Source organism: Trichococcus pasteurii, assembly GCF_900112935.1.
GTDB lineage: Bacteria > Bacillota > Bacilli > Lactobacillales > Aerococcaceae > Trichococcus > Trichococcus pasteurii.
On record NZ_FONM01000010.1, the window covers coordinates 57,672 to 115,342 of the forward strand.

Here is a 57,671-nt window from a genome sequence, read left to right on the forward strand (position 1 = left end):
CATCCTCATTTTCTTGAAAAGCGTCAGAACTGCTGTTGTTACGATCAAAACAGTCGTTGTCCCGTCACCATCCAGTGACACGATTAATGAGATAACACCAGTTGCGACACAAATCTTCATTGGATCGCCTTTTGCCCATTTGATCATCTTCGTAGCCAAGGGATCGAATAGACCGACGTCCAACATAACCGAGAAGTAAAGAATGGCGAACAGCAATAATGTAATCGTTGGGGCCACACCTTTACTGATAAGTGTCTTGTTCTCATCCAGCGAGTAATACAAACCTCCAAAAATCCAATCAAATACTTCCAAAAGTGGTGTTCCACTTATAAATGCTGCAGCTAAACCAAAAACGACGGGAACTAAAATTAATGCTGCAAAAGGTGACATTTTCTTGGTTAATAACAAAACCATGAAGGTAATAATCATTCCATAGCCTAACAACGCTAACATTTCAACACTTCCTATTCTTTGTGTTATTTCTATCCTTTGTAGTAGACTTTACCGACCATGATTTTTCGCGCGGTCCTGTGACTCGATACGGAGTCTATTTTTATCGTCCCATTTTCATTTTTGTACTTCATGGCAACCGAAATGATGCCGTCGCTGTGCCCAAGCACAAGCTCATTCTTCACATTTTCATTCCCCAGCACTTCATTCGGGATGGTGCCCGGAATCGCGCAGGCGGCGGCTGTACACAACGCCCCTGTCAAAGCGATGGTTTTGTGGGCTTTTTGCATGCTCATCATCCGGATGGAAAGGTCATATTCGGAAGCGTTTATTTCTTTTCCGCTATCCGTAATGAAATCCTGTGTTGATGATATGATCGTCATTTTGGGTACTCCTGGCGTCACCGTAGCGGCTGCTTCCCAATTTTCGGCCAAGCCCATTTTGACTGCTGCTTCTCCCCTGATTTTTTCCAACAGCACCAGATTGGCCGGGTCTGCGTCAATCATGGCCGCCGTCTCTGTTCCTGCAAAACCGATAGCTTCTGCTTTGACATACACCAGCGGGTTTGCTGCATCGACAATCGATACTTCGACTTCTCCGTAATCAGCAATTTTCAGCACGTCTTTGGTTTGCCCTGTCGGCAACAGTTTGCCGGTGAAGGAACCTTCCGGATTCAAAAACTCCAATTCGATCTTCGAGCCAGTTCCTGGAACACCTGAAATACTGAAGTCGCCTTCATAAGTGATTTCTCCGTTCGGCGTGGGGATATGCTCGTGAATGATTTTCTTTGTGTTTGTATTATATACTCTTACAGTCGTGATTGGGGAGGTAATATCCACCAGATTATTTTCAAGTGCGAAGACTCCTACTGCAGATGAAATGTTCCCGCAGTTCCCTGCATAGGAGACAAAAGGTTTATCGATTTGAACTTGCGCAAATGTATAATTGACATCCCAATCTTCGGTTGTTTCTTTTGAAATTATGGCGACTTTACTGGTTGTGGAGACTGCCCCACCCAAACCATCAATTTGGCGTTGATCAGGGCTGCCCATGATTTTTAATAGGATCTGATCACGTTCCTCTTTGTTTTCCGGTAAATCTTCTTCCATTACGAATGCACCTTTGCTTGTGCCACCGCGAAAGATGCTGCATTGTAGCTCTCTTAACATATCGTCCCTCCAAATGTTTGCGTTTTCATATATCCATGGATTTGTATTTATCCAGTTGAATCCTTATAGTAACAAGTTCCTATAGACTGCAGTTCTATTGATTGCTCATTACTCAACTTGATATCTGAAGTATAGTTTCTGGCTAGCCAAATATCCAATCAATCATTTTTATCCGAATCATAGGTTTAACTTATGATGATAACGGATACAATTAACGATATTGGATATTTGTTTTTTTTCGCGCTTAACCGCCAACATTCTTTAGCTCCATTTAGACATCATATGCATTTCCACAAAGAAAAAAGAGCCGGGAACAATAGGTTCCTGGCTCTTTTCTGAATTTTCAGATTAGTTTCTGCTGGATTTCATTTCAATTTATTACTATATGGCGACGTTTTCCCTTTACCTTTACGACAGCATGGATGCCCATTTATCATCCTCTTATTGAGAATATTCATCATAATTGAGAATCCCTTCTCCCAATGATTCAGATATCCGCTTTGATCAAACCTTTCTCGATTGCAACCTTTGTCTCATGATTCAGCAAATATTCCTTCAGATGCAACCCGCCGGCATAGCCAACCAGTTTGCCGTTCGTGCCGATGACGCGGTGGCAAGGGGTGATGATCGAGATTGGGTTGCGGTTGTTTGCCATGCCGATTGCGCGGACGCCTTTCGGATTTTCGACAGCGATGGCTATTTCCTTGTAGCTACGCGTCTCGCCGTAAGGAATTTGGCGCAAAGCTTCCCACACTTTCAATTGGAAAGGCGTACCGGCTGCATCCAAAGGCAGCTCGAATTCCTGACGCTCACCATTGAAATATTGCTGCAATTGGCGTTCCCCTTCAAGCAACAAAGGTGTGTCCGCCTCCAACATTTCTCCAGCCGCGATTTCCTTTTCGATCCGCGGATCCAATTCCATTGCAACATGCTCCAGAAACGTGATGCCCTTGCCGTTTTCGGCCAGCAAGTACTTCCCGAGCGGCGTTTGGATATATTTATATGCTTTCATACTGTTCATCAGTCCTTTTTTTGTAATCACAAAATCTCTCTGCTCCATTATACACAGCGGTGGCGGCAACAGGAAGCATTCTCCATTTGTCATTCCCTCGCCAGGCCCTTATACTGGTGTTGTATACACACATCATTTCATCATCTACAGAAAAGAGTGGATTGTATTGCGTACATTTGATAACCCATTGAACAGGCGCGGGAACGGATCAAAAAAATGGGACAAGGATTATATCCAGCGGCGTTTCAGAACAGCGCGCGAGGACGTCTATCCCCTTTTCATCGCCGATATGGATTTCCGTCAGGACGCGGCGGTGCTGCAGGCTTTCCATGCGTTCGTCGAGACCGGGGACTTCGGTTATTTCGATGTGCCGGACAGCTTCTACGACACGATCCAAGCCTGGTACCGGGACAAGCTGAAGACACCGATCGAAAAGGAATGGCTCGTTCCGGCGAACGGGACCATCGCTTCCATGCATTTCGCGGCCGACCTTGTCAGCAAAGGCCAGCCGATCATGATGCTGACGCCGGTCTACGGCGTCTTTAAGGATATCGCGACGAATTTCGGCGGGATGGTGACCGTTCCGCTGCTGGAGGCGGATGACGCCTACCGGATCGACACCAAGCGGATGGAACAGGAAATCGTGTCTCAATCTGTCGGGACACTGCTTTTCTGCAATCCGCATAATCCTTCCGGCCGGATCTGGTCCTATGAAGAGTTGCAGGAAGTCGTCCGAATCTGCAAAGAGCACGGCGTCATAATCCTTTCCGATGAAATCCATGGCGAACTGAACCTCACGGAGAAACCGTTCATTTCGCTGATTTCGTTCATGGATGAATACGAAGACATCATCGTGGCCAGTTCGCCGAACAAAACCTTCAACTTGTCGGGATTGACGGCCTCCTACGTGATCATCCGGAATCCCGAGTTGCGGCAAGCCTACCAGCACGAATTGGCCCGCTTCCACATAACCATCAATCGCGCCGGCATGGCCTTCATTTCTGCAGCCTATGAACATGGGGGCGATTGGCATAACGATTTGATTGCCTACTTGAAGGGAAATATGGCTCTGATGGAAGAACAGTTGGCCGGTTTGGACCTGGAATGGATGCAGCCAGATTCAGGCTTTCTGGTCTGGATCCGTTTGAACAAAGTCACAGATGTCGACCGGTTCGTCCTGGAATTGGCGCAGCAAACGGGTGTCCTTGTGGAGACCGGAAGCCGCTTCGTGGCGGATTATGGGAACCATATCCGTTTGAATTGCGCCACCAGCCGCGGATTCCTCGGGGAGGCTCTCGATAAGTTCCGGGATTTCTATCAGCACTACACAAACTGAATGTTTTGACGCACGCAAGCGCGCGGGGAAATCTCCCTGGAACGCTTGCGTGCGTTTCTTTATTTTCGGATCAACCGCTGTCTTCCGGGGATCGGCTGATTTGTCTTTTCCTCTGGTGAGCGCAGGCTTCACCGGAGTTCGCCCCGCATTCCGAGCGCTCTCCTCCGGGGAGACGGGCTTCCCCGGAGGTGGGGACAATTTTTTGAGTGCTCCTCCGGGCAGCGGCCCCTAGTCGGAGCTGAAGCCCCTCCCGGACGCCGTCCTCCGACGAGCGAAGCACGCCGCAAACATTTCTTATGAAATTATTTCAAGCATCTTCATGATTTCTTCACACGCGCGCTCTATAGTAGGTTCACAACATTCCTGTTTGGTATGAATCTTTACGATTTACTTAAGAGTAAGTTGAACCGCTTGCACGAATAATGTTTTTGAACTAGAATAGTTTTACATCACAACTATTATCCGGCAAAGGAGCGGATTTCAAAATGAAAATTGATTTTTTAAAAAAAGAGATCTGGGATCTGATGCGGACCATCCAAGTTTCCAAGGATACCGTGACGTGCCCGGTCGCTAAAGACTATTGCATCACCCCGCTGCAATTGCGGATTTTGATGGAAATCAAGCTGAGCGAAGATCTGTCACTCAACCGTTTGGCGAAAGTGATGGATATGAACAACGGCAACGTCTCCACCATCTGCAAAAAACTGGAACAGCAAGGTTATCTCACGCGGGAGCGGCGCGCGGACGACGAGCGTTTCATCACGCTGAAACTCACTCCGAATGGCCAAGCGATCCTTCAGAAAATGGAGCAGGATATCGAAAGCAAATACTGCTCGCTGATGGAAGGCGTATCCGAAGAGCGGCTTGAAAAAATTTCTGCCGGCATCAAGGAACTGCAGCTTCTGATAGAGGAAATGAACGAACAACAACGAGAGGATTGAACAAACATAAATGGCAGATGATAAAAATAAAAACAATCGAAAATGGAATCTGAATTTGAATAACGAAAACCCCGATAAACGCAGAACGACAGCCTATTACTTGTTGATGGCATTGAGCGTCCTGATGTTTTTGAACTATTTCGTGTTGCCTAGCTACATGAACCGAAGCGTGGAGGAAGTGACCTACAGCACGTTCCTGAACCAGGTATCGGCGGGTGACGTATCCGAGGTCAAACTGGAGGATACCCAAATCACCTTCGTAGCGACTGATGACGCGGGCGACAAACAAGTCTACATGACCGGCCTGATCGATGATCCGACACTCGTCACCCGCTTGGAAGAAGCCGATGTGACCTTCAGCAAGGACATCCCGACTGAAGCCTCCCCGATCCTTTCCATCTTGGTTTCTTGGGTCTTACCGCTCCTGCTGTTCTGGGGATTGGGTAGCCTATTAGGCAAACAGATGGCGAAACGGATGGGCGGCGGAGCCAGTGGCGCCTTGTCATTCGGCAAGTCGAACGCCAAAGTCTACGTGAAGGCAGGCGATTCGAAAACATTCAAGGATGTCGCCGGACAGGACGAAGCCAAAGAAGCACTCAGCGAAGTCGTCGATTACCTGCATCAACCGAAAAAATACCAGGATATCGGTGCCAAGAATCCGAAAGGCATCCTGCTTGTCGGACCTCCAGGAACTGGTAAAACCCTTTTGGCCCGCGCTGTCGCAGGCGAAGCCGATGTGCCGTTCTTCAGCATATCCGGTTCCGAATTCGTCGAAATGTTCGTCGGACGCGGCGCCGCCAAAGTCCGCGACCTCTTCAAGGAAGCCAACGAAAAAGCCCCATGTATCGTCTTCATCGACGAGATCGACACGATCGGTAAGAAACGCGATAACGGCGGCTACGGCGGGGGTAACGATGAGCGTGAGCAGACCTTGAACCAACTGCTGGCGGAAATGGACGGTTTCGAAGCCAATAAAGGCATCATCCTCCTGGCCGCCACCAACCGGCCGGAATCGCTTGACGCTGCCCTACTGCGCCCGGGTCGTTTTGACCGTCGCGTACCGGTCGAACTGCCGGACTTGGCAGGACGCGAAGCCATCCTGAAAGTGCATGCAACGAACTACAAGATGGATCCTTCCATCAACTACAATACGATTGCCCGCGCCACATCCGGTGCTTCCGGTGCCGAATTGGCGAACATCATCAACGAGGGTGGCCTGCGAGCAGTCCGTGAAGGCCGCAACGCCGTCACCCAAAGTGATTTGGAAGAGTCGGTGGAAACCGTCATCGCCGGTTACCAACGCAAGAACGCGGTCATTTCACCGAAAGAAAAGGAAATCGTATCTTACCATGAAATCGGTCATGCGCTGGTCGCAGCCAAACAGACGGAATCCGCGCCGGTCCACAAGATCACCATCATTCCGCGCACTTCCGGTGCTTTGGGCTACACGATGCAGATCGAAGAAGGCGAAAAATCGCTGATGACGAAACAGGAACTGTTCAACAAAATCGTCACCTTGGCAGGTGGCCGCGCCGCCGAAGAGATCGTCTTCGGCAGCATCACGACCGGAGCCTCTAACGATATTGAGCAGATGACCCGGATGGCGCGCGCCATGATTACGCGCTATGGGATGAGCGACACGTTCGACATGATGCAGATCGAAACCCAGACGAACAAATATTTGGGCGGCGACACTTCCATAAACGTCTCCGCCGGGATGGCCGAGCAGGTCGACCGCGAAGTATTGGACATCATCAAGCAGGCACATGAGAAAGCCATTGCCATATTGAACGAAAACAGCGAGAAGCTACATGAGCTTTCCCATTATCTGCTGGTCGAAGAGACCATCACTGGTGCTGAGTTCATGAAAATATTAGGGGAATAATGTCTTCAACTGATCCCTAACCACAAGAAACCGGGCTGCCCTCATTTGAGGGCAGCCCGGTTTCTTGTGGTTTGATGGATTGAATGTCTAATTATTTGTTTTTGGGTTCGAGTTCGTGTCGCGATTGCCCGTTAAAATGATTTTGATGGAGAATATTGAGGTTACTGTGGACAAATTCCTTATCAAGTCAATTTTGGCGGGTTTTCTGACTGAGATTCGAACTGATTTCCCTGCTGACATTGTTATTGCAGGTTATTTATGAACCTAAATTCAGTGCTGCATTTATTCCCCTTCCAAGCTCAACACTTCTTGCAGGGTCGGGATGGATTGCATGCCGCCTGGTCGCGTCGTCACCAATGCGGCCACACGGTTGGCGAACAGGCCCATCTCGCCTATTTCATCCAAACTACAGTCTTCCCAATCAGCCCTGTTAGCAATCTGATAGAGGAAAGCACCGATGAACGAATCGCCTGCCCCTGTCGTATCAACCGCTTTGACGCTGATCCCTTCCACACTGGCCTTCTCGCCTTTGAAGTACAGGTCAGCTCCCTTGCTGCCTTTTGTAAAGATCAGCAATTTCGGCTCCGTCTTCAGCAATGCCGCAAGCCCATCAGCTTCCGAATCCATGCCTGTAATGAAGGCCAATTCGTCGTCGCTGATTTTCAGGATGTCGGCATACGGCAGGAATTGCTGGATCGTCTGCTTCAGCATTTCCGGATCCGGCCAGAGATTCAAGCGGACATTCGGATCAAAAACGATTGTCCCACCTGCCTGCTGCATTTTTTCCAGCGCCGCAAGATGCGCATACTTTACGGGTGCTTCGATCAGATCGACCGAGCAAAAATGCAGGATGTCTGCAGCCGTGAAAACAAGCTCATTCAGTTCTTCCTTGTCCAATAGCATATCCGCGCTGGGATTGCGGTAGAAACTGAATTCGCGCTCCCCATTTTCCTGGAGCGACACAAAAGCCAGCGCCGTGTTTGCCTCAGCGGTCCGGAACAGGTGACGGGTATCCACCTGATTCTGTTTGAGCACATCGGTCAGATAATCCCCGAAGGCATCCTGGCCCACTTTGCCGATGAAGCTCGCGTTCCCGCCCAGACGGCTGACAGTCACCGCGACATTCGCGGGCGCACCTCCCGGTTGTTTGGTGAAACCGTGGACCTCTTTCAAGGGCACCCCGATTTCACTCGGGAAAAAATCAATCAGTATTTCTCCAATAGTATAAACTCTCCGCATAACGTCTCCTTCATTCCTAAAATATTTGTCCGGCACAGCTAACTGCACACCCGATTAAATGAAGGGCGTAAAAGTTGCTTCCTCAAATACCGCTTTGCCGCTGCACTCAAAGGAGATGCCCGTCGCTGTCTCGGTTGGATATACGTTTGTGGTCATGACCGCTTCGCCGTTTTTCTCAAACACTTCAACCGACGAACTGTCCAGGTAAATGGCGAGTTCAAGATAATCGCTCTTTCCGGACAATGCTACTTTCCGGCTGACAGGAGGGTGTGCTTCCTCCCCCTTCAGTTCGATGCCGCTAGCGGATCGGTCGATACTCAATTCATTCTTTGCTTTGTCGAAGGACACTACTGTTCTTTCGTTCTCGTTCTCACGGAGATGGATGGACAGTTTTTCCAATTCGGACGTGTCCACTTTCAGCGTCAGCAATCCGCAATCCCCTGCGATACCAGGGATTGTTTCTTTGGCATCTGCCATCGTGAGCACCGGGCTGATTTCTCCCTGATTGTCACTGTTCGCTACGATGCCGATCGGATATTGCTTCAACTTGCCATCTTCCCATTTCAGCTCTCTCGGGATCGTCATCGATCCTGTCCAGCCGTGGCCCAGCTCATCTGTAGGGAAATTTCTTCCCCACATCTGCATCCAACCGATGCAGATCCTTCTGCCTTTGTCGTCCTCAAGGCTTTGGGGAGCATAGTAATCCAAACCGTGATCTAACTCTTGATAACTTTCCGGGTGGAACTGTTTCGTCGCCCAATCCACCTCGCCGACAGCCAATACTGACGCATTCAGATTCTGATAATCATCCCCATCCTGCGGCCATTGCATCGGCGAGAAGATCAGGCAATCTTTCCCATCCAAGCGGAAGAAATCCGGGCATTCCCACATGACCCCTTGTTGCTTGTTCCCCTTCAGGAAGACGGAGGCAAACTCCCATTCCACCAAGTCAGCAGATTGGTAAAGCAAAATCTGCCCTGTCTCGTCGCCAGCTTTGGAGGCGACTACCGTATAGTACATGCCTTCGTGTTCAAAAACTTTCGGATCCCGGAAATCAATCTGGGAAGCATCTGCCGGTAAAGCCGCAACCGGGATGACCGGATTTTGCTGCACTTTCTCGAAGTGCAGACCATCCTCCGACACCGCCAGGCACTGCACCTGGTGATGGACGCCTTCTTCATTGGCTTCGGTCACACCTGTATAAAGCAGATATAGTTTTCCGTCCCGCTCGATGGCGCTTCCTGAGAAACAACCGGACCGGTCATACGCTTGATCCGGCGCCAAGGCCACAGGCAAGTCTTCCCAATGGATCAAGTCAGTCGACTTCATGTGGCCCCAATGCATAGGGCCCCATTTCGCATCATACGGGTGGAATTGATAAAACAGGTGGTACGCCCCTTGGAACTGGACGAAGCCGTTCGGATCGTTCATCCAGCCCACTGGCGGTGATGCATGGTAGTGATTCCGGTAAAGAGGATTCACTGACCCTTTATTTTCTGCTATGTATCGGTTGGCCCTCTCTATTGAATAGGCTGTTTGACTTTGGATGCTCACGCTACCCCTCATTTCTTGGATTTGATTTTATTTTCTTTATGGTTATTTATTGTTTGATAGGTATGTATCATAAGCATCTTGTTTGATTTGCATCCATTCTTCCAGTCCCAAACGGTTCAGCTCTTCTACATAGGCATCCCATTCTTCGGCAATTTTGCCGTTAGCGATCCATTCTGCACGTTTTCTGTTGACGAACGGCATCAAATCCGCTTCGATTTGAGCGATCCGGTCTGCTTGTTCCAATGACAAGAATACGCGTGGATAATTGAATTGATTATGAACATCTGCTAAGTAAGTGTCTTTGAAGATATCCAAACGCCATTTTGCATCATCAGGCATTGTCGTCACAGTTCCGTAGTATTCATCCAAGATTGCCAAAGGTCCGCCAGCTTCTGTTTTTTGGCGCAATTCGCCTGGTGCAGTGCCTTCCAACGGCAGATGCTTCAACGAATTGGTAGCTTCTACATATTCAAAGATATTTTGCTGCGTCTCATCTCCGTATGTGCCCCAGTTGTTCTGCACAGATTGGATAGGCACGTACATTTGATCAGCCCATTTGGCAGTCAATTCCAGGTTTTTGTTGGCGCTTGTGATTACGAAACGGTCACGGCTGAATCCGAAGCCGTTCGTACGCGTAACATGTTTTTCTCCGCTCGGACCAGCCAGTGCAGGAAGCGGCTCGTAGGAATCATTCGCTCCCGAAACGTTGGCTTTATCCCATGAGAAATACACGCCGAACAGTTGCTCTTTCCCTTTCGCTACGTAGGCATTCCAATCCTGTTCAAAAGCTTCCACATCAATCAGGTTTTTGTTGTACAGTTCGTTGAAATAAGTGACGCCATTTTTGAATTCTTCGTTGTCGGCAGTAAAGTCGATTGTGCCGTCATCATTGACTACCAAGTGATCATCGTTGTCACCGATGCCAAATGCGCCGAAGAGGAACTTCATGTCTTCATTTCCGCCATCGTTGATGAAGGACATAGGGATTTCATCCGCTTTGCCATTGCCGTTCGGGTCTTGGGTTTTGAATGCTTCCAATACAACCATCAATTCTTCCGTTGTTTGCGGCATCTCCAAGCCCAATGTTTCCAACCAATCCACATTGATCCACGGAATATCATTTACGGTATGGATGGACTCTTTATCCTGACCCAATTCTTCGATCCATGGCAGGGAGTAGATATGGCCGTCCGGCGCTGTGACCATGGCCAAATATTCCGGATTTTCGTCCAATACTTTTTTGAAGTTCGGCATATGTTCATTGATCAGGTCTTCCAAGGGAATGATGATGCCGTCTTCCGCCCAGGAAAGCAGATCATAGTCGCTGGCGCCAGCATTCCACATGGCATCAGGCAAGTCGCCGCTGGAAATGTCCAGATTCCGTTTTTCAATGTAGTCCGAAGAATAGTTTTTCCATTCGACTTGCACGCCCGATTGCTCCTGCAAACGCTGGAAGATCAACTTCTCATTCGGATCAGCCGGTGCCAATGGCGAACTGGAAGTGGACATCTTCAAGGTCACTTCTTCCTTCAAAGGGAACGATACATTGGTCAATTCGTAATCGGGGGAAGAGGCCCCGCCGGAAGAACCGCATGCTGCTAAAGTCAAAACTGTTGCTGTGGATAATAGTGCTGTGCCAAGGTATTTTACTCTCATTTTGTATTTCTCCTTTATAGTGTATTTAATTTGTGTTGCGTATTGCCTAACCTTTGAGTGAACCTGCCATCATCCCTTTATCGAAGTACTTCTGGAAGAATGGATACATGATCAGAAGCGGTAAGCTGGAGATGACGATTGTTGAGTATTTGATCAGTTCAGCCAACTGAGCCATTTCCGCCATTTGAGTCGCCGATCCGATCATATCTTGTTGCGGTTGGTTTTGAATCAGTATTTTTCGTAGCACAATTTGGAGTGGCTGCAGGTCCGCATCATTCAGGTAAATCATGGCATCGAAGTAAGAATTCCACTGACCCACGAAAGCGTAGAGGAACAGCACGAAAATGATTGGTTTCGCCAATGGCAGCATGATCTTAAAGAATATCTGCAGTTCATTCGCGCCATCAATGATGGCTGCCTCCTCCAACTCGGCGGGCAATTGTTGAAAGTACGTCCGGGCCAAGATAATGTTCCAAACATTGATTGAGCCTGGAAGGACAATTGCCCAGACGGTGTTCAACATGCCCAGGTTTTTCACTAATAAATAAGTAGGAACCAACCCGCCACCTATGAACATCGTGATTATAAAAAAGATTGTTAGCGGTCGTTTGCCTACCAGTTTTTTTCTTGATAAAGGATAGGCAGTCAAGATCGATACCCCCACGGTCAATGCACTGTAAGTGAACGAATAGAAAATCGAATTCACAAAACCTCTTATGATTGCCGGATCCTTCAGCACCCGGTTATAGCCATCCAAACTCCAATTCGCAGGATTCAGACTCAGGCCTTGCGAGCGGAGGATGAAGGGATCCATGAAGGAAGCAATCAATACATACAGCAACGGCGATAGAGTGATCAATACCAGAAGCCCTATCAGAATGCGGTTCAGCAGCAGGACACTGCGGTCAAATTTTGTCAACGTTATCATTTTGTTCTCCTCTCTCTATAAAGCCGCGTCATCAGTGCTTACTTTGTTTGCTATCATGTTTACGGCCAACAGCAAGATGACATTGATGACTGTATTGAATAACCCGACTGCCGTTGAATATCCGTAATCCCCCATTTGCAACCCGACTTTGTAGACGTAGGTCGAGATGATCTCCGAAACAGGCAGGTTCATAGATGTTTGCATCAGGAAAGCTTTCTCATAACCAACGTTCATGATCCCCCCGACAGAAAGGATGAACTGGATGACCATGATCGGGCGTAGCGCCGGAAGATCGATGTACCAGATCCGGTACAAGATATTGGCGCCATCCATGTGAGCTGCATCGATCAGATCTTGGCTGACGTTTGCCAGTGTGGCTGTGTAGAGGACCGATGCCCAGCCCATTCCTTGCCAAATGCCGGATAGGATGTACAAAGTCCGGAAATAATTCGGGTCGGTCATGAACGTGATCCGCGAACCGGTGATGGTTTCAATTAATCCGTTGATCGGGCCATCTGCGGCCAGGAACATGAACAACATCCCCACAACGATGACCAAGGAAATAAAGTTCGGTGCATACAGGATCAGTTGGAATCGCTTCTTCCATTTTGTGCTGATCAGATGGTTCAAGGATAATGCCAAGAGGATTGGTGGAAAGAATCCCAAGATCAGTCCGTATATGCTTATTTTGAGCGTGTTCTCCAACAGTATGCCGAAGTTGGGAGAGTCGATGAACTGTACGAAGTTTTCCACTCCCACCCATTCGCTTCCCATGATTCCACGCAGCGGGTTGTAATCCTTGAAAGCCAAGAGAATGCCGTACATCGGGAAATATTTAAATACCAGTGTGAGTAACAGTCCCGGCAACAGCATATAGTAGAGCATTCGGTGCTGTTTGATGAATTCCCATTTTGTTTGTGTGCCCTTTGGTTTGATGCTTGTCTGGCTTTTTTTCATGACTGATCTAACTCCTCCTTTTGGAATTTGAAACGTTTCCACTTTGCTTCAAAAAAATGTGGAAAGGTTCATATTCGATAATTGAAACGTTTCCACTTTCATTCAAAAAAATAGTTTCTGAAGAATTCCAGCGACTGGTTCAATCACTTGGCTCAGCCAGCACCACAGGATCGGCACGCTACTTTTGAAATCGGTGCCGTTGATGGATCATCAAACTGCCCGCGATTTCAAAAATAGGGAAACGTTCATTCGATAATTGAAACGTTTCCACTTCGCTTCAAAAAAATATGTTTTTGATTTAAACATATAATAATTCAGTAACCGTTTTCTGTCAATACCAAAAACATATTATTTTGACATTTGATTTTTCGTGGTCGGTCCTTCTACGTAATGGACAGGCAACGTGATCTTCGTTTTGACGGATTCGCCATCGATCACTAGGATGATTTTTTCGACTGCGGCCTTGGCCATCAAATCCACAGGCTGACGGATTGTCGACAGGAACTGTTTGCGACCCGCTTCCATCTTGATGCCATCACAACCGATGATCTGCACTTCCTCCGGCACTTTGCGATTCATTTCCTCCAAAACTTCCAGAATATCCAAAGCAATAAAATCTGTGTGGGCAAAGACGCCATCCACATCCGGATTTTCTTCGAAAAAGGTTCGTATCTCCTGCTTGAATTCCACAACAGGGTCTTCCCCATCGTAGATGGCATAAGGAATTTCCATAAGCTCAGCTTGCTCTACAAAGCCACTCCTTCTCTTTGTCGTCTCAGTAGGAAAGCGTGAATGGGTTCCGATATAGCCGAGTTTTTTGCACCCCTTCTCGACCAGCTTTTCTGCTGCTAACTCACCTGCATGAAAGTTGTCCGATGTGACGCAAACCGTTTCTTCCTTGAAATGACGGTCAATCGTGACGAAAGGCAAATGCGACGAGACAAAACTATCCAAATCCGAATAGGTGATGCCGATGATGCCGTCCACTTTGTTTTCTTGAACCATTTGAATATATTCCAGCTCCTTGTCATTGCTGACATCGGAGTTGCATAAGAGCATCTTGTATTTATGCTCGGATAGATTCCGCTCCACATAGTAGGCGAATTCCGAAAAAAATGGATGCCAAATCGTTGGAATGATCAATGCGATCGTGTGCGTCTTGTTCATCTTCAGGCCGCGCGCATAGGCATTAGGAATATAATTCAACTCTTTCATCGCCGCTTCCACTTTTCGGCGCGTCGATTCTTTTACGGCTCCGGAATTGTTCAGCACACGCGATACGGTACCGACACCCACCTTGGCTAAAGCAGCTACGTCTTTCATTGTTCCCAATTGAAACACCTCCTTTCCTGTATACACTTACAATCTAATTATCATGATAGCAGAGTCAACAAAATAAGTATAGCTGTTCTTTGGGAGCATTCCTTTATCAAAGATCGTGCCATGCTTGATTCCATTCTATTATTTTAGCGATTTTTTTGGGAGAATGGGTTAACTTTATTCGATTGCTGCCGACTATTATACAGGTATTTTGATTTTGGTTTATAAGTTATTACATCGGCATTGTGCAAACAGTTTGTTTGCACTGTATAAATACATCACTACTCGAAGGAGGCTAATTATGCGGAAACGAACGCTTTTCAAAAGAGGGTTGCTGATAATTATTATCGTCAGTACATTATCCATCAGGCTTGCACCCCCTGAAAGCGCATCTGTGTTGGATGATCTGGCAGCTGTAGCAGAAGCCCCAAAAGAAGTTTTATTGGATGTCCCTCTATTGAATCAAATGGATTATCCCATTTTATATAACGGTTGCGAGGTAACTTCGCTTACAATGATACTGCAGTACAACAACGTTGATGTATCGAAAAATGATGTCGCTGCTTGGCTCCCTTCTGTTCCGATCATTTATGAGAACGGCCTGCGCGGCAACCCAAACGATGCTTTCGTAGGGGACATTACCGGTTATGATTCTGGCTTCAGTGTCTACCATGGGCCGATAGCTGTCTTGGCTGCTAATTTCGTGTCATCAGATCGCATAAAGGATATCACCGGCAGCCCATTTGAGGCTGTGATTGATGCCTTGAATCAAGGATACCCAGTCTGGACAATCACCAGCACAAGCTATGCCCCAGTAGCTGATATGGAAGTGTGGCAAACACCAACCGGGGAAGTCAGCATCAGTTATAATGAGCACAGTGTCGTTGTAGTTGGCTATGATGATACCTTTTTTTACGTAAATGATCCTTATGGCAAAAAAAACCAAGCTGTGGAAAAAAGTGCATTTATTGCCTCTTGGGAGCAATTCGGCAGCCAGGCTATCTATATTGAATAAGCGAATCCACAAAAAAAAATCTCTCGAGTAAGCTCTTGCTGCTAGCTTACTCGAGAGATTTTTTGGCTTTCTGTTTTGGATTAAAATTTAAATTCTTTGACCAACAGATTCAGCAAATCTGCAAGGCCTGCGATTCTTTCGGAATTCATCGAAACTTCTTCCATGGAACTGCTGATTTCCTGGCTGGCAGCCGATGTCTCTTCGACTCCGGCAGCGGATTCTTCCGAGATTGAAGCAATCTCTTCGATGGACGTACTCATGTTATTTGTATTCTCAGCCAACAGCGCCAAATTATTGGTTACGCCGGAAATATTCGTCACCATACTGTCCAATTGCATTTTCATCGTATTGAATGTATGGCTCGTCTTATCAATCTGGGCAGCACCTGACTTCACTTCCGTATAGCCCGATTGTAGGGATGAACTTACATTTTTGGATTCTTTTTGGATAGTATCCACAAAACCTGTTATATCCATGACTGAAGTGGCGACTTGTTCAGACAGCTTTCTGACTTCATCGGCAACGACAGCAAAGCCTCGACCATGTTCTCCAGCTCGCGCCGCTTCTATTGCAGCATTCAATGCCAGCAAATTGGTTTGATCCGCTACATTCTGAATAAGCCCAACCAGTTTATTGATTTCTTGTGTCTGATTTTCCAGAATGTTCATCTTATCAACAGCCTCTTGCATAATCTCCTGAATTTTATTCATCTGCAAACTTGATTTTTGCATAAGTTCCTCGCCTTGATTTGTATTTGCAAGGATTTCCTGGGAACCTTCTGCGATTTGCATGGCGTTTTCATTAACAGCCTGGAACTCGTCATTGAATACGTCAATGACAGTCGCTAAGTTACTGGCACTGCTCGCCTGGGTCTCAGATCCGGTCGCCAACTCCTGCATTGTGGCAGCCACTTGTTCCGTTCCTACCTTCACTTCGTTTGAAGCCTGATAGAGATCCCGACTGTTTTCCTCCAGCGTATTCGACGCTTCTGAAATGCTGACAATAATGGATTTTAATTGTTGCTGCATCTGATTGATTGCATCACCCAGTTTGCCTAATTCGTCAAAATGTTTGATGTCGATAGGTTCTCCATTCAGTTTTCCAGTTGTCAGTTCGGTTGTTTTGTCCATCAATAGCTTGATACGCTTCATCAAATCGGAAGAAATCAATAATGCGATAGCGATACTCAGCAATAGTGCAATTATGGATATAATGAAGGTCACTCTCATTGCTTGATCTCCATTTGCAATAACACTGTCGCCTTCCTCATGAATGGAAACAATTCTGGCATCTAGTGATCGCTCCATGGCGCTTATGTTCTCATTTCCAAGTTGCTCTGATTTTTCAAATAATGCCTTTATCGCTTGTTCCTGATTACCTGCTTGGTAGACATTAATGACTTCTTCACGTGTGATCCGGGTCCATTCATTAATTCCTTCGAATAAATCGACAATCACTTGTTTATTGCCGTTTGCCTGCAGAATCTCCGCTTGGATAGCTTCGCTTTGCTGCGTGTACAAATCAAATAATTCCACATACGTTGTATCCCCGGACAATAAATAGCTGCGAACGACGGACATGCGGCTTGCCACTAGATAGTTGATTTCAGCACCCTGTTCCAAAATAGGAACGCCGACATTTACAATTTGATCAGTATCTGCATTAATATCGTTGGATGTTTTGTAACTATTGTATCCCAACAAAAAAATAGACACTAAGATTATTGAAAATCCAACGAGTAAATTTGTGCGGATACTTTTAAATTGCAATAATTGGACCTTAAATTTTCTTTTCATTTTTGATTTTGCGCTTGTTGCTTCCAGATTTGATGCTTGCACTTATCTCACTTCCCTTTACCATCTCTCTCCTGCTCCAATCCCTAGAGAATGAATTAGGCTCTTAACATTAATTCGGTAGTGTTTGTGAATAGTTAATAGCGGATTGTTGGAAATTCCATAATAAAGTTTACATATCAATATAAATAAAAAAACTACTGCGCAAATAAATGCACAGCAGCTCTCACTTTTTTATGGATCAAAAAACACCATTTATTATACGATGAAATACTCTTTTTCTTTAAAATCATATTGGAGCGTATTCTGTTCCTTTTTCTCTTGATCTTTTATCAGATGGCCATTCTTCATTTCCAGAACACGGAAACGGAATTTTTCGATGATGCCTTGGTCATGCGTGGCCATCAGGATAGTTGTGCCGCTTTTGTTGATTCTGTAGAACAAACGGAAAATTTCCAGAGAAGTCCGCGGGTCCAAGTTCCCTGTAGGTTCATCTGCAAGAATAATTTTCGGAGAATGTACAACAGCACGTGCAATCGCAACCCGTTGCTTTTCACCGCCGGACAGTTGGTCCGGGTAACTGTTGGCTTTATCCGCCAACCCTACCGTTTCAAGCGAGCGATGTACTTTATCCGCAATAGCCTCAGGATCTTCTCCCATGACCTCCAGCGCGAAAGCGATATTCTCAAAAACTGTTTTACCAGTCAACAATTTACAATCCTGAAACACAATGCCAATTTCCCGCCGCAGATGGTGTATGACGTGATTTTTCATTTTGCCGACATTGTGTCCACAAACTGTCACCGTTCCTTTTGTGGGTTTGATATCCCGATAAAGTAACTTAATGAAACTGGACTTACCTGATCCACTGGCGCCTAATACATACACAAACTCTCCTGCTTCGATGGTAACCGATACATCCTTTAGGCTTGTGATGCCCCTAGGATATTCTTTTGTTACGCCAGCCACTTCGATTATTGCCATCTTCTCTCTCTTCCTCCATCTTTTGCTCCCACAGGAGATCCTTTCACGCTGCTGTATTATCTCTTGAATCCGTTTATGACACCCATAATCTCATCTGAAGTTTGCGCTGCTTTCAAATTCATTGAATACGCGCGTTGGGTCACGATCATATCGGTGAACGCAGCTGCCAAATCCACATTGGAGGTTTCCAAATAATGTTGCTGGATTCCTCCCATGGCGAATCCTTCTGCCGAGGAATACATACGCGTTCCCTCCGCCACTGTATATTGGTTTTCTCCGGCTGGGACAAGGGCGTCTGCAGACGCTGGATAAAACAGCGGAATCCTTCCCGCCATTGTCGCAGCGCCATTGCTTCCTACCCAAATTTCGCCATTTTCCGAAATCGAAAGGGTCGCGTCGGAAAGATCAAGCGTCGGCAACAGGTTTTGCTCGATTGCGAGGGTATTCCCTGCTGAGTTGGTCACCACGCCATCCTGTCCCAATTGGAATGCGCCATCCCGCGTATAAAAAACATTCCCATTCTCATCATTGACTCTGAAGAAGCCCTCTCCGGAAATTGCCAGGTGAAAATCGCCAGCACTTTCGACCAGACTTCCTTGGGAAAGATCCATTCCGGAAACATTGCTCGATACCCCAGTGGAAATCGTTAATTCCCCAACGCCCTCAGAAAATAACAAGTTTTGATTTTCTGTTTGATTGTTGACTAGCAGTTCCTGGAAATTTACATTTTTTGCTTTATAGGAATTTGTGTTGACATTCGCAATATTGTTCGCAATGTTATCCATTCCTGTCTGGAATGCTTTCATCGCTGTTTTTGAAATACTCATGGGTAGACTCATCGTCGCTGGCCTCCTTCTTCCTACACTTTTCCGATTTCATTGACTGCTTTGCTTAACGTCTCATCTGAAGCATGCAGTATTTTTTGATTCGCTTCAAACTCTCTTGTCAGCTGCATCATTTGGACCATATGATCTGTCATGTCAACATTGGAAGTTTCCAAATATTTTTGAAGGACAAGCGTGTCATCGTCCGTTGTCATCCCAGCCTGATAAGAAAATAACGTATCCCCAATCGATTGAAGGTTTTCTGCTTCCACATTATCCGTCAACAAAAAACGGACGCCGGTAGCGTTGACATTTCCTGTCTGGTCGACAGTAAATGGCACACTGCCTGCTGGAATGGTAGCTATTTGTCCAGCTTGGTTTCTGCCGAGCACCAAGTAGCCTTCCTGAGTAGTCAGATTGCCCGTTGCATCAACCGCAAAATTGCCGTTTCTTGTAACAGCTTGTCCGCCGTTTGGCATCTGAACTGTAAAAAAAGCATCCCCCATCAAAGCAAAATCATTGCTTGAATTCGTGCCCTTCAGGCCGCCTTGGCTCAGATTGCGGTAAGCTGTATCTATCTGATTTCCGAAATTCAGTCCATCGATTGGATTCTGCTGATTCAGCATCGGACCGTTTAAGTTATTCCCAAATTGAAAAGTTTCAGTTGTACTTTGGACAAGCTCTTGATATTTGTACCCGCTGGTATTCACGTTGGCGATATTTGTGCTCAGGTTTTCTTGCTTTTTCTGCAATAAGTTGAACTGATGGCCAACTGTATCCAAACTTCTAATCAAGTTCTTCCCTCCTCATTTCTTCTTTCAATTTCAATATCATTTTCCCATGGATCTGAGAAACTCTAGGGACGGAAACTTCCAGTATGAAGGCAATTTCCTTGAGCGGCAGTTTTTCCACATAATACAGTTGCAGAATCAATTGTTCGCGTTCTTTCAAGCGACCGATTGCGCCTTTCAATGCTTCCATCTGCTCGTTCTTCAGCAACTCTTCCTCAACAGAAATGGCATGCGTATCGACGAGCATATCCCCCAACTCTACGCCATTGCCTTCATCATTAAAGATCATTTTTTCCAATGACTGCGTAGCCAGATAAGACGCCGTATCATATACCTGGCCTAATTGTTTGGCAGTAATCTGAAGTTCTCGGCATATTTCCTCTTCAGTGGGTATTCTTTTTAAGCTGTGCTGGAGCGACTCTACCGCAAGCCTGTAATCCTTAAGTTTATTCATTCCTGTTCGGGAAACCGGGCCATTACGACGAATCTCATCGATGATGGTCCCTTTGATCCGAATAAATGCATAATTTTCAAAAGGCACTTTTTTGTCTTCATCGTATTTATCGATGGCATCCATGAGTCCGATGACACCGATATTCACCAAATCGCTCTTCTCGTAATCAGGATTACTCAATCCAATGTGTCGGACCACTTTTTCGACTAGAGGCACGTACTTCAATATGATGGCTTCTCTGTCCTCTATATTTTGCATATCCTGCTCCCATCTTCAGGTGATTGAAAATTCATTTTGTATACTGACCCTCAAGTGAAATTAAATAGCAATATCCTCAACCATACCAACTGATTCGATTGCGATTTCGTTCGGTACTTCATTCAAAGATAATACTGCTATTTCCGGAAAATTAAATGTCAACAGATTTTTTAAAGAGGGTCTTATTTTTGGAGACACCAGCAGGACATGCGGTCTACCCTCAGCTTCCAGATGGTTATGGATTTTCTTGATGCTGTCGAATAATTTTGTGACATTATTTCCTTGAATCAGTGGAATCGATCCCGATGAAGATTTTTGGATATTTTTACCGAGCATTTCCTCGGTGTTTGGATGGATCGTAACAACATTCAGCACTGCATTCTCATCCAAATAATTTTTAACTATGGTTTGCTTCAGTGCTTGACGGACGTATTCCGTCAGTAGTTCAATGTCTTTTACCGTGGTGCCATAGTCAGCCAACGTCTCCAATACAGTAACCATGTCGGTGATCGGTATATTTTCCTTCAGCAAGTTCTGAAGCACTTTTTGCACTTCGCCCAATCTAAGGATATCCGGTATCAACTCATCGATGACAACGTTATGCGTTTCTTTCAGCGTTTCCAATAGTTGCTTCACTTCTTGCCTGCCGAGCAGTTCCTGACTATGCTGAAAAATGGTTTCTTTAAGGTGTGTAACGAACACAGTAAGTGGGTCTACCACCGTATACCCTTGCAAATCTGCCATTTCCCGATCATCCCCAGTTATCCACATGGCATCCAGCCCGAACGATGGCTCTTTTGTTGCGATACCATTAAAAGCAAACTCTGTATCTCCTGGCGACAAGATCAAATAGCGATCCATATACAACTCACCCTGTGCGTAGACGTTCCCTTTAATTTTGATTACATATTGGTTCATACTCAGTTGCAGATTATCTTTGATACGAATCGGCTTCAATAGAATGCCAATTTCCGTGGCACACTGTTTTCGGATGCTATGTATTTGGTTCATCAGATTATCGTCTTTTGATTCATCAGCAATTGAAATCAGACCATAGCCGATTTCGATGGATATAGGATCCACTTGATGGGCAGTGACCGTTTCTTCATTTGACTGGTTTTGAAGCATACGCTCTCCTGCCAGAACACGCTGTTCCTCGGTTATTCTTTCAAACTGTGCTTTCTTTTCATTTTGCTGAATAAGATAGCTCGACCCGCCCAATAGTATCGCCATCATTGAAAAGGTGAATGTTGGAAACCCTGGCAATAGTGCGAACACGAGTAAAATAGCGGAAACCAGATAGAGTACTTTTGAACTGGACATCAATTCCGGCATCAGTGATGTCCCGAATGTTTTCGCGTTTCCCGATCTTGTAACCAAGATTCCTGAGCCGATTGAAATCAACAAGGAAGGAATCTGACTGACCAATCCATCACCGATTGTCAATCTCCCGAATTTATCCATCGCTTCCATGATGGGCATGCCTTGTTGCAGTGAATAAATAAGCGTTCCGCCGATCAAGTTGATGAACGTAATAATGATGCCCGCGGTAGCATCGCCCTTAACAAACTTACTTGCTCCATCCATTGCCCCAAAAAATTGTGTTTCTCGTTCTAAGTCGTTGCGTCGCTGCTTCGCTTGCTGTTCATTGATCAAGCCGGAATTCAAATCCGAGTCGATCGACATTTGCTTTCCGGGCATCGCATCCAATGTGAAACGTGCGGATACTTCCGATACCCGACCCGCACCGTTCGTCACGACAATCATTTGAATGATGAAAATGATGATAAAAATGACGGCGCCAACTATGATATTGTTTCCGGCAACCAAATTCGCAAACGTATCGATAACCTTACCCGCATCGCCCTCAGTCAGAACCAACCGCGTTGAAGAAATATTCAACCCCAATCTGAACATGGTTGTCAGTAAAAGGAGCGTCGGAAAAGTTGAAAATTCCAGGACATTTTTAGTGAATAACGTCAACAACAGGATTGTCATGGACAAGGCTAGATTCACAATCAACAACAAATCGAGAAGTGGTGCAGGTAATGGAATAATGATCATCGCCAAAATGAGGACGACAAACGTTGCAATCCCTACATCCATAAACGCTGAGGCATTCCCATTTTTTTTGGTTAGTTGTGCAGCCATTACATCACTCTTTCTCTCACTTATATTTTCCTCTTGTTGCTTTCATCGATCTGATAGATCAACGCAATCATCTCAGCTATCGCTTCATAAAAGTCCAATGGTATCGGCTGACCGATCTCAACTGATCGGTACATGGCGCGTGCCACTGGTTTGTTTTCCATAATCGGAATATTATTTTTTTTGGCTGCTTCCCTGATTTTTTCCGCCACATAGTCTGCACCTTTGGCGACGACTACGGGCACTTGGTCGCGTTTTTTATCATAACGCACGGCAATCGCCAAGTGCGTTGGGTTTGTGATGATGACGGTCGCAGACTCAACATCCTTCAGCATTTGTTTACTGAATTGTTTATATTTTTGACGTCTTAATGATTTTATGTAGGGGTCGCCTTCTGATTCTTTGTATTCATCTTTTATTTCTTGTTTGGTCATATTCAAATTCTTTTTATAGTCATATTTTTGATAGATGAAATCCACCATCCCTAAAAGAAACAACAAGATGGCAAGATTCGTGCTGATATCTTTGACAAGTTCCAGAATCAAAAAATAGAGTTTTTCGGTCCCCACTGCAGACGAGTTGATGATGTAGTAACCCGATTTTTCGAACGATATGTAACAGACGTAACCAATCAGGATCATCTTAAGAATATTTTTGATCAAAGTGAATAGCGCCTTTTTACTGAACATATTTTTAAGACCACTCACCGGGTTCAGTCGGCTCATTTTAAATTTTAGGGCTTCTGTTGAGAACAATAATCCTGTTTGGATGATATTTGCAATCAAAGCCCCTATAAAAGCAATTACTAAGAACGGTCCCGCTAAGATGAATATGTATAAGATAGCCTTCATCCCGATATCATTGAGATTATTTTCAAGGCCACCCACATCATAAACAACCGCAAATTCACTTTTCAGATAAACATACCCGTATTGAAGGGTATGCGTAGATAGCGCGATCGCGAACATCATGAACATGATATAAGTAAAGGCGGAATTGAATTCTTGGCTCTTGGCTATCTCTCCACGTTTTCGGGCATCCTTCAGCTTTTTGGGGGTGGGTTTCTCAGTCTTTCCATCTTTCTCACTCACATGATCACCTCTTCATCAGCTTAGTGACTGGATAAATTCAGTCATGTATTTCACCATCAATGGCAGCATTTCTGTCATGCTGTCCATCAGATTAGGCAACAGAACCAGCATAAGTGACATACTGACCAGAATCTTTAAAGGCATACTAAGCATCAACACATTTATCTGAGGCACAGTCCGAGAGAGCACTCCCAAAACGACTTCCGTCAACAAGGCCGCAATAACGATAGGGGCCGAGAGATTCAACGCTATCTCAAACATCATCGAGAACAGAGTGACAATCCCTTTCACTCCAAAATCCCCTACGGAAAACGCCTCGATGGGGAAAACCGCGAATCCGGACACCAATGCCCTCAAGACATGATGGTGCATATCCGTAAAAAAGAAGATGGACAGCGCCATCCAATAATATATTTTCCCGAAATAAGAAGCCTGGAACCCTAAAGCAGGATCAAAGACTGCAGACATCGAAAAACCGACCTGGAAATCGGCAAAATTCCCGGCTATCTCAACCGCATAAAAGAAGAGGTTTGTGATATAGCCTAGCGCCAAGCCGACCAACGATTCCTTCAGCGCGAAAAGCGCCAGTTGCACCAAACCCAGCTCGGACTCCATGGCGGGTATCATGATGTAAACCGGCAAACTCAAGCCCAAAGAAATGGCAATCTTCACAACAGTTGGTACACCTTTGAATGAAAATCCCTTACTTATAAAAACGAAAGAACCTATCCGCATAAAGATCAATATGAGTTTCTGTAATGTAATCAGCATCCTTTAGCCATCACAATCCAGCGATCAACTCGAATATTTTTTCTGTATAAGCGATCAATGCGTTCAGCATAAAATTGCCGAACACAACCAAGGCTCCGATTACGGCCAATATTTTTGGAACAAAACTCAATGTCTGTTCCTGCAGCTGTGTTGCTGCTTGAATAATACTGATGATCAAGCCTACCACCAAGGCGATGGCCAGCGTCGGTCCGGCAACTATCAGAATGGTCATGAAGCCTTCTCTCAAAACATCTAAAACTTTTTCTATCGACATTCATGCACCCCTATTGAAAACCTAATACCAGCGACTCAACGACCAAATACCAACCATCCACCAAGACGAACAGAAGTAACTTAAACGGCAACGAAATCATTACCGGCGACAACATGAACATCCCCATGGACATCAGAATACTTGCAACCACGATGTCTATCACCAGAAAGGGAATGAAGATCAAAAACCCGATCGTAAAGGCCGTCCGCAATTCGCTGATCGCAAAGGCCGGAATGAGACTGAGCAAACTTACATCTCCCGTATTGGTTGGCATGTCATCCCCCTGCAGATCCAGAAAGAGGGTAAGATCCTTCTCCCTCGTCTGCTTCAGCATAAAGTCCCGGATCGGGTCCTCTGCTATATAAAAGAACTCTTCGATGCCGATCTGATCCTCCATCAACGGAACCGCCGCCTCATGGTAAACTTCCGTATAGGCTGGCCTCATGATAAAAAATGTCAAGAAGGCCGCCAAGCCTATCAAGACAGTATTGGGAGGATTTTGCTGTGTGCCTAACGAACTTCTCAAAAAAGAAAAGACAATGATGATCCGCGTAAAACACGTAGTCAATATCAAAAATGCCGGTATGACACTCAGAAGACCTATCAACACATACATTTTTACAGCATCCGATGTCCCGCCCAGAGCATTTTGAACCGTGTCTACGATTTCCGCCGCATGAACTTTTTGAGGAAATGTCAGAAATAACAATCCAACGCCGCTTGTGACAATCCCTTTTTTCACCATCCTATTTTCTCATCCCTCTTCGTGAAATTCTGCCACCCTCATCAACTTCATCAAATAATACTGGGCTTTTTGGACCGAATTTTTTATGCTGCATTGGGTCCAAAACTGCTTTTTCTTCTTTTATCTCCTCAATGTTCAATTCCTTTAAAATTTCATTCTTTGAATCTGTGCAACTCATCAAAAAATAGGAATCAGCTACTTTAACGACACAAAGAGAAGATGTGCGGTTCAATGGGATGCGCTCTATCATGGTGATGTATTTGCCGTTTTTATTGACGAATCGATCCAATAGTTTCAACAGGTAATTTATGGCAAAAATAACAAAAATCAACACGATAAAACTTTTCCCGATGTATAATATTTCATTTTCCATTTCCTTGACGCACACCTTCCAATTTGCTATTGCATGACAATATTTGTAATGTATAAATCACTCGCAACTTCCGAACCCAAACTTTGATTGATTTTCGAAATGATCTCGTGCTTGATGACTAAGACACCTTCAGATTCATCAAAAATGTTGGCTGTAGATTTATTTCTGAGCACGCTGATGATCGCATCGCGCACAATTGCCGCCTTTTCAGTCAGAATTGTTTCTTTCTCTTTATCATTTGTTTCTACGGACATTTCGATTTTTAAAAAATCACCCAACGTGCCATCATTGGCTTTTAAATTCACAACAAATTCCTCTTGGGGAACCAGGATGCTCTCTACTTCTTTTTTATTGAAGCTAGTGATCCATTCTTTGGCTTTCCCGCTCGTTATCAAAGAACCGATTGTTCCTCCACCGATCATCAGAGCCACCGAAATCACAGCTATCAGAATGAGCCGCGGAACGTTCTTTTTTTTAGGCAACTGCGCTTCTTTTTCCATTATTCTGCCCCCTCCGGTTCATAGACCAACACAATATTGACTCTTCTATTTTCAGCACGCTGTTCAGCTGTGTCATTTGGAACAAGCGGATTGTATTCTCCGTAGCCGACAGCGGATAAACGTGCGGGGTCAATACTTCGTTGTTCAGCCAAGTGTCTGAGAACGGCAATGGCTCTGCCAGCCGATAATTCCCAGTTACTCTCAAATTTTTGATCGTGGTGGGGAATGTTATCTGTATGCCCTTCAATCACGACCTTATTTTCAAAATTACCGATTAATTCTGCTACTTTTTGTAAAGCCGCTGTGCCACTTTCAGTTATGACCGCACTGCCCGGAGTGAACAAGATTGCTGCCTTCACGTTCATGTAGACACCATCTGCATCCATGCTCATACTGATTTCTTCGGACAATCCATTCTTTTCGACAAAATCTTTGACTTCTTGATACATTTTGATGACTTCTGGATCCACCGCAATCATCGTTTGCCCTTCAGTGGCAAACAACTCAGCCTGAGCGTCCTCTGCTTTTGCCGCTTCAATAGCTGCTGCCTCCATTTCTAATATGGATGCGGAATCTCCAGTTGCGGCATTCTCATTTTCCTCAGGGACCCATTGCCCTCCAGTCAAAATACTATTTTGACCAGATCCTACAAATGAATATTTTAAAGAATCTGCGGCTTGTGAGAACTTTTCATTGTTGACACTGGACATCGAGTACAGCAAAATGAAGAAAGTCAGTAAAAGCGTCATCAAATCTGAGAATGTTGTCATCCATTCCGGAGCCCCCCCTGATTCAGGAGCTCGTTTCCGCTTTTTCCTCATATATTAATTTACCTCACTTTGAACAGCAGGAACGTTCGTATTCCTATTTTTCTTACTATTTTTTGCAGGCTTGTTTTCCAGGTATCCATTCAATTTCTGTTCGATTGTTCTAGGATTTTGCCCCGCTTGAATAGATAGGACACCCTCGATGATCATGTCACAAACTTCCAACTCGGATTCGGTCTGCATTTTAAGGTTTGTCGCTATAGGAATAAATAATAAATTAGCAAAAAAGCTTCCATAGAAAGTCGTTATCAAAGCTACTGCCATTCCACTCCCTATTGTACTGGGATCACTTAACTGACTTAACATATTTATCAAACCGATCAATGTTCCAATCATGCCGAACGCAGGAGCCAGCTCTCCCCACTTCAGGAAAATTGCTTGTCCGACTCCATGCCTCGATTCCATATTTGTGATTTTTATTTCCAGAATACTTTTGATATCGATAGGATCCATCCCATCCACTGCCATTTGAAGGCCATCCCGTAATATCAGATTGTCTATTCGGCTGATTTCTTGTTCCAAAGTCAAAATCCCATTACTACGGGACAAACGAGAGAGTTCTGTGAACTTTTGAATCAGATCATTTTTATCCTCCTTGGATGTACTGATCACTTTCTTGAATATAATTGGAATTTTTTTTATATCAGAAAATGGAAAGCTGATCAGCAAGGCACAGAATGAGCCCACTAAAGTTATGATTAAAGATGGTACATCGATAAAGCCACCAATACTTCCGCCCTGATTAATGGACCAGATAATTAAAGCTACCCCTATGACAAGAGCCATTAGGGGGATCGGATTTTTCTTTATTTTCATTTCCCAACCTCCGGTACAGCAAGATAAATTTTTCTCCTATAGTCCACTATTTTTTCCACTATTTGGTTTGCCGGTTCGCTCACTCGAATATGCTGACCATCGGACAAGGTAATTATCGTATCGTGCATTTCATCGATACGGTAAATTAAGTCACAGTTCAAAAAAAATGCCTCGCCTGAAACACTGGTTAAAGCTATCATGGACTCTCCTCATTTCAACTTGAAGTTTAGCGTTTCAATGCCAATAACTCTTCCAACATCGAGTCAGAAGTTGTTATGCTTCTTGAGTTTGCTTGATAGGCTCTGTTGGCAATGATCATTTCTGTAAACTCATTCGCGAGATCGACATTTGACATTTCCAAAAAGCCTGATCGGATGACGCCATAGCTATCATCTGCTGGAAAACCCAGCTCTGGAGCACCAGAGTTTGCTGATTCACTGTACAGATTACCGCCTACTTTTTCCAAACCAGCGGCATTCGCGAACTTAGCTAAAGCGACTTGTCCGATTACATAGGATTCTCCATTCCCATAATTTCCGGTAATAACACCTTTACTGTCAATGGAATGACTATTCAAACCGAAAACGTTGGTTGCTCCATCCGGGACGCTGTCTGATGCTGAAATCGATCCATCAGCGTTGACCTGGATATAAGCAGGTATACTCAATTTTTCCAGCGTTTCAGTCCCATCCGGCTCAGTATTGTTTACGCCCATAACACTGTAACCAGCACTCGTCACCAAATTATTCTCGGCATCAAGGTAGAAACCGCCATCGCGTGTATACTGATTATTGACTCCTCCATCTCCACTCACTACAAAGAAAGAGCTGTCCCCGTTCTCAATCCCAAAATCCAGTTCCCTCCCCGTCGCTTGCAAAGAGCCGCCACTCATGATTGTATCGATGGCGCTTGTCTGGACACCGAGTCCAACTTGCTTCGCATTTATGCCTTCTTGGGCACTCGCAATCGATTGGCTGATCATATCTTCAAAACGTACCCTTCCGCGCTTGAATCCAGTGGTGTTTACGTTAGCTATATTATTTGAGATTACATCCATCTTTGTTTGTAAGTTTTTCATGCCTGTGACGCCAGAGTATAATGATTTTAACATTTGATTTCCTCCTAGTAGTTAACTTCTTGATCCTATCAGTCATTCAAGGATCTCACGGCTTCCTTATCGGTCCGGCCGCTTTAATCTTTGATGAACTTCGTGCTGTCGATGTTCATCACTGTATCCAATTCATTCTGATTCAATGCGGTGATGATCGTTCGATTGTCGATGCTTGCGATCAAAGCCATGTCTTTATAAAATAATAAAGAATTTTTTGAGCCTTTGTCATCCAGTTCATCCATCGCTTGGCTCAGGTTACTCATATCTTCACCCGCCAATGAGAATCCTCTTTGATCCAGACGTTTTTGAGCATGGTTGGAAATCTTCAACTCTTTGTCATCTGTGCTTTGGCTCAGCGCCTCTTGCATGATTGTTTGGAACTCACTTGATATTTGTTGTTTCTTATTATTCTGTCGGAGTGGCTCAACACTTTTGATATCGGCATTCGCTCTTATATCCATCCGGTTACTCTCCAATCGACTGTATGTCATTCAAATAGTAGTCCTTTCCTCCGATCATCACAGTTGCAAATCCATTTGCAAATTTCACCTTATCCACTACTCCTGTGACGATGCTCGCTTCCCCAGTCACAGTGACAGTTTTCCCGATCATTGCTAATGCCTGTTGTTGTTGGGTCATCAACATGGTCGTGTTCAATGATTCAGTCAAATCCTTCAACTGTTCCATCGTACTGAATTGGATCATTTGGGTCATGTAATCTGTGGAGCCGCTACTGCTTCCCCCTTCTTCTGACATGGCAGGCATTTTAATGGCTGCAGCCATGATCTGTAAAAAATCGTCCATGGAAAGGTCAGAATTGCTTTGACTCTTATTGCTCACCAACTGTTCTGTCGATCCGATCGTAAAATTTGATGTGATATCCATTTTCTGTTCACCTCCTCTTTATGCCAATAAACTCAGACCTCTTGAAGACTGCTTCGTCGTTGGTTTTTGTTTTGTTTCTGTCTTTTCTTTCGCTGTTCTTTTTCTGGATTCTTGCCGTTCCATTTTCCGCTGGCCGGGATCAGCTCCTTCTGAAAAGGAAAAAGCTAAACTTGCGTCTGCAACAACAGTGAGTGACAGCGGACTATCAGGAATACTGTGTTTGAAGGGCTCCATCAATAGTGGCAATTGATCCTCCAACAGCCCTTTCGTTTCTGTATCCTGGACATGCAGGACGGCCGTGATGCTGTCTTTCGTTTTAATCAGCTGCACATGGATATCTCCGATATTATCGGGAGTAAGCAGTATTTTAACGACTGTATTGCCCGATACAGTCGTTTTTTCTATCTGCATTTCGATTGTCTTTTGGATGTCTTCGATATGAGATGCAGTGACTTTTGAAGGTTTGTGTCCAAACACATTCTCTGTGGCTAGTTCACGGGTAATTGGTCCTTGATTTAAAGGTGCTTTATTTTCATTTAAATTCGGTGTTTTTCCCGCTGCTTCCGGTTGGTCTATATTTTCTTCTTCATCAGCAATCGGTTGTCGAATGGTTGTTTCCTTGATTTGCAGTTCAGTGGACTGTTCACCGAGTTGCAAATCCGGATACGGATCAGCATCTACTTTTGCTGACTTGTCCGGAAAGTTCGTCAAGGAGTCATCAGTCGGGCTGCTTTCCTGTAAGGGAAACGTACGCTCAGGCTGTCTCATTTTATACGCCCAAGGCATTGTGGCTGTATCTTTCAACAGATCATCCGCAGGTACTTGATCATCAGAAATCAAGCTATTCCCTGATTTCTTTTCTAGGGGGATTTCAGGATCTGCCAAAGAATAATCAGCTTGTTGGCTCCGAGTATCAACCTTGGCCGGATAGCGCTCTTTTTCTCCGTGTTCCCTGATCCCAATGCTTTCTGGAATGGATGTCTGCTCATCCGCTTGCGATCCGCTTGCGCCGGAAGTGGATGTGATAGCGGCGTCCGAAAGAGGTAGGCTTCCCAGGTGTGGTTTAGCTTCAATCTCCTCAGATCGTGTAGGCGTCTCTACTGCAGGCGCAGAGTAGCCAAGTTTATCCGTTATCACTTGCTGTTTCTCTGCCACGCTGACGAGCCACGTTCCCGTCTGATCTGCTTTTTCTTCTGTCGGAACATTCCTGACCGATACCGTATCTTTCCCATCCTGAAGGATTCTGTAGGGGAAGAGATTCAAATAGCCCTGTTCTGTTGCTTCCTGATCAGCGCTCTCTTCCGAATCCTTCATTTCCGGGGAAACAGTTGGCTCGTCTTGCGTGGAAGTCGCTGGTTCTTTGCCTTTTATCATGCCTGATAAAACACTGTCAAAAATTAAACCGTCTGCTTTTGTGGCAGATGACTGAGCCGGATTGAGAACTTGCGCCGAAATTCCGGATGATGCACCAGGAATCATCGTTTCACCTCCTTTCGATACCCACCCTATACTATATCGACTTAAAAGTAGCTTTTTTTATACTGTAGGGTAGCGATTTCGTCAAGTTCCTTTTGTTCTTCACTTTTTACTTGCGCAAGCACCTGCACACTTTCGCGTTCTTTTAATTTTTCCATTATTTTGCGGTCTTTGTGCGCTTGTAGCAACGCTTCTTGAAGCTGATCCATGTCACTTTGCGCTTGATCGATCGCATTTTTTTGGATGACTATTTTTTCGTCGATCAGTCCTTTGAGGTGATGGTTATACCTCAAAGTGTGTATCTCCGTCAACTTCATTTGTTCGTGCTTCAATTTTGTGTTTTCATTAACCAGATGCCTGAGTTGTTGCTGCTGCTGTTGCATCTGATTTTGGGCATGGAGAACGGATTTCCTTGCGTTCTCTTCTTCAGTGATTCGCCACTCCAGAATTTTTTCCATTGAGAACTGATGTCTTTTCACCTATATCACCTTGATTTTCTGATCATTTGAATAAATTTTGCAAAGTAGTCACAATCTCACTATGAGAATGCGGTTCATCCACGCGCTGTCTCAAGAAGTTTTTGATGACGGGTGCAAGCGAAATAGCCCGATCAATTTCAGGGCTGCTCCCTTTCCGATAGGCACCTACATCGATCAAGTCCTTCGCTTCTGCATAGATGGCCATATTCTCTTTCAGCATTCCGGCTGCACGGCTGTGGGATTCCGGAACGATATCTTTCATCAAACGACTCACACTGTTTTGGACATCGATTGCCGGATATTGATTCTCTGCGGCAATTTTTCTCGAAAGGATGATGTGTCCGTCCAAAATTCCTCGAACCGCATCTGCGATTGGCTCGTTCATGTCATCCCCTTCAACCAATACTGTGTAAAAGGCAGTAATGGAACCATGCTCGGACATGCCGCTTCTCTCCAATAATTTCGGAAGCACGGTGAACACTGACGGCGTATAGCCTTTCGATGTCGGCGGTTCTCCTGTAGCCAATCCGATTTCTCTTTGTGCCATGGCGACACGCGTCACGGAGTCCATCATCAAAATCACTTTTTTCCCTTGATCCCTGTAGTACTCTGCTATCGCGGTGGCAACATACGCACCCTTTAGCCGGACCAACGGCGGAGAGTCTGAAGTAGCGCAGACGACCACCGATTTACGGTAGCCTTCTTCACCCAAATCCTTTTCAATGAATTCCAACACTTCACGTCCACGCTCTCCGATGAGGCCGATCACAATGACGTCCGCTTCGCAGTATCGTGCGATCATCCCTAACAGGGTACTTTTCCCGACCCCACTACCTGCAAAGATACCCACACGCTGTCCTTCACCAATTGTAAGCAGCCCATCGATCGCTTTGATTCCGGTAGGTATGACCCGCTCTATTCGGTTGCGCGTGAATGGATCTGGTGCGCTTCTGTTCACTTTGAATGGAACACCACTCAATTGCTTCGTTTGATCCATCGGTCTTCCCAAACCATCCAGTGTGGTTCCCAACAGCTCATCACTGACTTCAATCTGAAGTGTCTTTCCGGTTGGACGCACCAAGCAGCCCGGTCCTATTCCATCGATTTCATCAAGTGGCATCAGTAATACGGTTGCATCCACAAAGCCGACCACTTCGCTCAAGACAGTGGTCCCGGTCGACTTGATCTGAATCTCGCAAACTTCACCAATAAAAGCTTCCAGACCCTCTACTCTGATGATCAGTCCCGTGACTTGACTGACCTTGCCCATTTTTAGATAGAATTTTTTTTTTTTGATTTGTTTATGATACGTTTCAAAAGGAATTTCAAACATGGCTAGCATCTCCCAGAATATTCAAATCTGTGACAATTGCAGCCAGTTGTTTCTTTATCTGCAGATCGATGATGGAACGGCTGCTCTCAATGATGCAGCCATTCTTTTCCAATGTGTCATCGCTCAAAACGACATACCGCGCAGTAAATTCATCCGTTCCGTGCTCGGCGACGTTTGATTTGGTCGCTTCAGCATCTTCCGGACGCACCGTAATCGTAATGAATGGCTCGTTTTTTTCCATTCTTTTTAGGATCGGATCGAGCAGAAGCATGATTTTTTCATCGGCAAGATCAATCGAATGGTGCACGATTTGTTCGGCCATCTGCGCAGCCAGTTCTATAATCGCCTCTTTATTTTTTTGATAATAGGCCGATACAAGTATATCGGTCTCTTTCAATTGATTCAGCAGGCTTGCCCGGATTTTGGACACTGTCGCTAATCCCTCTTGCCGACCTTTTTCATAGCCGGCTAGAAAGCCTTCTTGCCTGCCCAATTCTTTCCCTTGCAGCAGCCCTTCTTCTTTTGCCTTCTGCTTGATGCGGTCTGCTTCTTCAACCGCTTGAGCAATGACGCTTTGTCCCTCTTCCTGGGCCTCCAGCAACAATAGTTCAATCTGATCCGCTTGAGCAGCGAAAGGGTTGGTGGTATCGGCTTTTCGGTTTTCATTCATCCCTTTTTTGGTGGCTGAGAGCAATGACACTTTGTGGCTCACAGATAATTTTGTGTCGATATCTGAAGTTGTTTCATCCGACCTCCATTGATGCGACTTAATGATATTATGAGATGATGGCATCTTGTTCACCTCTTCTTAAGTAAATTTCTCCAACATCATCCAGCCTTCTGATGACTGAAACAACCTTCTGTTGCGCTTCTTCTACAGCAGATAAGCGGGCCGGTCCCATAAACTGCAGCTCTTCCTGTAAGGTTTCGACGGCACGGCTGGACAGGTTTTGGAAAATGAATTTCTTGATTTCTTCCGATACGCCTTTGAGCGCCAAGGCCAATTGGTCATTATCCACTTCACGGAGAACTTTTTGGACATCCTCACGCTCCAGGCTGACGATGTCTTCAAACGTAAACAAGTTGGCCTTGATTTCATCTGCCAATTCAGGTTGCTTCTCCTCTAACATATTGATAATATTTTTTTCGGTACTTCGACCAACCGAGTTGAGTATTTCGACCAAGGTATGAACACCACCAACTGATTCCGTTTCATTATTGATGAAATTCCAAAATTTGGCCTCAATCACTTTTTCGATTTTTTCGATTACTGCAGGTGTAGTGCGTGTAATCCTGCCGATTCTTTCCGCAATCTCAGATTGTTTTTCTAAAGAGAATTGAGATAGAATCATCCCCGCTTTGTCAGGCTGCATATAACAGAGAATCAAAGCTACTGTTTGCGGTTGCTCTTGTAAAAGCAAATTCGTCAACTGCTGTGGATCGGCTTTTCTCGCTATGTCAAACGGTCGTTCCCGTAATTGGATTTGGTTCAGCATGTCAATGACTTCTTTTGCTCGTTGCGCTCCCAAGGCCGTATTCAACAAATTTCGAGCGTAGTCCACACCGCCATCTATGACATGCTCTCTCGCTTGTGCCATTTCCAAGAATTCGGTGACAATTTCATCCACTTCGTCCGGATTGACATAATCGATATTCGCTATTTCGTAGCTTACTTTTTGAATGTAGCTTTCAGGCAGTTGCCTCATTATTTCTGAAGAGATTTCTGTTCCTAACGAGATAAGCAAAATTGCCGCCTTCTTGACACCAGCTATATCACTCACTTTTATAACACCTACTTATCTTTCATCCATATTTTTATCATTTCTGCAGACATTTCCGGATTTGCTTTCACGTAATCCTTTACTTTTGCATCCCGCATGAACCTAGGATTTTGAGTGAAATCAAACAAATCATCCTCCAGATTGTTCACAGAAGGTGGTTGAGGAACCTTTTTTTCTTCAACAATGCGTGTTGCATTAGCCATTTCCTCATCAAACGCGCGGTATTTCTTTTCCTTACTGTTGCGGAAAATGAAAGCGATCAGAGACAGGATAAACAGCCCAGCTATACCCGCCGCAATATACAAACCATACTCTTTTAGGTAATAGGCAAGTCCTAACTCAGTGTCGACTATTGTGTCCGCAGCCTCATCAGTAGCAAGGAACGGAATCCCTTCCACTTGAACCTCATCTGTCCGCGTATTATTTACTGTATATCCGATCGTTGTTTTGGTGATGCTGTCCAATTGGGCTTTTTGCTCGTCACTCAGTGTTCCGTTATAAACAACTGTTGCGGTTAATCTCGTGATTGTCCCTGGAGCGCTTACACGGACAGTAGTAGTCGAATCCAACTCATTATTGATCGTCTGTTCGTAGGATGACTGCCCTCCGTCTTCTCCCGAGATGACAGAGTTTATCGTGTTATCATTCGCAGTCTCCCCTGCCGCTTCATTCACATCAACGGTTCCACCGGTAGCTGCAACATTCTGACTTCGAACCGCCGCATCTCCATAATTCACGATTTCTTGTTCCAGAGAATCAAAATCCATCTCGGCAGTCAAAGCGATGGATAGATTGTCCATCCCATAGATTGGCGCGAGTGCTGCCATCAATTTCTGTTGCAATTGCTGTTCGTAATTTGTGACGATTGCGTTGTACCGGGTAACCAACTCAGGAGAGTAGTCATCCGAACCTGCCATTGCTGCGTTTCCCAGGATGTTCCCACTTTTGTCGACGATTTTGATGTTATTGGTCGGTAAATTTTCTACCGCACCAGATACCAACGAGACTACCCCTTGAATCGTGGCAGAAGATAGCTGTTGATTACCCTTAGTCGCGATCACAACGGATGCACTGGCTTCCGGTTGTTCCGTCCCAAAGACACTCACCTCTGGAATGGATAAGATGACTTTGGCTGACTCAACGGATTGGAGAGAGGTGATGGCACGTTCCAATTCCCCTGTCACCGCCCGTTGGTACATGATGTTGCGGTCCTCGTCCGTCGCCATCATGCTCGTCTCATCAAAAATTTCGAAACCTGTCGAGGTCTCCGGCATCATCCCATCGACAGCCAGTTGAATCCGATATTTATCAAGTTGCGTGTCATCGATCAGAATCGTTCTCCCGTTATCCTCAAGCTTATAAGAGATCGCTTTTGCTTCCAGATCATTTACGATTATGCCTGCATCTGCCTCTTCCAAGCCGGAAAATAAAGTTGTGTATTCCACGCGTTGGGAATAATAAGAGAGTCCTGAAACAAGAAGAAAGATTGAAAGGAGCGCTGTGATCAGCCCTGCTTTCTTTGGAGTGCTGAGACCAAGCCATCCTTCTCGAATTGCCCCCATTGTGCTCTTCAATTGATTCATGTTGCTTATTCCCCTTGCTTATCATTAAAATTGCATATTTTTGATTTCATTGAAAGCTTCCAAACTTTTATTTCTGACCTGTACTGCCAAATCAAGAGCCAACTGCGCTTCAGTAGCCTTTATCATGACATCATGCAGGTTTTCACTGTCCCCCATGATCAGACTTTGCGTTGCAGCATCGGAGGCATTCTGTGTTTCATTCAGCAGCGTCATCGATTTTCCGAGAAGATTATCAAACGATGCTGTATCGTTATCAGTCTGAATGCCAACATTTGCACTCAATGAGCTGATTTCAGATGCAAGGTTGCTGCTGGTGGGACTGCTGCCTAAATTATATATTGGTAAACTGATAGCCATGTGACACTCCATTCACTCATTTATTGATCAATCGGCTGAAATTTGCAGCGCTCGCTTCAGCATATCTTTACTTGCTTCCAACGCAGTAGCATTCGCTTCGTAGGTACGCATCGTCAGCATCATGTCCACCATCTCGTCTGCCATATTCACATTCGGTTTGGTGACATATCCGTTCTCATCTGCGTCTATATGTGTTGGGTCATACTCCCTGATGACTGCCGTTTCATCCGAATCGATTGCAGTTGGGCGTACACCGAAGCTCTTTTCTGTCGAACCGTTCAGTCCCGGAGTCGTTGTCCTTTTCATGCTCTCCTCGAAAGAAACCGTCTTCTTCAAATACGGTCCACCTTCCTCTGTTCGCGTCGTATTGACATTCGCTATGTTTGTGGATATGACATCCAACTTCAACCGTTCCAAACTAAGGCCGCTTGAATTGATGTGCAGAGAATCAAAAATGGACATTCTTAATTTTAACCCCTTTCATTTTTTTAACTGGATATTGCAGTATTGAGAAGGCCTAATTTCGCATTCAATTGCGTCACAAGCGCATTATAGTATAGACTATTTTGAGCCTGATTCGTCATCTCCATGTCAATATCCACATTGTTCCCATTTTCTTTAACTGCAGTATCTGTTCTTTTTGTCACAAGCGGATCGATTTGAGACAAATCATCATAACCGATATGCAAATCGTTCGTTTGTTCCATTTTCAAACTATTGCTTGATTGACTTAAAAGCGATTCAAATTGAACTTGTCCTACTTTATAGTTGTCTGTATTAACATTCGAGATGTTACTCGAAATAATCTCTTGCCGCATAGAGGATGCGTTTAATGCATTTCTCAGCAAGTTATAATTTATGTCATTCATTCATTATCCCCGCTCTATGTACCGTTTTGTTCACATTTTCGTCATACAAATTTCATCAAGCTTATACATTATACCCCACTTTTACTTTACAAGTATTTAAAAATTGTAATTTCCTTCAAGCCTGTTCTTAAGTATTCATAAACCTTTAGGATAGCCTACGACTTAATACTATTTTCGATGTACTGTACGAAAGTATAAAAAAATAATTCCTAAAACTTTTCGAAAAATCAGTGGGCATACAAAAAGAACCTCAATCTGACATGATTAAGTCACCACAACACAACCATATCAGATTGAGGTTCTCTTTATGGATACACTACATGAAAAAAAGGTGAAATTCAATACTAAAATGACGATTTCAAATACAGATTGTTTGTTAGTTAAATTATAAAGAAGAAAAATACAATCCAATCCAATTAGTCGTATAGTACTATGAAGACCAAGAAGGTGGAACCAGCCTATCCTTCTGTAGCTTGCCAATCTCGGGTAAGGATGATAATTTTCCATTTTTAAAACCTGCAATGGCCTTTCACAATCAAGTTATCCCCCCCTCTGCCGGGCAGACCAAAAAAATAGAGCATGCACGAGGCATCCTCTATTACAATTATTTTTAATTAAACTTCAACCCACGATGCTCTCAAATCCTGCATAATAAGGCAACATTTTTTCACTTGATCCGCATCTTTGTCGATGTTCGCTTTTATCAACGCCGTATTCAGATGTCCATAAATCGTATCAAGCTCCTCAGCGATCGCTGCCCCGTCTTCAAAATTCAAGGTTCCCTTGAGTTCCATAACGATGTTCTGGGCCTTGATCAGATTAACGTGCGCATTCTCCATTTTGTTGTCCAGAATCGCCCGTTCCGCCAGATTAATGAATTTGATGCAACCATCATAAAGCAGGATGATCAATTTCTTTGGCGTTGCAGTCATGACTTGGTTCTGTAGATATACATTCTGTTTATTTCGATTATACATTTTTCTCTCCCATTCACATACCTCTATCAACAAAAACCGGCGTTTTTTTCATGTTTATGTAGCTTTCGATGATGCGGCTTTTTTGATTCACTTTTTTTGCTTGTTGAAGCAATTCTTCTTTATTGTTCCTTAAAGTATACATCACTAATTTCTGTTTTTGAATAACTTGAATGAGTAATTCATTTTCTGATTTTGAAAAAGGGCTCATACCTTCAACACTATCAAATTTTTGCAGAGAAGCGATATGTTCTTTATTTTTTTCGATCACTTTGATTCCGTGTGTCGCTGTGCCGTCCCATGAATCAAATAATTGCTTCATTTCCAGTAAAACATCCAATCTTTCCTTAGCGAAATCTGCGTTCTGCATCTTTCACGACACCTTCTTTCCTCCGTGATCATTAATCATTAGAACTCGTCAACTGGCTCGACAGATAAGACATCTGGGACTCAGCTTGCATCATCGCCGTGTCCAAAGCCGTAAACATTTTTACATAGCGCGCTCGCTGCGCTTCCATCCGTTCATTGAATGATTCCACCTTCTTGGAGATGTCATCCACCGCTTTATCGTAGGTCTTGTTTTTGGCGGTGATCATGCCGTCTTTGGAATCGACAAAACTGTTTACCATAGTCTGTAGCTTTTCCGCCAGGCCGACTTTTTTCTTTTCGGTGGTCCCATCAACCGTAATGCTTCTGCTGAAGAAGCCGGCAACACGGTCAGGTTCTTTTGTGATGACTTCCTTCAATTTAGTTTCATCGATAGCGGCTTTACCGTAACGGTCGACAGAAATGCCTAACGATCCGATAAAATCATATTTTTGTGTTTCAATGGTGTCGGAAGGATTAGTTTTTTGGATTTCCACTCCGCCGGTCAGCATTTGTCTCAGGCTGGATTGCAAGCGCAGCAAAGTGCTGTCACCGCTGAGCGCTCCTGCAACATTGGTCTCGGAAGACGGATTGCCGACCGACAGTTTTTCAGTGATGAAGCTCACTGTCGAGTTGTATTGCTCAATGAAATCCTTTACGACCTTCAAGGTATTATCTGTGTCATCCGCAACCGACAGGGATACAGCGGTTCCTGCTGTCGTTGCTTTCAGATTGAGCGTCATACCTTCAATTGCATCGGTGATCGTATTGGTATTGCGTTCCAACGTGATCATGTTGTTGACGGTAATTTTGGCTGTGTTTCCGGCCGCATGTGTCGCTTGTGCGGCACCAGTTGCTGCAGGATTCAAGGCCAGTTTATCAGCCAAATCGGTTGTGCTTGTCGCCGAAATCGTACGATCGCCCATCTGCGCGTCGGTAAGCGACAAGCGTCCATCGATGATGGTGGCGGAAATACCGCTATCTTTCGTTGTTACGTTGATTTTGGTGATGATGTCCTTCAAGGTATCCGTAGTGGCGACGGTGATATCCGCTTGTTTCAGCGTCGTCGGAGCGCTTGAACCGATTTCACTCGTATCCTGACTCGCAAGCTTGAAGGTGCCTTCAAATCCCAACGCCGAGGTGGAGGTTTGCTCTGCAGTCAAGATTTCTCCAGAAAACAATTGGGAAGTGGTCGCCAATCTTTCTATCATGATCGTATAATCGCCGGGAACGGCGTTTGTTCCTGCGGTTACAGCGAGTTTTGTCTCATCGGAACTCGTAGTTTTTTTCGAAAAGAAACTTTTTGGATCCATCAGAGTGTCCGTTTTGGTATTCAGATTGGTCAATCTGGTCTGGATATCGGCCCAGGCTGTTTTTTCTTTGGTCAAGGTTTCTTTTTGGTTGTTGTATTGGGTCAGTTTACCGGATTGCGCGGCAATCAAGGAATCGATTGTTTCGGAAGTGATCCCTGAATAGGATCCCAAAAAATTTATACTGCTAGATACACTCATTTTTTCACTCCGTTCCGTACAGCATTCGCTATTAGGGGTCTGGTTCTAATTATTTTGGCTGGATGGTGCCGCTTTACGACATGATAGTATTTTTAATCCTATAAAGCAATCAAAGGCCCGCCATACGGCCGGCCTTTGATCAGAAGCTATTATTGTAACAAAGAAAGTACAGATTGTGGCATTTGGTTCGCTTGCGCCAACATTGAAGTCGCAGCTTGTGCCAAGATGTTTGATTTTGTGAATGACGTCATTTCTTCAGCCATATCCACATCTGTGATGCGTGAGTTCGCTTCAGACAAGTTTTCTTTTGTTGTCGATAGGTTATTGATTGTGTGATCCAAGCGATTTTGGTTCGCACCCAAGGACGTACGTTGTGTAGAAACTGCTGTGATAGCAAGGTCTAAGTCCTCAATAGCACCAGTAGCATCAGTTGTAACATCCAAAGCATCGACGCCTAATCCTGCAGCAGACATATCCTCAATGCTGACTTCCATAGTATCTGCAGCTGTTGTCTTAGCCCCAATCTGTAGTACTACTCCAGAACCAGAAGTTAAGCTCCCATTTAGCAGTGCTTTTCCGTTGAATTCTGTTGTAGTAGCAATTCTGTTTATTTCAGTACTTAATGATGTCATTTCAGAATCAATTGCAGTAAGATCATCTGCACTGTTTGTTCCATTGGCAGCTTGGACAGACAAGTCACGCATACGGTTCAGGATGCTGTGTGTTTCTGACAGTCCGCCTTCAGCTGTTTGGATCAAAGAAATTCCATCCTGGGCATTGCGTTTTGCTTGCGTCAAGCCGCTGATTTGGTTTTTCATTTTTTCAGAGATTGACAGTCCCGCTGCGTCGTCCCCAGCTTTGTTGATGCGCAAGCCTGAAGACAGTTTTGCTAATGAACCTGCTTTTGAAGAGTTTGCTGCTGTCAAGCTGGAATATGTATTCGCTGCTGCTGTATTTGTTCCGATTCTCATGTGTGTTTCCTCCTAGTGTACGTTCGTTTTGTTAAGGCCTTGCCTATATCTATATAATCGGAGCGGGTCTGAAATAGTTAAGCGTTATTTTGCTGAATTTCAAAAAATAATATAAAAAAAGACTATCCTAAAGATAGTCTAAAATATTGGTTTGGAGAATCTTGGTGCCCATGGACAGCGCCGCCTGAAAGGCTTGCTGCTCCATCGTGAATTCCATGTATTTTTCGGCCAGGTCCACGTCTTGCTTGTTGGAACGGATCGACTTCAGTTGGATATTTTCGGTGGTGTTCCGCTCTTGGGCGGATTTCAAGCGATTGGAGATGGCTCCGATTTCGGTCCGCATATTGACGACGTTCTCGGTCTCCGCGTTTGAACGTGCCAACAGTTTGCCTGATAGGGCTTCTGTATCGTTCGCATCCAAAGCTTTCAGCGCATCCGCAAGGAAGGTGCCAAGATCATCTTTTCCGGCTGGCGTGCCCTGTTCATTCATCAGCTGTCTGCCATCTGTCTTCAGCGAGACATCCACACCTGTCGCGATTGCGCGCGATAAATTGGCATTGGTCGCAATCACGTTGCCGTTTGCGTCGGTTTCATCAACCGTCCCCTGATAAACGATGCCGTTCATCATTCCCGTATCGTCCGTACTGATTTCAAATGGCTTGGTCGTCGTATTCATGCCCGCAAAGACATATTTGCCGCCAAAATTTGTGTTAAGCGAGTCGACCATTGTGCTGATTTCGGTGGCCATTTCCGCTTTCACGGCTTGGCGATCTGAATCCGACATCGTTCCGGTGGAAGCCGACTGGATCAGCGTCGTGATCCGCCTGAGTGAATTGGTGGCATTTTCCAGCGCGGAATCCTGCATGTTGGTCCAATCGGTGGTGTCCGAGATCGTTACGGAAAACTCTTCATTTTGGATCAGGCTGTTGTTCAAATTCATGATCTGCGATGCCCGCAGCGGATCGTCTGATGGTTTGCTGATTTCCTTCATCGAAGATAATTGGTTATTGTATTTTTCCAACTTGCCTTGGCTTCGGTTAATGCTTTGGATCATGTTCGTTGTGGTTATTCTGTCCGTGATGCGCATGTTTTATACCCCTGTCCGATTGATCAAAGTATCCAGCATCTCGGAGGTGACCGCCAACACCTTAGCGTTTGCCTGAAACGCACTTTGGAATTTCATGATGTTCACAACTTCTTCGTTGATGGAGACGCCTGAAATGGAACTCTTTCTTTGCTCTAGAAAAGAGACCACCTCATTTTGGTTCTCCATCATGAAGTCGGCCTGTTGCTTCGAAATCCCCACTCGGGTGATGATGTCATTGTACGCATCCGCAGTAGTCGTGCCATTGGTCTGCGCTGTAATCTTCAACGTGTCCGCATCAAAAGCAAGCGCCTCTTCCGAGGAGTAGTTGAGTGCGGCTGATTGGATGTCGGAAATGGCGCGCGCCCTGGAACCATCACCGGCTATCTGGCCCGTAAGCGATTTGCCTGAAACAATCTTGCTCGGATCCTCCGTGATGGCGGGGTTCACTTTCAAATTGGAAATGACATTATCCGGATCATCGCCCAAATCAAAAAAGGGAATCCCGGTTCCATTGTCGCTATGGATCACGTTGACGGCTTCTGCGACCGTCGAGACCAGTTGGTTCAGTTCAAGGATGCCTCGGTCGATCTCAACCAGTGCTTCCTGCGAGCCGCTGATATGGCCGCTTTTACTGGATAGTTCCGTAAACCGGGTCGCCCCGTCCTCTGCAGTTTGCTTCAGCAACAACGTTCCGGCTGGGAAAGATTCGGATGATTCGACCGTTTTCGAAGTGCTGCCGTTTGTGGAGATGAGCGAGCCGTCTCCGGAAGTTTCTCCGATTGCTACACTTAACACTTGGCGCTTATTCGCTCCAAGAATTTCTTCGCCTTCAATGCTGATGAAGGTCCGTTGATAAGCATCCGTCTTCACTTCCACAGAAGTGATTCCTGATAGTTCTCCCACCAATTGATCCCGTTGATCCAATAAGGTATTCGGTATTTCGCCTTTTGTGGTAACAGAGAATATTTGCTTGTTGATCGACTCTAGTTGTTCGACTTTCGTGTTAAAGTCCAAAACCTTCTTTGAAATCGCCTGAACGGTGCCCTCCTGAAGACTGTCCAATTGAGCGCCCATATGCGAGACTGTATCCGTTAACGTCTGCGCCTGTTGGCTGACCATCGTCTTGGATGTTGTCAGTTCCGGATTGTCGCTCAAATATTTCCATGATTCATAGAACTCAGTCATTTTATTGTTCAAACCCGTTTCGGAAGGTTCGTTGAAAACAGCTTCCAATTGGCCCAGCACATCAGCTTTTTGCGTGTATTTTTCCAAGGAAGCATTTTCCGTAAAAGTTTGTTTCACTAAATAATCATCAACAATCCGTGTGACGGATTCCATGCGTACACCTGTCCCGAGTTGGCCCACACCTTCAAGCGTATAGGGATTGCTCGCAACCAAATTGACTCGTTGTCTGGAATAGCCTTCCGTGTTAGCATTCGAAATGTTGCTACTTGTTGTCTGCATGGCCGCCTGAGCTGCGCTCATGCCGTTCGTTCCTGCGTTTAGTATTCCAAATAGTCCTGCCATGGTACCTCCACCTTACACTGATTGATTGAACAGACCTACATTTTTGGAAGGGGATAGCTGCCCTTTTTTGGAGTATGTCCGGGATTTTTTTTCCATCCCATCCGTTAAAGCATCCAAAATGCTGTCATGAAAACTGATTGCTTGTTTTGTCAACAAAAGATTGCATTCCTGCAATTCCTTTATTTCAAGCACTTCCTGTTCGATTGCGACGCGGTTGCAGCCTTCAAAGGACGCTTCTTCCAAACGCCCCAAGAAATCTTGTTTTTCCGTGACGATGTTATCGAATGCAATGCTATCATTTGCCATCAACGCTTCTTTTTCGCGTTTCAAAGTGTCTTTGAGGGCTGTCAATAAAACTACACCATTTTGTCTGTTCTCCATTATTCCCAACCAGCTTCTTGCTCTTCGATTGTTTTCATCATGTTCGCTGCAATTTTTTCGGCACTTACTTTATACGTACCGTTTTGGATTGCTGATTTTATCTCTTGGGCTTTGGCGCTAGGGGCGCTATCGATTGCCTTTTCAGCTAAGCGCTTCGCTTCTTCTGAAATCTCGACTTTTACCGCCGCCTCATTTGCTCTTGGTTTAAGCGGTTCAGCCTTTATGGTTTCTTTATGTGATGTGTCCGTTTGGATTGCCTTAAGGTAACTGTTATAGCCGTTGCCGATTTTCATGCAACTCACTCCTTTTTACTGGTTAGTATGTATCTATCTTATTGTATCCACATCACTATTGTCGACCACTTTCCTGAAAAGTTAAGTCAAAATCCATGAAAAGCCGAAGATTGACAAAATAATCATCAAAGAAAGCTGCTGACCAAACAGGGGCCCATATGGAGGCGCCTCCTTTGATTCATCTGTCGACTGTTCGCCCAGGACAGGTTCGCGATCTATCGATAGATCACGCATCTGTCGACTGAACGGATACCGAAAACCGCGGAACAACCGAGAGATTGTTCCTCTGTCGGTTGTTCGCCCAAGATGGGTCCCCGAACTGTCGAGAGATCACGCATCTGTCGGCTGAACGGATACCGAAAACCGCAAAACAACCGACACCCACCTACCGGTAAGGCCACAAAAAAAGAAGTGCCCGGCTCATTGAGTCATGAGCTGGTCCCTTCTCTTCCTATAACGTTTCGATGCGTTGTTCTCTACTTAAGATATTCGTGATACGAACGCCGAAGTTTTCATTGATCACTACGACTTCTCCTTCGGCGATCCGTTTGCCGTTCACATAGATACTCAAAGGTTCTTCTGTCAGTTTGTTCAGTTCCACAATAGAGCCTGTGCCTAATGAAAGGATGTCTTTGATTGTTTTTTTGCTTTCTCCTAGCATCACACTGAATTCCAACGGAACATCCAGTATCAGCTCCAAATTTTGTGGAAGATGTTGTTTATCGGATTTATTCAATTCCTGAAAAGCAGGTTTTTGAATCGGAACCACATCTGCTTCTGTCTGCAAAAAAGGCTTCGATCGACGTTCTTCGTGCTTCCGTTCGACAGGCGCAAGCACTTCCCCTTGATCCGCCAACATGATCTCAGTGATTTCTTTAACGGCGTCCATGGTGAACACTTGCATGATTTCACTCTGCAGGATGCCTTCCACTTCCAGTTGGAACGCGATCAGACAGACGTCTGCGTTCAAATCCGCTATTCCGATATCGACATTAAAATGTTGTTTATCATCAACCAAATGAACTTCAGGTGGAAAGATATCGATCATTTTCCCCAGCATGGTCGCCATGGCTGTTGCGGAAGAACCCATCATCTGATTCATTGCTTCACCGACCGCACTCAGTTCCAATTCCGTTAATTCCGAAGTGGTCACTTGGCCATCTCCGCCCATCATCAAATTGGCAATGATCACGGAGTCCTGGGCATCCAGCAACAAAAGATTATTCCCTGTCAAGCCCTTTCTGAACCCGATCGAGGTAACAAGCTTAGGCTTAACCGCAGCATCAATCACCTGACGGATACTTTTGACGGATACTTTCGGTGTGGTGATATGGACTTTGTGGGCTAAAATTTCGGATAAGGTTGTAGCCGCTTGGGACATGGATATATTCCCGACCTCTCCGATGATATCGCTCTCCATTTGGCTGATGGTTGTGGCAACTGGCGTTTGGATTAATTCACTCATCATGCGATCAATTTCTTCTTGTGTTAGTTTTTCAGTGCTCATTTACTCAATGTCTCCTCCGATATAGTGTAATACCTCAGCCGCCATTTTATTCCCCAGCACACCAGGCTTTACCAAATAAGTTGGCAGTTTCTCTATGGACATGACCAATGGCTCGTGAGTGGGTTTATCTAAGGTGATGATATCACCCAACTCCAATTGTAAAAAACTATCTATCGATACGTTTGTCTTCCCAAGCAAAACCTCTACAGATACCTGAACGGATTGCAAATTTTTAGTTAAGTTATCTTTGTCTGAAGGATCCGTCGCGCGCCCTGAATGGAACCAATTACGAAAACTCAACTTTTCCAACATATTCTCAAAAAAGACATAAGGAATGCACAGGTTGATGAATGTCTGGTCCTCCAACAATTCAATAATGAACGTGGTCATGATGACAGGTTCATTCGGGGACATTGTCTGCAGAAGCTGCGCGTTCGTTTCCATTGCTTCCATCTTAACGCTCAACTCTACGATATCCCTGAAAGCCAACTGAAACGCATGCCCAAAATTAGCGACTACATCTTTGAGAATGGCAATCTCGATATCCGTAAAGCTCTCTTTGCCGTGTCCTGTACTTGCTAATTTTGTATCTGGGCTTCCACACAACAGCTGCAATAACTGCAGACAAACTTGAGAATTTATTTCGACAATCTGCATCCCCTCTTGTGGCTCTGAGCGGAATAGACCCATCAAAGTAAAGTGAGGAACCGAATGCAAAAACTCATCAAAACTGATTTGTTCAATCGAAGCTACGCGCAGCGAAACATTTGAACGCACCTGAGTTGTTATCAGACTGCTTACAATTTTAGCGTATTCTTCGAATAACATGGTTAAAGTCGTTATGTACTCTTTCGAAAGCCGTGACGGTCTTTTGAAATCGTAGGTTTTGATTTTAACGGGTTCTGTTTCCTCTACTAAGTCAGTATCAATCTTGCCACTTTTAACACTTTCCATCAACAAATCTATTTCCTGTTGAGATAGAACTTTACTCACGCTTACCCCTCATTTATAGAAAATAATGCTTCCATACTTATTAAACTGATCATTTTGTTGTTTAATCTGATGATGCCCGCTACTTCCTTTGCGCTCACGTAGTCAGTCATTTGTATGTCTTGTGAATCAATTTCCGAAACAGATTCAACAGAGTCCACCGCAAAAGCAACTTTTTTATCGTCGTTCTTCAAAATGATGATACTATTGTAACACAGTTCTTCTGTTTCACTAGTGTTACTAAGTAATTTATACAAATTAATCAAAGTGATGGCATTCCCTCGGATATTGATCAATCCTTCCACCCAGTACGGGGCTTTCGGCACATGCGTGAAAGGCATTTCCTTGACAATTTCTTCGACATCTTCAGTAGGTATAGCATAATACTTTTCTTTTAAAGTAAAGACGATTATTTGCATGTTGCCCTCCTGATCAAATGACTTTATCCAATGCTTTGATGACGCGGTCTGTGTCGAAAGGCTTCACGATAAAGTCCGCCGCCCCTGCGCGAATGGCATCCATTACCATACCTTGTTGGCCCATGGCACTGCACATAACCACTTTCGCATTTGCATCGATCACTTTGATTCCTTTTAAGGCTTCAATCCCGTCCATTTCTGGCATCGTGATGTCCATCGTCACAATTTCCGGACGCACTTCTTTGTATTTTTCGATCGCTTCGATGCCATTCTGCGCTTCCGCTACGACACTATACCCATTCTTTTCCAGAATGTCCTTCAGTTTCATCCTCATAAATGCTGCATCATCAACAATCATTACTCTTTTCGCCATAATCAATTCTCCTTTTCAGTTGTGATTCCATTTAATAATTCATCTAAAACGCCTTGCTTTGGGATAAAGTACAAGGATGCATCCAGGCGTTCTCCCAAATAAGAAAATTCATTCTTTATGATGAACAGATTTTCTTCATAAACACCTTGCTCCATGTAGATACTGCTGATGATTGCGCCGAACATGTCTTCTATCATGAAGGGGATGCCTGTCGTCACGGTCACATCAAACACTTGCGAGATTGCATTCAAAAAGGTGTTGACGATAATATTGACCAGTTCGATAAAAGCGGACGCGGCCATTTCATGATCACCCTGTGTCTCGCCCATCATCAAAGACACCAATTTGTCGGCTTCATCATCTCTGATCACAAATAAAAATGCGCCTTCCAGTTCTCCATGAATCATCGTAATTGCAGCATTCACGCTGCTCTCATCGGACATGATCCCTTCAAACAATTCGGAATAGTCCATCGTTTCCACTAACGGTACCGTCATTACGACAGGGTGATTGATCAACTGTGACAGACTTGTCGCTGCATTCCCTCCGCCTATCGAAAAAAACTCGGTTATGATGTCCAATTGCATCTCTGAATAATCTTTATGCATAGACAGCCACATTTCTTTCGTTGCATATTGCGGTGATATCCAGAATCAAAATGATATTCCCGTTCCCCATAATGGTGGCTCCCAAGTACTTATTGATATTTTTCAGTTCTTTGCCTAATTCTTTAATGACAATTTCCTGTTGACGGATCAGATTATCAACTGTCAAAGCATACAAGCGCTCATCAATTTTAACGATTATCAGATAAGGTTTTTCTTCCACTCCGGTATGGATGTCCAAACTATCCTGCAGGCGAATAACCGGAATCGTCTCATCTTCAAAATAGTATACCTCACCGGTGTGCGTCTGGACAATCTCTTCTGGCTCAGGGCGAATCACTTTTCTGACAACTCCCAGCGGAAGCGCAAACTGCGCTGTCCCTACTGTAACAAGCAAGGCTTGGATAATCGACAACGTAAGCGGCAAACTCATCCGGAATGAAGTTCCTTTATCGACTTCACTGATGATCTCAATCGTACCGCCCAGTTCATTGATTTTCTGCTTCACAACATCCATGCCAACTCCCCGTCCGGAAATGTTGGTCACGTTTTTTGCAGTTGAGAAACCCGGATGGAAAATCAATTGTTGGATTTCCTTATCGGACAAATGGTCTGTTTCGATCCCTTTTCGGGCAGCACTTTCTTTGATGACTGATGGATTCACCCCTTTGCCATCGTCGGAAACTGTCAGAAACACTCGGTTCCCTTCCTGGTATGCCGTTATCCGGATGGTTCCTTTAGGGTTCTTCCCTTTTGCGGTTCTGGCTTCAGGCGTTTCTACTCCGTGGTCCACAGCATTTCTCAGAAGATGGATGAGCGGCTCACCCAGTTCTGATACGACGGTCTTATCCAATTCCGTATCATCGCCTTCGATGACCAAATCAATATCTTTCTCCAACTCGTTGCTCAAGTCACGGATCATTCTGCCGAACCGATTCGTGACAACGCTGAGCGGCTGCATGCGGATCTTGAGCACCAAGTCCTGGAGATCCGTCGCAATCCGGCTCACTTGTTCCAAAGGCTCGCGTAGTTCGGACCTTTGCAGATCATCATTGATCTCTTCCAAGCGTGTACGATAGATGACCAATTCCGACACAAGATTCATAAAGGAATCCAATTTCTCGATATCAACCCGTATCGACTGATTCATCGCGTTGCTATGATTCGTGGCCTGTTTCGGCTTAGCTGTAATCGTTGGATTTATTTCGGTCTCTGCATTGTGTTCGTCTGCTTCTGGACGAAGCGCTGCTTCGACGACAGCAGTCTCTGCGTTGAGGTCCTCTGCCGTTATTTCGTGAATGACTACGCATTCTATTTCACTGGTTTCCAGAATTTGTTCTTCGACAGCCGTTTTTTCTGTCTTAGTCAGGTAGACGATGGTGAACTCATTCCCAAAGTCTTCATTCTCCATCGTCACAACATCGGGATCGGAATAAAGAATATCTCCGCTCTTCTCCAGTTTATTGATGACCACATAGACTCTGGCATTCTTCATCATGCTGGTCTCATCGAGACGGACCTTGATAAAAAAGGCATGGTAGTTTTTCTCGTGGGCATCGCGGATGACTGAAATATCCGAGGAATCAAGTTTTCCTAATGCAAAATTTGAATCATCCATCGTCGTCTCGTTTAAAGTGGGTTCGCTGACGGTCTCATCCTTTGGTGCTGCTTTTGTGCTTGCCAAAAGATTGTCCAATTTGTTTTTGAGCGTTGCAGTATCCTGCTCCCCTTCATTCCCGGCCCTCAGATCTTCCACAATGGCGGAGAGCTTATCCAGACAATCGAAGATCAACGTAACGATCCCTTCGTCTGCAGCTAGCTTGCCCGTTTTGAGCAATTCAAATACGTTTTCCATTTTGTGCGTCAATTCGGCCATGGTTGTATAGCCCATAGTAGCCGCCATGCCTTTAAGCGTGTGTGCGGAACGGAAAATCTCGTCCAAAATGCTTACTCTTTCCGGATCATTTTCCAGCTCCATCACTTGGTCATTCAAATTTTGCAGATGTTCATCGGTTTCTTCAAAGAAGAGTTCCCTGTATTTACTGTTATCGTCCATTGAATCCCAGCCTTCCTCTCGTAGTCCGCTGCTTTACTTATTTACACCTTTTCATACAGAAATGCAGCTACTTTTTTTAGCCCGTATTGTTCAGGTTTGTAGACAGACTCCGTAGCGCCTATAAAGAACAATCCCCCGGGCACTAACGAATCCGCGATGTTTCGGTATATCTTTTCTTTTACTTCATTCTTGAAATAGATTGTGACGTTTCTGCAGATAATGGCATGGTAGCCCTTTTCGTAGGAGTCCAGAATCAGATCATGTTTTTTGAAATGAACCGTTTTTTTGATGTCATCCGACAACGCATACCGGTTATTCTGCTCGGTAAAGTAGAGTCTTTTTTCCAGGGGCGGAACGTTCTGCACTTCCAATTTGGAGTACGTCCCAGCCTTAGCTTTTGACAGGATGGTTTCGTCTATATCTGTGGCGATTATTTTGCTGCTGGCAGTGAGCTTGTTTTTTTTCAGAATCATAGCGATCGAATAGGCCTCCGCTCCCGTCGAACAGGCCGCACTCCACACTTTCAAGGCTTTGAATTTCGAGGAAAGTCTGTTGATGAAGACTTCTTCAAATTCCTCAAATATTTCCTTGTTGCGATAGAATTCCGTCACGTTGATTGTGATATAATCCAAAAAATTCTTTTTTATGTTTTCATCGGTTTCGATCATTTTGGCAAATTGCTTCAAATCGGTTGCTCCGGATTTTTTCATGATGGTCTCAATCCGTCTTTGTAATTGCCCTTCTTTGTAGGCTATCAAATTCAAATGCAACGTTTTTTCTGACCAAGTATAAAACCAGTTAAAGTCCAACATTTATTTCCTCCCGCCTAGTACTTGGTTTAGCGCATCTGTCAATTCTTCCAGATTGACTACTTCGTCGATCACCTTATTCTGGATGGCATTGCCAGGCATGCCAAAAACCAAGGAAGATTCTTTGTCCTGAGCGAAGGTATATCCTCCATTAGTCTTTATTTTCTTTAGACCTTCCGTACCGTCTTTCCCCATCCCGGTAAGCACAACCCCAATCAGGCGGCTCCCGTAACTTTCGGCTGCTGAGCTGAAAAGATGGTCCACAGCTGGCCTCACACCATGAATTTTATCGGTTTGAGACAGTTGGATGCGGCGATTTTTCACTGTCATATGATAGTCTCCCGGAGCAACATAGGCCTTTCCGCCCTCAACCGGCATGCCATCGTAAGCCTCAACAACCTTTACTGGCGCTACCGCGTCCATACGTTGCGCAAATGATGCAGTGAATCCCTTGGGCATATGCTGCACAATAAAAATAGGCACATTGACCCCTTCCGGCAAATCCTTCATCACTTGCAGAAGCGCCCTTGGCCCGCCGGTTGATGCCCCTATCACTAAAGCCCGCACTGCATTTGGACGGGATTTAGCCGGGATCGATCCCTCATCATTACTCCGGAGAGCGGTCGTCTCTTGGGTTCTGTTGAAGAACTGCTTCATGACGAATTCAATTTGTTTTTTAAAAGACTCCCCTTGATTTCTTATGTCTGCGGGCTTTTCTATAAAATCAATCGCTCCAGCTTCCAACGCTTCAATCGTAATTTCTTTGCCGCTCAGGGAGCTCATCATCATCACGGGTATGTCGCAACTCGCTTTGATGACCTTCAATGTCTCCAGGCCATTCATCCCAGGCATTTCGATGTCCAACGTGATCAGATCCGGATTGAACTGCTTTATTTTTTGAAAAGCTTCTTGGCTGTTCCTTGCTGTCGCGATAACATTCAGCCCATCGATTTCCGCTATTTTCTCTTTTAGTATCTGCCGCATGAATGCTGAGTCATCCACTAATAAGATGTTTATTTCCATTACTGTTCCCCCCCCCGTCGAACGTTATAGATCAAAAACTTCTCGATTCCCCATCCTAACTTTCACTTGAAGCGTGTGAAGATCGAAGAACATGGATCTCCCCATTGAACCTCCTGTATGATTTGCCAGAATAGGGATTCCTTGTTCTTTGAGAATGGTTTCGACAGCAGCTACATTGCGCAACCCGATATTCGCTTGCGGCGTATTCAAAGAGTTTTTGAACATGCTTGAGCCGCCAGCTATTTTTGCAACCAGCCTTCTTTTTGGTGTTTTTTTTACAAGCTCCGAAATCATATGCGGAATGGCCAAATCGGCAAACTTTTCGATTTTTTTTTCCCCATTGAACATACTGCTGTCGGGGAGCATAATATGGCTTAATCCACCTACATGGGTGGTTGGATCATAAATCGCTATGCCTACACATGACCCTAGCCCGATTGTAAACAAGGACTGTGGTGCTTCTCCGATTTTGTAATCAGAAATCCCGACCTTTAGTTCCTTTTCCAAAGTATGTAATCAACCCCTTTTTGAACTTGACCCGTTATCCATTTAATGCAACTAACTCTTCTCTGCCATCAGGATGGAACAAAGCATTGATGTCGATGTGGATGATGATGTCTGTATCCGTCTTGAACAGGTGCTCGATATATTGGACTTTATTTTCGACATTGCCGTTTACTGTCGGAAGTTCTTCATCGAATTCGCTGACTGAAACGACACTGTCCACTGCAATTCCAAACCTCAAGTCATTGTCCGACACTACAATTATTTTGGAGAGTTCCGTAATCTCCATTTCGTTATCAAATAATCGCTTGCTCAGATCGACAATGGGCATGGTGTCGCCATTGTATTGGATAACACCCGCGACGTAGGGCGAAGCTTCCGGGATCAAGGTTGCCTTTCCTAAAGGCAATATTTTCTCAATGATTTCAATCGGAATGGCGAATTGTTGTTGACTACAGATAAACACGATAAATTTTTTCATGATGTGACTCCCATCAATTTTTTGGTATATGATCAATACTATTTTTGATTCAGGTATTCTTATCTTAATCGGCATACTTTTGAAATTATTTAGTCCTTCTGCATAATTACAGTTCTTCATACAACAGCAAAAGAGAGTCAACTGTCTTATTAAAAACAGTTGACTCTCTTTTATAGGAATCAGTTTTGTTACTGGAATTTAAAATGGTTAACAATCGCATGCAACATCTCTGCCAACCCGGAAATCTGTTCTGAATTGATGGATACTTCTTCCATGGAACTGTTGATTTGCTGTGTAGCAGCGGAAGTCTCTTCAACACCAGCTGCAGACTCTTGAGAAATGGACGCTATTTCTTCTATTGCCACACTCATGCTTGCCGTATTTTCCGTCAAACCGGACATTTTTTCGGAAACAAGCAAAATATTCTGAATCATCTCATTCAATGAATCTTCCATTTCATTCAATACATCAGTCGTTCTTTGGATTTGTTCCGCTCCTGCTTTAACCTCCGTATATCCTTGCTCCAAGGATACACTCACATCTCTGGACTCAGTCTGAATCTTTCCGACAAATCCCGTAATGTCTTTTACAGAAACAGCGACTTGCTCGGATAATTTCCGGACTTCATCAGCTACGACTGCAAATCCTCTTCCATGTTCACCAGCTCGTGCCGCTTCTATCGCTGCATTAAGAGCAAGCAGATTGGTTTGATCTGCAATATTTTGAATCAATCTCACCAGCGTTGTGATTTCTTGCGTTTGGAATTCCAAAGATTGCATTTTGACCACAGCTTGTTTCATGATTGTTTCTATATTATCCATTTGTTGACTGGACAAGTTCATCAGCTGTTCACTCTCATTTGATTGATCAATCACCTGACGGGAAGCATCCGCAATAATCAAAGAATTTTCGTTAACGGATTTGAATTCTTCATTAAAGGTTTCCATCACATTTGCAAGTGCGCTGGCATTGCTTGCTTGAGCCTCGGACCCCGTTGCCAATTCTTGCATGGTTAAAGCAACCTGCTCAGACCCAATTTTCACTTCATTTGCAGATTGAGTCAGTTCTTGACTATGACCTGCTAATTGTTCAGATGAATCCAGGATATTGACAACAATTGCAGTTAATTGTTCATGCATTGCATTGGTCGCGATTGCCAACTCAGCCAATTCATCTCGGCCTGCTATTTCTATCGGTTCGACATTCAGCCTACCATCAGCGATTAATCCCATCCGCTCCTTGATAATCTTGATTTTGCTGGAGATTTCATTTGAAAGTACGAACGCAATCACGATGCTCATAATTACAGCAGCCCCAGATAGTGCGACAACAAGCATCAGCGATTTTTGACCTCTCGCGATTATCTCGTGGCCATTTTTATCGATCGTTTGGGTTTTACTTTCCAGCATTCCGCTTACTGAATCAATCTGCTCCCGAGCGACAGGATCCGCAACGTTCACCATAGTCAGCACGGCTTCTTCCGCATTCCCTGCTTGATAAGATGCGAGAACTCCCGATTCCATCACTTCTGCCCATTCATCATTCGCTTCAAATAATGCGGCAGTTTTTTTTGAATTGTCTATGGCCAGTATTTCTGCTTTAATAACATCGCTCTCTTCCGTAAATTGTGTAAACATGTCCTTGAAAGCCACATCGCCTGTCATCAAGTACGCACGCGCCACTGCGATACGTTGAGAAATCAGAAATTTGAACTCTTCTCCGCTTTCTAAAACAATAATATCCTTTTCGATGATGTCCTTCGTGTTATCATTGATCTCTTTCGTCGTCACGTAACTGTTGACTCCTAAGATTGCTATCAAAGCAATGATAGTGAAGTACCCAGCCAACAATTTTATGCGGATACTTTTAAAATTCAATAATTTTGGCAGATTTATTTTCTTACTGTTGCTCATGATATTGCTGATAAAAGTTTCTCTTACTTCCAAATTTCCCACTCCCATTTCTATGCTGCTTCCATTTCCCTTTGTTTGTAATCGGTATCTTTTTTGTTTTGTTTATATCTGAATGGTTTTTTTAATGCAAAAAAAAGATCCATCCCCCGCTAACGAGTATGGACCTAAGTAAATATTCTTAAATTGATCAATCAGCTTCGTCGTTCAATATCGCTTCCCTGCGCTGGAATTGGTGTTCACTGAGTTTTCTGAAATGGTTCTGCAGTTCGGGATCGTCGGTCTTGTCGGCCATCTCCAACAACAGGTGTCCGTTGATGTCGAGATCACAGAGCGTCCCCAGACCCGTTTGGACTTTCTTCATCTCCTTGATGACCGTTTTGTCTTTCTCGCCTATGATAGGAGCGAGGTAGGTGGCCGCATAGCGCAGTTTTTTTGCATTGATCCGCAGACTATGGGTTTCTTCATGGTTGGAGAAATCCACCTCTTCCCATTTGCGCATCAGACGTTTTTTCATTTTCTCGAGTTTTTTGATCGTGGCTTTTTTCTGCTGCTCATCATCAAGGCTGATGGATTTCAGGAACTGGACCGTAGCGGCTTCCGCATCCAGGATGCGCTCGGTCAAAGCCCCGCTCGTGATCAGCTCATGGATACTGTCCTGTTCTGCTTGGCGCTCTTCCATCAGCCAAGTCATGACCTGGCCGTCCTCGGCCAGCATATCCGGATACAACCCGCGCAACTCGCGGCATTCTTCCATCAGCACATCCAATTCGCGCAGATAGCCGAAGGTAGTGGCGATGTCGCGCCAATCTTCGCCCGCTTCCCGGTAATATTTCTCCTCGCCGTTCGCCTTATTGAAATTCAACAACGCCCGCAGCTGTCGGATAGCCACACGCAACGCATGCGCCGATTCCGGCTCGACGGGATCCTGTTGGTAAGCCGCATAGGCGTGCTGAACGCCTACTATTTGCTCGTTGATGATGCCGGCGTACAATGTGCCTTCGCCGTCGCATGGGCCGCAATCCGCAGTCCCTTCGTGCTTATCCGCTGCATGCTTTTTGTCGGCGGCGTCTTCGTGTTTGCGTTTCGCTGATTCTCCCGGCGCCAACAGCCACTCCAGTTTGCCGATCGGATCCGCGTTCAAATCAATGGTAAAGTAGGCGACCGCCCCTTTTTTGAACGGGATCGCTGCACCAATAAACTCTTTCGTCCAGTTGCTCATGTACGGTTCGTGACCGACAAGCGCCAAGTTGAAGCCATCCTCTTCCAGTTCCAACGCTTCCCTGAAGGCCGCGTAATCGCCGGTCGCCAAAAATTCCTGTGGTTGGATTACTTCGACAGCAGCGGCCTCCGCCACCAATTCAGCTGTCTGACGCGCCCGCACCAACGGGCTCGTCCATATCTTTAAGTTCCCGGCCTCGGTCAGTAAGGGTGCGATGTCGGGCAGGAACGCAGTCATTTCCTCCACTCCCGCTTCCGTCAGTTTTCTGTAGAAGTCATCCCCCTCAGGCGTACGCTCTTCCGCGATCCCATGCCGAATCAGTATCAATTGTCCTCCCATACTGCTTATCCTCCTTTTTATTGGCCTCATCCTTGCGGTCATCAGCCCATAGACTGTAACCGCTCTCTCATAATGTAGTATACCATTTTCCAGCAAGCCATGTGAAAAAAATCCTCCTCTTTTTCAGAAAGAGGAGGACTAACCTAAAGCTCATTAAATTTGTTGGCGTACGCAAAAGGCCCTGTTTTTCTCGAGCGAACTTACGCCAATTTCATCTTTTTCCATTTACCGGACTGGAAACGCATTGCGATAAGGAACCAACGGATAATCTGATCCAACATGACAGCCAGCCAAGCGCCGAGAATACCAAGGCCGAGCACCTGAACGAAGAATGTGGC

General features: G+C 44.9%; 61 protein-coding genes (2 of these 61 cut by a window edge). 4 read left to right on the plus strand and 57 right to left on the minus strand.

Features of this window, described 5'->3' with window-relative positions; translation table 11 throughout:
* The 3 genes from BM184_RS09505 to BM184_RS09515 form a co-directional block, all read right to left on the minus strand.
* Window positions 1-453: the beginning of a CitMHS family transporter gene (locus tag BM184_RS09505; protein ID WP_086943614.1), read on the minus strand. Its footprint begins 924 nt before the window's first position; the window shows 453 of its 1,377 coding nt (coding positions 1-453); the start codon lies at window positions 451-453; the stop codon falls past the left edge of the window.
* A gap of 29 nt (window positions 454-482) precedes the next feature.
* Window positions 483-1,619: a 2-methylaconitate cis-trans isomerase PrpF family protein gene (locus BM184_RS09510; protein WP_086943613.1), complete on the minus strand. Its 1,137-nt coding sequence runs from the start codon at window positions 1,617-1,619 to the stop codon at window positions 483-485.
* Window positions 1,620-2,106: 487 nt separating this feature from the next.
* Window positions 2,107-2,661, minus strand: coding sequence for a methylated-DNA--[protein]-cysteine S-methyltransferase (locus BM184_RS09515; protein WP_281252522.1), 555 nt, complete (start codon window positions 2,659-2,661; stop codon window positions 2,107-2,109).
* A 136-nt stretch (window positions 2,662-2,797) separates the two neighbouring features.
* On the opposite strand from BM184_RS09515, the gene BM184_RS09520 reads away from it, so the two are divergent.
* The 3 genes from BM184_RS09520 (at window position 2,798) to ftsH (ending at window position 6,793) form a co-directional block, all read left to right on the plus strand.
* Window positions 2,798-3,967, plus strand: a complete 1,170-nt coding sequence (locus tag BM184_RS09520; RefSeq protein WP_177208617.1) for a MalY/PatB family protein — start codon at window positions 2,798-2,800, stop codon at window positions 3,965-3,967.
* 485 nt (window positions 3,968-4,452) lie between these two features.
* Window positions 4,453-4,908, plus strand: coding sequence for a MarR family winged helix-turn-helix transcriptional regulator (locus BM184_RS09525; RefSeq protein WP_086628598.1), 456 nt, complete (start codon window positions 4,453-4,455; stop codon window positions 4,906-4,908).
* 10 nt (window positions 4,909-4,918) lie between these two features.
* Window positions 4,919-6,793 (plus strand): ATP-dependent zinc metalloprotease FtsH, encoded by a 1,875-nt coding sequence (gene ftsH, locus BM184_RS09530; protein WP_086943611.1) that lies wholly within the window; start codon window positions 4,919-4,921, stop codon window positions 6,791-6,793.
* A gap of 282 nt (window positions 6,794-7,075) precedes the next feature.
* Here ftsH and BM184_RS09535 read toward each other — a convergent pair whose 3' ends face one another.
* From BM184_RS09535 to BM184_RS09560, 6 genes are all read right to left on the minus strand, one after another.
* Complete coding sequence (locus tag BM184_RS09535; protein ID WP_086943610.1) at window positions 7,076-8,032, minus strand: carbohydrate kinase family protein; 957 nt, start codon at window positions 8,030-8,032, stop codon at window positions 7,076-7,078.
* A gap of 54 nt (window positions 8,033-8,086) precedes the next feature.
* Window positions 8,087-9,586, minus strand: coding sequence for a glycoside hydrolase family 32 protein (locus BM184_RS09540; RefSeq protein ID WP_168173199.1), 1,500 nt, complete (start codon window positions 9,584-9,586; stop codon window positions 8,087-8,089).
* Window positions 9,587-9,628: 42 nt separating this feature from the next.
* Complete coding sequence (locus BM184_RS09545; RefSeq protein WP_086628594.1) at window positions 9,629-11,242, minus strand: ABC transporter substrate-binding protein; 1,614 nt, start codon at window positions 11,240-11,242, stop codon at window positions 9,629-9,631.
* A 46-nt stretch (window positions 11,243-11,288) separates the two neighbouring features.
* The gene (locus BM184_RS09550; protein WP_086943609.1) at window positions 11,289-12,170 is read right to left on the minus strand and encodes a carbohydrate ABC transporter permease; all 882 of its coding nucleotides are present in this window, start codon (window positions 12,168-12,170) and stop codon (window positions 11,289-11,291) included.
* 15 nt (window positions 12,171-12,185) lie between these two features.
* Window positions 12,186-13,127 carry an ABC transporter permease gene (locus tag BM184_RS09555; protein WP_086943608.1) on the minus strand — a complete coding sequence of 314 codons (942 nt, stop codon included), beginning with the start codon at window positions 13,125-13,127 and terminating at the stop codon, window positions 12,186-12,188.
* Between the two features lie 348 nt (window positions 13,128-13,475).
* The gene (locus BM184_RS09560; RefSeq protein ID WP_086943663.1) at window positions 13,476-14,450 is read right to left on the minus strand and encodes a LacI family DNA-binding transcriptional regulator; all 975 of its coding nucleotides are present in this window, start codon (window positions 14,448-14,450) and stop codon (window positions 13,476-13,478) included.
* 298 nt (window positions 14,451-14,748) lie between these two features.
* Between BM184_RS09560 and BM184_RS09565 the strand changes: the two genes are divergently transcribed.
* Complete coding sequence (locus BM184_RS09565) at window positions 14,749-15,462, plus strand: C39 family peptidase (protein ID WP_086943607.1); 714 nt, start codon at window positions 14,749-14,751, stop codon at window positions 15,460-15,462.
* Between the two features lie 80 nt (window positions 15,463-15,542).
* On the opposite strand, the gene BM184_RS09570 is transcribed toward BM184_RS09565, so the two are convergent.
* The 48 genes from BM184_RS09570 to BM184_RS09805 all read right to left on the minus strand — a co-directional run.
* The gene (locus BM184_RS09570) at window positions 15,543-17,165 is read right to left on the minus strand and encodes a methyl-accepting chemotaxis protein (RefSeq protein ID WP_177208618.1); all 1,623 of its coding nucleotides are present in this window, start codon (window positions 17,163-17,165) and stop codon (window positions 15,543-15,545) included.
* Between the two features lie 348 nt (window positions 17,166-17,513).
* Entirely contained in the window at window positions 17,514-18,239 is a 726-nt protein-coding gene (gene ftsE / locus BM184_RS09575) for a cell division ATP-binding protein FtsE (protein ID WP_086943605.1), read from the minus strand.
* Between the two features lie 56 nt (window positions 18,240-18,295).
* Window positions 18,296-19,078 (minus strand): flagellar hook-basal body protein, encoded by a 783-nt coding sequence (locus tag BM184_RS09580; RefSeq protein WP_086943604.1) that lies wholly within the window; start codon window positions 19,076-19,078, stop codon window positions 18,296-18,298.
* Between the two features lie 20 nt (window positions 19,079-19,098).
* Window positions 19,099-19,857 carry a flagellar hook-basal body protein gene (locus BM184_RS09585; RefSeq protein ID WP_086943603.1) on the minus strand — a complete coding sequence of 253 codons (759 nt, stop codon included), beginning with the start codon at window positions 19,855-19,857 and terminating at the stop codon, window positions 19,099-19,101.
* The gene (locus BM184_RS09590) at window positions 19,850-20,566 is read right to left on the minus strand and encodes a sigma-70 family RNA polymerase sigma factor (protein ID WP_086943602.1); all 717 of its coding nucleotides are present in this window, start codon (window positions 20,564-20,566) and stop codon (window positions 19,850-19,852) included. Before BM184_RS09590 ends, BM184_RS09585 begins: the two co-directional genes overlap by 8 nt.
* Window positions 20,567-20,626: 60 nt before the next feature.
* Window positions 20,627-22,717: a flagellar biosynthesis protein FlhA gene (flhA, locus tag BM184_RS09595; RefSeq protein WP_086943601.1), complete on the minus strand. Its 2,091-nt coding sequence runs from the start codon at window positions 22,715-22,717 to the stop codon at window positions 20,627-20,629.
* Between the two features lie 20 nt (window positions 22,718-22,737).
* Window positions 22,738-23,805, minus strand: coding sequence for a flagellar biosynthesis protein FlhB (flhB, locus tag BM184_RS09600; RefSeq protein WP_086943600.1), 1,068 nt, complete (start codon window positions 23,803-23,805; stop codon window positions 22,738-22,740).
* Between the two features lie 15 nt (window positions 23,806-23,820).
* Window positions 23,821-24,576 carry a flagellar biosynthetic protein FliR gene (fliR, locus tag BM184_RS09605; protein ID WP_086943599.1) on the minus strand — a complete coding sequence of 252 codons (756 nt, stop codon included), beginning with the start codon at window positions 24,574-24,576 and terminating at the stop codon, window positions 23,821-23,823.
* A 10-nt stretch (window positions 24,577-24,586) separates the two neighbouring features.
* Window positions 24,587-24,850, minus strand: a complete 264-nt coding sequence (fliQ, locus tag BM184_RS09610; RefSeq protein ID WP_086628582.1) for a flagellar biosynthesis protein FliQ — start codon at window positions 24,848-24,850, stop codon at window positions 24,587-24,589.
* A gap of 10 nt (window positions 24,851-24,860) precedes the next feature.
* Window positions 24,861-25,595 carry a flagellar type III secretion system pore protein FliP gene (gene fliP, locus BM184_RS09615; RefSeq protein WP_086628581.1) on the minus strand — a complete coding sequence of 245 codons (735 nt, stop codon included), beginning with the start codon at window positions 25,593-25,595 and terminating at the stop codon, window positions 24,861-24,863.
* Window position 25,596: 1 nt separating this feature from the next.
* Window positions 25,597-25,968: a flagellar biosynthetic protein FliO gene (locus tag BM184_RS09620; protein ID WP_086943598.1), complete on the minus strand. Its 372-nt coding sequence runs from the start codon at window positions 25,966-25,968 to the stop codon at window positions 25,597-25,599.
* Between the two features lie 26 nt (window positions 25,969-25,994).
* Window positions 25,995-26,468, minus strand: coding sequence for a flagellar basal body-associated FliL family protein (locus BM184_RS09625; RefSeq protein ID WP_086943597.1), 474 nt, complete (start codon window positions 26,466-26,468; stop codon window positions 25,995-25,997).
* A complete protein-coding gene (locus BM184_RS09630; RefSeq protein WP_086943596.1) occupies window positions 26,468-27,289 on the minus strand; it encodes a flagellar motor protein MotB in 822 nt (273 codons plus the stop codon). Before BM184_RS09630 ends, BM184_RS09625 begins: the two co-directional genes overlap by 1 nt.
* Window positions 27,290-27,292: 3 nt before the next feature.
* Window positions 27,293-28,111, minus strand: a complete 819-nt coding sequence (locus BM184_RS09635; RefSeq protein ID WP_245830768.1) for a motility protein A — start codon at window positions 28,109-28,111, stop codon at window positions 27,293-27,295.
* Window positions 28,108-28,311: a flagellar FlbD family protein gene (locus BM184_RS09640; RefSeq protein WP_086943595.1), complete on the minus strand. Its 204-nt coding sequence runs from the start codon at window positions 28,309-28,311 to the stop codon at window positions 28,108-28,110. The genes BM184_RS09635 and BM184_RS09640 overlap by 4 nt, the downstream gene beginning before the upstream one ends.
* A gap of 26 nt (window positions 28,312-28,337) precedes the next feature.
* The gene (locus BM184_RS09645; protein WP_086943594.1) at window positions 28,338-29,222 is read right to left on the minus strand and encodes a flagellar hook-basal body complex protein; all 885 of its coding nucleotides are present in this window, start codon (window positions 29,220-29,222) and stop codon (window positions 28,338-28,340) included.
* A gap of 80 nt (window positions 29,223-29,302) precedes the next feature.
* Window positions 29,303-29,683 carry a hypothetical protein gene (locus BM184_RS09650; RefSeq protein WP_086943593.1) on the minus strand — a complete coding sequence of 127 codons (381 nt, stop codon included), beginning with the start codon at window positions 29,681-29,683 and terminating at the stop codon, window positions 29,303-29,305.
* A 4-nt stretch (window positions 29,684-29,687) separates the two neighbouring features.
* Window positions 29,688-30,107, minus strand: coding sequence for a flagellar hook capping FlgD N-terminal domain-containing protein (locus BM184_RS09655; RefSeq protein WP_086943592.1), 420 nt, complete (start codon window positions 30,105-30,107; stop codon window positions 29,688-29,690).
* Between the two features lie 18 nt (window positions 30,108-30,125).
* Window positions 30,126-31,586 (minus strand): flagellar hook-length control protein FliK, encoded by a 1,461-nt coding sequence (locus tag BM184_RS09660; RefSeq protein WP_086943591.1) that lies wholly within the window; start codon window positions 31,584-31,586, stop codon window positions 30,126-30,128.
* 41 nt (window positions 31,587-31,627) lie between these two features.
* Window positions 31,628-32,062, minus strand: coding sequence for a flagellar export protein FliJ (gene fliJ, locus BM184_RS09665; RefSeq protein ID WP_143091133.1), 435 nt, complete (start codon window positions 32,060-32,062; stop codon window positions 31,628-31,630).
* A 22-nt stretch (window positions 32,063-32,084) separates the two neighbouring features.
* The gene (gene fliI / locus BM184_RS09670) at window positions 32,085-33,395 is read right to left on the minus strand and encodes a flagellar protein export ATPase FliI (RefSeq protein ID WP_086943589.1); all 1,311 of its coding nucleotides are present in this window, start codon (window positions 33,393-33,395) and stop codon (window positions 32,085-32,087) included.
* Window positions 33,388-34,188, minus strand: coding sequence for a FliH/SctL family protein (locus BM184_RS09675; protein ID WP_086943588.1), 801 nt, complete (start codon window positions 34,186-34,188; stop codon window positions 33,388-33,390). The genes fliI and BM184_RS09675 overlap by 8 nt, the downstream gene beginning before the upstream one ends.
* Window positions 34,172-35,176, minus strand: coding sequence for a flagellar motor switch protein FliG (gene fliG / locus BM184_RS09680; protein ID WP_086943587.1), 1,005 nt, complete (start codon window positions 35,174-35,176; stop codon window positions 34,172-34,174). The genes BM184_RS09675 and fliG overlap by 17 nt, the downstream gene beginning before the upstream one ends.
* Window positions 35,177-35,187: 11 nt before the next feature.
* Entirely contained in the window at window positions 35,188-36,759 is a 1,572-nt protein-coding gene (gene fliF / locus BM184_RS09685; RefSeq protein WP_086943586.1) for a flagellar basal-body MS-ring/collar protein FliF, read from the minus strand.
* Between the two features lie 24 nt (window positions 36,760-36,783).
* On the minus strand, window positions 36,784-37,116 hold the full coding sequence (gene fliE / locus BM184_RS09690; RefSeq protein WP_086943585.1) for a flagellar hook-basal body complex protein FliE: 333 nt from the start codon (window positions 37,114-37,116) through the stop codon (window positions 36,784-36,786).
* A 27-nt stretch (window positions 37,117-37,143) separates the two neighbouring features.
* Entirely contained in the window at window positions 37,144-37,578 is a 435-nt protein-coding gene (gene flgC, locus BM184_RS09695) for a flagellar basal body rod protein FlgC (protein ID WP_086628565.1), read from the minus strand.
* Between the two features lie 26 nt (window positions 37,579-37,604).
* Window positions 37,605-37,985: a flagellar basal body rod protein FlgB gene (gene flgB / locus BM184_RS09700; protein ID WP_086943584.1), complete on the minus strand. Its 381-nt coding sequence runs from the start codon at window positions 37,983-37,985 to the stop codon at window positions 37,605-37,607.
* A gap of 614 nt (window positions 37,986-38,599) precedes the next feature.
* Window positions 38,600-38,962, minus strand: coding sequence for a flagellar export chaperone FliS (gene fliS / locus BM184_RS09705; RefSeq protein WP_086943583.1), 363 nt, complete (start codon window positions 38,960-38,962; stop codon window positions 38,600-38,602).
* A gap of 13 nt (window positions 38,963-38,975) precedes the next feature.
* Window positions 38,976-39,329, minus strand: coding sequence for a hypothetical protein (locus BM184_RS09710; RefSeq protein ID WP_086943582.1), 354 nt, complete (start codon window positions 39,327-39,329; stop codon window positions 38,976-38,978).
* Between the two features lie 31 nt (window positions 39,330-39,360).
* The gene (gene fliD, locus BM184_RS09715; RefSeq protein ID WP_086943581.1) at window positions 39,361-40,836 is read right to left on the minus strand and encodes a flagellar filament capping protein FliD; all 1,476 of its coding nucleotides are present in this window, start codon (window positions 40,834-40,836) and stop codon (window positions 39,361-39,363) included.
* Between the two features lie 149 nt (window positions 40,837-40,985).
* Window positions 40,986-41,807: a flagellin N-terminal helical domain-containing protein gene (locus BM184_RS09720; protein ID WP_086943580.1), complete on the minus strand. Its 822-nt coding sequence runs from the start codon at window positions 41,805-41,807 to the stop codon at window positions 40,986-40,988.
* A gap of 127 nt (window positions 41,808-41,934) precedes the next feature.
* The gene (gene flgL / locus BM184_RS09725) at window positions 41,935-42,894 is read right to left on the minus strand and encodes a flagellar hook-associated protein FlgL (protein WP_086943579.1); all 960 of its coding nucleotides are present in this window, start codon (window positions 42,892-42,894) and stop codon (window positions 41,935-41,937) included.
* Window positions 42,895-42,897: 3 nt separating this feature from the next.
* Window positions 42,898-44,421 (minus strand): flagellar hook-associated protein FlgK, encoded by a 1,524-nt coding sequence (gene flgK / locus BM184_RS09730; RefSeq protein WP_086943578.1) that lies wholly within the window; start codon window positions 44,419-44,421, stop codon window positions 42,898-42,900.
* 12 nt (window positions 44,422-44,433) lie between these two features.
* Window positions 44,434-44,802 carry a hypothetical protein gene (locus BM184_RS09735; RefSeq protein ID WP_086943577.1) on the minus strand — a complete coding sequence of 123 codons (369 nt, stop codon included), beginning with the start codon at window positions 44,800-44,802 and terminating at the stop codon, window positions 44,434-44,436.
* Entirely contained in the window at window positions 44,802-45,095 is a 294-nt protein-coding gene (gene flgM, locus BM184_RS09740) for a flagellar biosynthesis anti-sigma factor FlgM (RefSeq protein WP_086943576.1), read from the minus strand. The genes BM184_RS09735 and flgM overlap by 1 nt, the downstream gene beginning before the upstream one ends.
* 451 nt (window positions 45,096-45,546) lie before the next feature.
* Window positions 45,547-46,602, minus strand: a complete 1,056-nt coding sequence (gene fliY / locus BM184_RS09745; RefSeq protein WP_086943575.1) for a flagellar motor switch phosphatase FliY — start codon at window positions 46,600-46,602, stop codon at window positions 45,547-45,549.
* The gene (fliM, locus tag BM184_RS09750) at window positions 46,603-47,595 is read right to left on the minus strand and encodes a flagellar motor switch protein FliM (protein WP_086943574.1); all 993 of its coding nucleotides are present in this window, start codon (window positions 47,593-47,595) and stop codon (window positions 46,603-46,605) included.
* Between the two features lie 2 nt (window positions 47,596-47,597).
* On the minus strand, window positions 47,598-48,011 hold the full coding sequence (locus BM184_RS09755) for a chemotaxis protein CheW (RefSeq protein ID WP_086943573.1): 414 nt from the start codon (window positions 48,009-48,011) through the stop codon (window positions 47,598-47,600).
* 13 nt (window positions 48,012-48,024) lie between these two features.
* Window positions 48,025-48,384: a response regulator gene (locus BM184_RS09760; protein ID WP_086943572.1), complete on the minus strand. Its 360-nt coding sequence runs from the start codon at window positions 48,382-48,384 to the stop codon at window positions 48,025-48,027.
* A gap of 2 nt (window positions 48,385-48,386) precedes the next feature.
* A complete protein-coding gene (locus BM184_RS09765) occupies window positions 48,387-48,992 on the minus strand; it encodes a chemotaxis protein CheC (RefSeq protein ID WP_245830767.1) in 606 nt (201 codons plus the stop codon).
* Window positions 48,985-51,045, minus strand: coding sequence for a chemotaxis protein CheA (locus BM184_RS09770; RefSeq protein WP_086943571.1), 2,061 nt, complete (start codon window positions 51,043-51,045; stop codon window positions 48,985-48,987). The genes BM184_RS09765 and BM184_RS09770 overlap by 8 nt, the downstream gene beginning before the upstream one ends.
* Before the next feature lie 41 nt (window positions 51,046-51,086).
* Window positions 51,087-51,857 (minus strand): CheR family methyltransferase, encoded by a 771-nt coding sequence (locus BM184_RS09775; protein ID WP_086943570.1) that lies wholly within the window; start codon window positions 51,855-51,857, stop codon window positions 51,087-51,089.
* Window positions 51,858-52,877: a protein-glutamate methylesterase/protein-glutamine glutaminase gene (locus tag BM184_RS09780; RefSeq protein ID WP_086943569.1), complete on the minus strand. Its 1,020-nt coding sequence runs from the start codon at window positions 52,875-52,877 to the stop codon at window positions 51,858-51,860.
* 24 nt (window positions 52,878-52,901) lie between these two features.
* A complete protein-coding gene (locus BM184_RS09785) occupies window positions 52,902-53,384 on the minus strand; it encodes a chemotaxis protein CheD (RefSeq protein ID WP_086943568.1) in 483 nt (160 codons plus the stop codon).
* 34 nt (window positions 53,385-53,418) lie between these two features.
* Window positions 53,419-53,862: a chemotaxis protein CheW gene (locus BM184_RS09790; RefSeq protein ID WP_177208619.1), complete on the minus strand. Its 444-nt coding sequence runs from the start codon at window positions 53,860-53,862 to the stop codon at window positions 53,419-53,421.
* A 188-nt stretch (window positions 53,863-54,050) separates the two neighbouring features.
* Window positions 54,051-55,808: a methyl-accepting chemotaxis protein gene (locus BM184_RS09795; protein WP_177208620.1), complete on the minus strand. Its 1,758-nt coding sequence runs from the start codon at window positions 55,806-55,808 to the stop codon at window positions 54,051-54,053.
* A gap of 154 nt (window positions 55,809-55,962) precedes the next feature.
* On the minus strand, window positions 55,963-57,333 hold the full coding sequence (locus tag BM184_RS09800; protein ID WP_177208621.1) for a CHAD domain-containing protein: 1,371 nt from the start codon (window positions 57,331-57,333) through the stop codon (window positions 55,963-55,965).
* 200 nt (window positions 57,334-57,533) lie between these two features.
* On the minus strand, window positions 57,534-57,671 hold the final stretch of the coding sequence (locus tag BM184_RS09805; RefSeq protein ID WP_086943564.1) for an MATE family efflux transporter. 1,245 nt of this gene lie beyond the right edge of the window; the window shows 138 of its 1,383 coding nt (coding positions 1,246-1,383); its start codon lies off the right edge, out of view; its stop codon occupies window positions 57,534-57,536.

Coding starts and splice junctions, on each gene's coding strand:
- BM184_RS09510 (WP_086943613.1), bottom strand. CDS start 1,619: ATGTTAAGAGAGCTACAATGCAGCATCTTTCGCGGTGGCACAAGCAAA.
- BM184_RS09525 (WP_086628598.1), top strand. CDS start 4,453: ATGAAAATTGATTTTTTAAAAAAAGAGATCTGGGATCTGATGCGGACC.
- ftsH (WP_086943611.1), top strand. CDS start 4,919: ATGGCAGATGATAAAAATAAAAACAATCGAAAATGGAATCTGAATTTG.
- BM184_RS09535 (WP_086943610.1), bottom strand. CDS start 8,032: ATGCGGAGAGTTTATACTATTGGAGAAATACTGATTGATTTTTTCCCG.
- BM184_RS09545 (WP_086628594.1), bottom strand. CDS start 11,242: ATGAGAGTAAAATACCTTGGCACAGCACTATTATCCACAGCAACAGTT.
- BM184_RS09550 (WP_086943609.1), bottom strand. CDS start 12,170: ATGATAACGTTGACAAAATTTGACCGCAGTGTCCTGCTGCTGAACCGC.
- BM184_RS09555 (WP_086943608.1), bottom strand. CDS start 13,127: ATGAAAAAAAGCCAGACAAGCATCAAACCAAAGGGCACACAAACAAAA.
- BM184_RS09560 (WP_086943663.1), bottom strand. CDS start 14,450: ATGAAAGACGTAGCTGCTTTAGCCAAGGTGGGTGTCGGTACCGTATCG.
- BM184_RS09565 (WP_086943607.1), top strand. CDS start 14,749: ATGCGGAAACGAACGCTTTTCAAAAGAGGGTTGCTGATAATTATTATC.
- ftsE (WP_086943605.1), bottom strand. CDS start 18,239: ATGGCAATAATCGAAGTGGCTGGCGTAACAAAAGAATATCCTAGGGGC.
- BM184_RS09580 (WP_086943604.1), bottom strand. CDS start 19,078: ATGAGTCTACCCATGAGTATTTCAAAAACAGCGATGAAAGCATTCCAG.
- BM184_RS09590 (WP_086943602.1), bottom strand. CDS start 20,566: ATGCAAAATATAGAGGACAGAGAAGCCATCATATTGAAGTACGTGCCT.
- flhA (WP_086943601.1), bottom strand. CDS start 22,717: ATGGCTGCACAACTAACCAAAAAAAATGGGAATGCCTCAGCGTTTATG.
- fliR (WP_086943599.1), bottom strand. CDS start 24,576: ATGCTGATTACATTACAGAAACTCATATTGATCTTTATGCGGATAGGT.
- fliQ (WP_086628582.1), bottom strand. CDS start 24,850: ATGTCGATAGAAAAAGTTTTAGATGTTTTGAGAGAAGGCTTCATGACC.
- fliP (WP_086628581.1), bottom strand. CDS start 25,595: ATGGTGAAAAAAGGGATTGTCACAAGCGGCGTTGGATTGTTATTTCTG.
- BM184_RS09620 (WP_086943598.1), bottom strand. CDS start 25,968: ATGGAAAATGAAATATTATACATCGGGAAAAGTTTTATCGTGTTGATT.
- BM184_RS09625 (WP_086943597.1), bottom strand. CDS start 26,468: ATGGAAAAAGAAGCGCAGTTGCCTAAAAAAAAGAACGTTCCGCGGCTC.
- BM184_RS09630 (WP_086943596.1), bottom strand. CDS start 27,289: ATGAGGAAAAAGCGGAAACGAGCTCCTGAATCAGGGGGGGCTCCGGAA.
- BM184_RS09635 (WP_245830768.1), bottom strand. CDS start 28,111: ATGAAAATAAAGAAAAATCCGATCCCCCTAATGGCTCTTGTCATAGGG.
- BM184_RS09640 (WP_086943595.1), bottom strand. CDS start 28,311: ATGATAGCTTTAACCAGTGTTTCAGGCGAGGCATTTTTTTTGAACTGT.
- BM184_RS09645 (WP_086943594.1), bottom strand. CDS start 29,222: ATGTTAAAATCATTATACTCTGGCGTCACAGGCATGAAAAACTTACAA.
- BM184_RS09650 (WP_086943593.1), bottom strand. CDS start 29,683: ATGGATATAAGAGCGAATGCCGATATCAAAAGTGTTGAGCCACTCCGA.
- BM184_RS09655 (WP_086943592.1), bottom strand. CDS start 30,107: ATGGATATCACATCAAATTTTACGATCGGATCGACAGAACAGTTGGTG.
- BM184_RS09660 (WP_086943591.1), bottom strand. CDS start 31,586: ATGATTCCTGGTGCATCATCCGGAATTTCGGCGCAAGTTCTCAATCCG.
- fliI (WP_086943589.1), bottom strand. CDS start 33,395: ATGTTTGAAATTCCTTTTGAAACGTATCATAAACAAATCAAAAAAAAA.
- BM184_RS09675 (WP_086943588.1), bottom strand. CDS start 34,188: ATGCCATCATCTCATAATATCATTAAGTCGCATCAATGGAGGTCGGAT.
- fliF (WP_086943586.1), bottom strand. CDS start 36,759: ATGAATCAATTGAAGAGCACAATGGGGGCAATTCGAGAAGGATGGCTT.
- fliE (WP_086943585.1), bottom strand. CDS start 37,116: ATGGCTATCAGTTTACCAATATATAATTTAGGCAGCAGTCCCACCAGC.
- flgC (WP_086628565.1), bottom strand. CDS start 37,578: ATGTCCATTTTTGATTCTCTGCACATCAATTCAAGCGGCCTTAGTTTG.
- flgB (WP_086943584.1), bottom strand. CDS start 37,985: ATGAATGACATAAATTATAACTTGCTGAGAAATGCATTAAACGCATCC.
- fliS (WP_086943583.1), bottom strand. CDS start 38,962: ATGTATAATCGAAATAAACAGAATGTATATCTACAGAACCAAGTCATG.
- BM184_RS09710 (WP_086943582.1), bottom strand. CDS start 39,329: ATGCAGAACGCAGATTTCGCTAAGGAAAGATTGGATGTTTTACTGGAA.
- fliD (WP_086943581.1), bottom strand. CDS start 40,836: ATGAGTGTATCTAGCAGTATAAATTTTTTGGGATCCTATTCAGGGATC.
- BM184_RS09720 (WP_086943580.1), bottom strand. CDS start 41,807: ATGAGAATCGGAACAAATACAGCAGCAGCGAATACATATTCCAGCTTG.
- flgL (WP_086943579.1), bottom strand. CDS start 42,894: ATGCGCATCACGGACAGAATAACCACAACGAACATGATCCAAAGCATT.
- flgK (WP_086943578.1), bottom strand. CDS start 44,421: ATGGCAGGACTATTTGGAATACTAAACGCAGGAACGAACGGCATGAGC.
- BM184_RS09735 (WP_086943577.1), bottom strand. CDS start 44,802: ATGGAGAACAGACAAAATGGTGTAGTTTTATTGACAGCCCTCAAAGAC.
- flgM (WP_086943576.1), bottom strand. CDS start 45,095: ATGAAAATCGGCAACGGCTATAACAGTTACCTTAAGGCAATCCAAACG.
- fliY (WP_086943575.1), bottom strand. CDS start 46,602: ATGAGCACTGAAAAACTAACACAAGAAGAAATTGATCGCATGATGAGT.
- BM184_RS09755 (WP_086943573.1), bottom strand. CDS start 48,011: ATGCAAATAATCGTCTTTACTTTAAAAGAAAAGTATTATGCTATACCT.
- BM184_RS09760 (WP_086943572.1), bottom strand. CDS start 48,384: ATGGCGAAAAGAGTAATGATTGTTGATGATGCAGCATTTATGAGGATG.
- BM184_RS09765 (WP_245830767.1), bottom strand. CDS start 48,992: ATGCATAAAGATTATTCAGAGATGCAATTGGACATCATAACCGAGTTT.
- BM184_RS09770 (WP_086943571.1), bottom strand. CDS start 51,045: ATGGACGATAACAGTAAATACAGGGAACTCTTCTTTGAAGAAACCGAT.
- BM184_RS09775 (WP_086943570.1), bottom strand. CDS start 51,857: ATGTTGGACTTTAACTGGTTTTATACTTGGTCAGAAAAAACGTTGCAT.
- BM184_RS09780 (WP_086943569.1), bottom strand. CDS start 52,877: ATGGAAATAAACATCTTATTAGTGGATGACTCAGCATTCATGCGGCAG.
- BM184_RS09790 (WP_177208619.1), bottom strand. CDS start 53,862: ATGAAAAAATTTATCGTGTTTATCTGTAGTCAACAACAATTCGCCATT.
- BM184_RS09800 (WP_177208621.1), bottom strand. CDS start 57,333: ATGGGAGGACAATTGATACTGATTCGGCATGGGATCGCGGAAGAGCGT.